We start from the raw sequence: 57671 nt of genomic DNA on the forward strand, positions 1-57671 counted from the left end.
AAGAAACTATTGAAATTTACAATGAAAAAAGACCTCATTACTCTAATCACATGCTAACACCTAATCAAATGCATCAACAAAATAAATTGTAAATGAAAACCTATAAAACTAAAAACACTTGCAAAAAAGTTTTTGCAAGTGTTTAATTTATTTATTTTTGTCTAATAATCTGTATCGATTATTTAGGACTAGTCATATCATTACAACTCCTCAAAATCCTGATTTTCTCCCGGATTTGCTTTTCGAGAATTGATGGCTTTGTTGTTTTCATCGGTTACAAAAGCCACGAATTCAATGTTATTTGAATTAGCAATGTTTGCCGGAACTGGAATTGAAAACGATCGGGTAAACATTTGTCCAGTAGTTGTATTTCCATTAATTTCATCACCAAAAAGGTTAGTAATACATGCTCTTAATACATGGTCATGTTGAAAATTTGGAATTGGATTAACTCCGCCATAAAGATTTACATTATAATTTTCTTGATCATAAATTAATCCGTTTTCTAGAATGTATACAACTAATTTTAAATTTGAGAAATCCTTACTAAACTTAACATTAACATCTAAATTAATTGTGCTTCCTGAAACTTGAGCATTCATAGCAACTCCCAATTTTGGATTTTCACCTTGGGTTAAATTAATAACCTGTGGAATATTATTTTGTTCTAATGGTGCCCATCGTGTCAATCTGTTTAGCAATGCTTTTGGGTAACCAGTCATATTAATCAACGTGCTTTCAAAAGGACTCATGTCAAAGTTATAAGGATCATAATTAGCATCAGCCGGATTTGAACTTGAACGATGAATGCCAACCAGAACAGTATTTTCTGTTTGAGCTTTGACTAATTCTATTGCATTGAGAACTCTAGTACAATTTCCACACCAAGTACCGGTATAATCTTCAATTAAAACTCGTTTTACAAAATTAGTTTCAGAACCATCGTGAAACCGAATAGATAAAGTTGACGATTGTACACCTAAATAATCTGCCGATACTGTATAATTTCCAATTTCTGTGGTTGTAAAAGTATTTCCGGTAATCGCAGTACCATTAACAAAAATTATTGCTTCTTCAGTTATATTTGTTCCGCTATTAGTGTTAACTGTGAATGTAATTGTTTCACCAACAGTCTTAACTGATTTATCTGCAACTAAACTAATAGATTCTATGGGATCTAAAATAGTATAATCGCTATTGCAAGAAAAGCAACAGAAAAATGCAACGAAAATACCTATTAAACCAAATTTATTCATTTGATTAGTTTTTTATTAATTTAACTGAGGTAGATTTTCCTTCAAGTGTTGAAAAATTTGCAACATAAATAGCTGAACTCATTTCAGATAAGTTTAGATTCTGAGATCCTTCTGAAAACTTGTACTCCTTAACTAATTGACCATTCAAATTGAAAATTGAAAGATTTCCGCTTTGTGTTGCATTGAATTTGAAATCACTTTTTATGGTAGTGTTTTCAATATTTATTCCAATAGAAGATAAGTTTTCGAACGAATTAACGCCCAATAAAGGATCAAAACGATATACAAAATTAATAGCATTATTTTCAAATCCGATTGGATACACTGAAAAATGTAGTTCCATCACTTGTCCGTTTCCTGAATTGAAATTTACAAAATGGTCTCCTTGAGCAGGATTACTTTGACCAGGTGCTAAGGGGTTTTCATATTCTGGATAAACGCCATTTAAAGCCACACTGTCATAACAAGAGCCTCCATAGCATAATTCAAACTGAGTACCGGTAGTATTGACAAGGTTAGTACATTTTACTTTTATATCAAGGTCTTGATTGCTAGTGTTTTGTACTCTAAAATTAAGGTAGTTACTTCCGGGGCCATATGTCAAAACGGTACCGTTTGTAATGGGTGTTCCATCTGATTTTCTAAAAATGAATTGAGAAAATGCATTTAGGAATACCATTGAAAACAAAATTGATAATGTAATTTTTTTCATTTCTTTTTTTTTGAAGTTTTACTAGTTTACAAATCTAATAAAAAAAATAGATTTTGTGCAATAAGGGTGTTAAATCAATAAACTTAACACCCTTACTTTAATTTATTTTACAATAATTTTATCGGTTTTTGAAAAATTGTCTCCTGCAAAATTTATAAGGTATAATCCTTTTGAAAGTGAACCTAGGTTTAAAGTTGATTCACCAGACTCAAATTGACTTGTTAAAACTTGTTTTCCACTCAAATCAGTTAAAGTAATAATTGCAGATTCAGGTAAAGAAATAGTAACTAAACCGTTTGTAGGGTTTGGATAAAATTTGATTAATGAAGCATTAAAATCATCTGTACTCAAGTTAGTATTTACTCCAAATCTTCTGGTATCAGAACTTGTGAATGCACCACCACTCATTCCTGGAATTAAAACTCCGTTTGCCCAAATTTGGTATCCACCAAAACCATATGCAGAACTACTCATTCCATCATTGTAGGAATCATTTACAGTAAAAGTATAACAGTCGTTTGGTAAAGTTACATTTACATCTGCCTGAGGATATGCACCTGCACCACCGGCATCTGTATATGGTCCACCTGAAGCAACATTAACACCGGCAGCATTTTTTAAATTCCATGTTGTTTCACTACCATACCAATCGGTTGTTATTTTGATTGTAATGTTAGTTTGATCAGTTTCAATGGCTTTGTTAAAATTTACACTACCCGCATTATCAGTATTGTTATCATCACTAGGAATATTAACGTTAAACGTATTAGTTGGATTTAAAGTATAACTATAACTAGGTAATTGAACTACTGTACTAGTTAATGGAGCTAAATTTCCAGACCAATTGTAAACTGAAACCTCACCAGAATTGATGCTATATTCAATTGGTAAACTCGTTAAGTTAGCTTGACTCATGTTTTGAATAGTCACTTTAGGACTGATAGAAGATACGCATTGAGTACTGATACCTTCAATACTTTTCAATTTTACATCATTGTTTGCTAAACCGGTGTATGTTGGTTTTGCACCGTTTCCACTGATTATTTTTTGTTGTGTTTCTGTTACAAATGCAACCAATTCCATTTCACCAAGTTCTGCAGGGATATTATTGTAAGATGCAGGAATAGTGTAGTTGAATGTTTGGGTGTAGAAAGAGCCAGAAGTTGTAGTTGTAATATCAGCACCCCATTGACCCGTTAATAGATGTACTAAACGGTGCATATGGTTGTAATTGTTACCCATGTTTCCACCGGTTTGAGGTCCTAATGTATTATTTTGTAAAAGAGCAATATTTATTTTGTTAGTACTTACGGGACTATTTCCTGTGTAATATACTTCAACAGTCACTGTCAATTGTCTGGTTTGAGCATTAATTACTCCTTGTACGCCAACATTTACATAAGAACTTTGTGCTAAAGTTTGATTTGATGCATTTGACCAACTACCTCTATTCATAGCGGTTCCTCCATTTTGATTTTGAGAAAGTCCTGAAAAAACTGAACGGTTTACAGTACCTGCTGGGTAACCAGCAATTCCGGCTTGATTTGCAATTCCGTTTCCAAAACTTGTTCGAAAGTCAGGTTGTCCTGTTCCGGGGGTTGCAAATGAACCTTGATGTATATTAATTAAAAAAACATTATTGGGATTCGCATTTTTAATGTTGTTTGCAATCGTATGTCCTTGAGGACAATAAACACAATTTACACCCGTAAATTCTTCTAAAATAACTTTTTTGTTCTCTGGAGTTGTGCTAACAAAAGTTTGGCTGTATGAATAACCGAATGTCAGCAGTAACGCTGAAAGTAATGTTTTTTTCATAGTTTAGTGGTTTGTTAATTAAAATTGTTTAGTGGTTTGTTAATTAATGGTTTAACTTAAGTTTAAGAATTTTCAAAAATATACTTTTTTTCAAAACAATTAACATTTTAATAATTTTTTTTAAACATTTTATTAACTAGTTCAGCGAAATTGAAAGTATTTTTTTTAATATTGTCACAAATTCATAAATCAAGCAAATTTTAAACAAACCACAACAATGAAGAATTTTTATGTTACCCTACTTTTTATTCTAAGTTGCAGTCTCTATGCACAAAAACAAATGCCAAATGTTGTTCTGAAATCAAATGATAACAAATCATTTAACGTTAAAAATGACTTTAGCGAAAAAGATAAATTATATGTTTTCACCTTTTGGGCTACTTGGTGTGCTCCTTGTCTAAATGAACTGGATGCGATTAAAGAAAATTATAATGAGTGGACAAAAGAATTGAATATGGAAGTTGTAGCCGTTTCTATTGATGATACTCGTACTCAAAAACGTGTAAAACCGCTTTTGAATGGTAAAAATTGGCCCTATACAGTACTGCTCGATACCAATCAAGATTTAAAAAGAGCTTTAGCAATTGCAAATGTTCCTTACACGGTTGTGGTAAAAAACCAAAAGATTGTTTATGTTCATAATGGATATAGCCAAGGTGCAGAAAAAGAGTTGTTTAACAAATTGAAACAACTTTAAAATGCAATTAAAAAAAATAGTAGTAGCGGTTTTTTTAGGCTATACAGCTTTTGCTTTTTCCCAAGTAGATTCAACAGAAGTAAAAAAGGATTATGGAAGAGTTTTTGGTGGATTTGAATCAGTTTCACAATGGTATTTGAATGACAAAGGCCGCGGAATCATTCAACCGGAAGATCCGATTCGCTCAAACAATTATTTATTTGTAAATTATCAAATCAAAGGTTGGACAGCAGGAGTTCAAGTAGAAGCGTATGAAAAAAATGCGTTACTTAATTATAATCCGGAGTTCGATGGAACTAATGTAGCCACTTATTTTATCAACTATAAATCAAATAAATTTGATATTACTGCCGGTTATTTCTACGAGCAATTTGGAAGCGGTATGTTGCTACGTGCATGGGAAGACAGAGCGTTAGGAATTAATACAGCTTTAAGAGGTGGTAGAGTGATATACCGTCCTTCGGATAATATTCGACTTACTGCTTTATACGGTCAACAAAGAACCGGTTTTAATGTTTCAGATGGAAAAATTTATGGTTTTGATTCCGATTTTCAACTCACACAATTATTAAAATTAGACAAGTCTGATTTGTCCTTTGGTCTAAGTTATGTTGGACGTCAAGAAGAGATTAATCCTTCAATTGTGAACCCTGATTTCGATGAAATTACACATGGAATTTCCGGAAGAGTAAATTATACTTATAATTCTTTTTATTCCAATTTTGAGTATAATTACAAATCTGAAGATGCAGTTTTAAACCGAATCAGTAATACATTAGATGAGAATTTGATCAAAGACGGAAACGCTATTAGTCTGAATTTAGGATATTCCAAACAAGGTTTGGGAATAGATGCTACTTTACGAAGAACCGAAAACATGACTTTTTTATCTGAACGAGTTCCAACTGTAACAGGCGATAATACGAGTTTAAATTTCAATGATAAGGTATTAAATTTCACACCGGCTTTAACTAAGCAACATCATTCTAACTTGGCTAATATTTATGTTTACCAAGCTCAAGTTGGTTTTGATTTCAAAGATCCGCGAATTTTAAAAGTGGGGGAGACCGGTGGTCAAATCGATCTCTTTTATGAGTTTGCCAAAGACACCAAATTAGGAGGAAAGTATGGTACTAAAATCGCTTTAAATATGGCTTCTTGGTATAATTTACCGGGACAATACCGATTAACTCCTGCTGAATATAAAACGGATTTTTTTGGCGTGGGAACTAAATATTTCTCTGATTATAATTTAGAAGTAAAAAAACAATTATCAGAAAATTGGCGAACCGGATTCTATTACATCAATCAATACTATAATAAACCTTGGGTTGAAGATGGAAGTTCGGATGTTCGAACCAATATAGTTACAGCAGAAGCAGTATATAATTTTGCAGCCAATAAATCCATTCGTGTAGAAGCTGAACATATGTGGGCTGATGCCGATTTTAAAAATTGGGCCGGTGGAATAGTTGAACTGAACTTGAACGACAAATATTCGTTCTATGTTTGGGATATTATTAATTATGGAAACGATGATTCATCCAAACAGAAGCATTACTATAACTTTGGCGGTGCTTACCGAATCAACTCAACGCGAATTGCCATGAATTATGGTCGTCAACGTGGTGGTTTGGTTTGTGTAGGTGGCGTTTGTCGTTTTGTTCCGGAAAGTACAGGTTTTACACTTTCGATTAATACAGCATTTTAATACAAATACTAGACAAGTAACTAAGCCTTTTCATTTTATGAGAAGGCTTTTTTATTGAATTACCTTTTTTCTAATGCCAATCAACACAAATAGTAAAATCGAGTAAGCCACAAAAAAAGGAACAATCCACTCAATCCATCCTAACGGAAGCATAATGGCAATAATTAACAATTGAAAACCTAATCCATATGCAGAAAGTAAGGTCATAAACCAATTAGGAAAAGTTTTGACTTTGTATGCATCTGAATCTAAAAAGTGAATAATTTTATCAAACGTCCCATAAACAAAAGTATAAATTTTGAAAAGGATATTCACTGTTTGTTGACTTTCACCTGACAAAGCTTTTGGTGTTTTGTATTCAAAAATCTTACTTGTAGAATCTCCTCCAACCGACTTTGTTCGTAAAATTACATAGTAATAATTGTATAATGTTCCTTGCAATTGAATAGCAAAAAAAGCAACAATCGTAAACCACAAAGAGGTAGATTAAACATAGCAAATCACCATTAAAAATCCGAAATTCAAGAAAATATCAAAAATACTATCCAAGTATCTACCGGAATACGAAGGTGTTTTTTTCAATCGAGCCAGTTCTCCATCTGCAGCATCAATAATCGATTTCAGAATAATGAAAAAAGCAGCCCAAACATAATGTTGATAAAGGATGCAATACATCGCAATTAATCCACAAATACCAAAAAGTAGCGTCACATGAATCGGTGTAAAGCGTGTGTTTTTTAATTGTAAAGCAAAAATTCTTCCGAACCTTCTACCATAATCGGATAAATCTAAAAATTTATCCTGAGCGGCGAGTTTAGACATGTAATGTATTCTAACAAAAACTGTGACAATATAGTCTGAAATTTATTTACTAAAGCGATGCAAAGTAAACGTCATGGCACTAAGAAATAAAAAAGCCATCAATTGATGAGCTAATCCCAGCCAAAGCGGTACATGAAATAATAGGGTAAAAATACCCAAAATAAATTGAATAAACACAAAAAAAACCAATGTTTTAACTGATTTGTATTGGATGGTTGAAAGGGAATATTTTCTACTTTTTATAAACAATAAAATTATCAAACCAACTACAACATAAGCCATCGTTCGGTGAACGAATTGCACGCCACTTTTTCCTTCTGTTAAGTTTTTTATTATTGTTGGTTGTTCCATCCAAACCGTTTCATGAACCAATTTTCCTTCACTCATCAATGGCCAGTGATTGTGAATTAACCCGGCGTTTAACCCGGCTACAAATCCGCCGTAAATGATTTGAATGATTAAAACAACCATCGCAATTCGAGCTAGTTTCCGCAACGGTAAAATCACTTCATTTCTGTCGGGATAAATTAAATCTAATGCAACCCACAACGTATAGGCAAAAGTGATAAAAGCAAAAGTTAAGTGTAAAGCCAAACGATAATGACTCACATCCGGATTGTCAATTAAGCCGCTTTTAACCATAAACCATCCCAAGAATCCTTGAAATCCACCCATAAAAAGCAGAATGATGCATTTTTTAATGGTTTCCGAATCTAATTTTTTCTTAATCAAAAAATATACAAACGGAATAATGAACACAATTCCGATGATTCTTCCAATGAAGCGGTGAAACCATTCCCAGAAATAAATGAATTTGTAATCATCCATTGTAAAATCGTTGTGAATATTGATTTTTTGGTATTCGGGAAATTTCTTATATTCTTCAAATGCTTCATTCCAAGCTTGTTCTGAGGTAGGAGGAAAAGTGTCTGTAACCAAATGCCAGTCCGTCATCGAAAGTCCGGAGTTGGTAAGGCGAGTGATGCCACCCACCATCACCATAATAAACAATAAAACACAGCCGGAAAGAAGCCAAATTATTACGGGTTTGTTTGTTTTCATGTTTTATAAACTTAATACAAAATTACAGCACTTTTGCTGATTGGCTTTTATAAACAAAAGTTAATCTTATAGTTAATTTTTAAGTATTTGCAATCCTAATTTTTCAGCTTTTTTCAACATATAAATATAGGCAGCATCGTATTCGTTCGGGATTTCACCTTCTAAAATAGCTTCTTTAATTGCATCTTTCAAAACCCCAATTTCACGAGAGGGTTTTAAATTGAAAATTCCCATAATTTCTTCTCCGGAAATAGGCGGTTGAAAATTCCGAACGTGATCGCGTTCTTCCACTTCCACAATTTTCTGGCGAACAATCTTAAAATTATGATGGTATTTTTTAAATTTATTCGGGTTTTTGGTCGTAATGTCTGCTTCGCACAAAATCATTAAATCTTCAATGTCTTCGCCGGCATCAAACAGTAAACGTCGCACCGCAGAATCGGTTACAATATCCTGCGAAAGTACAATAGGCCTCGAACTCAACATCACCAATTTGGAAACAAATTTCATTTTGTGATTTTGCGGCATATGTAATCGTTCGAAGATTTTCTTAACCATTTTTCCGCCCAAAAATTCATGTCCGTGAAACGTCCAACCTTGTTTTTTGTTGAATTTTTTCGTGGGAGCTTTTCCGATATCGTGAAGCAAAGCGGCCCAACGTAGCCAAACATCATCGGTATTCGGACAAATATTATCCACGACTTCTAAGGTGTGATAAAAGTTGTTTTTATGGGTGTGACCTTCGATTTCTTCTACTTGATTTAAAGCGGTTAATTCCGGTAATATCAAGTCTAATAAACCGGTTTGATACAATAAAATAAATCCAATTGATGGTTTTTCGGTAGCTAAAATTTTGTTTAATTCCTCCACAATGCGTTCACCTGAAATGATGTTGATTCGCTCACAATTTTTAGAAATGGAAGCCAATGATTTTTCCTCAATCGTAAAATTCAATTGCGAGGCAAAACGAATCGCTCGCATCATTCGCAACGGATCATCGGAAAAAGTAATATCGGCATCCAAAGGTGTTCTGATGATTTTATTATCCAAATCTTCCAAACCATTGAAAGGATCGACTAAATCACCATAATTTTTTTCATTCAATGAAAAAGCTAAGGCATTTATTGTAAAATCACGTCGATTTTGGTCGTCTTCCAACGTTCCGTTTTCCACTACCGGATTTCGACTTTCAAAATGATAGCTTTCTTTTCGGGCACCGACAAACTCAATGTCAATTTCCTGAAAACGAAGCATTGCTGTACCATACGTTTTAAAAACCTGTACTTTTGGTTTGTTAGGAAGAAGTTCTGAAACTTTGAGAGCCAATTCGATTCCGCTGCCAACGGCAACGATATCGATGTCTTTTTTGAAATCGCGTTCTAACAAAAAATCACGAACAAAACCACCAATTACGAAACATTCAACGTCAAGCTCCATTGCAGCTTGTGAGATGATTTTGAAGATGGGATTATGTAGAGCTTTTTTGTAATTCATTTTTTATACCGCAAATTCGCAAATTATTTTTTCTTAGAATCTATAATGCGTTTGTACTCCAAGGAGATTAAATTAAAATTTGCCAAAATTGCTAGTTGATAACCTGATATTTTCAAATAGTTAAGGCATTGATTATAATGGCTAGCATTAAAACATTCTACTGTTTTTATTTCTAAAATGATGTTGTCAAACACCACAAAATCAGCATAGAATTTGTGTTTGAGGAATACATCTTTATATTTTACTTTAAATTCTTTTTCTCGTTCAAAAGGAATATTATTTCTATTGAATTCATATTCTAATGCATCCTTGTATACAATTTCTGAAAAACCTTTTCCGAGATTTTTATGAACGTCATAAAGAATACCAACAATTTGATAACTTTCATCTTTGAATAAATACTCGTTTTCCATTACAAGAAAAAATAATTTGCGAATTTGCGGTTGTTTTATTTCCGAATAATCTGAACCTGACTATCCAACGTCAATTTTATAATCGTAGATGGCTTATCGCAAATTTTTTCGCGGTGCAAATTTACAACATAGTCTACACCTTTAATAATTTCGGGACTGATTTCTTTGAATGATTTTGGAGTAGGTTGACCGGAAATGTTTGCAGAAGTAGAAACCAAAGGTCTCTTCATGCGTTCCATCAATTTAAAACAAAATGGTTCTTTCACTAATCGAACGGCCAACGATTGGTCTTCTGCAATGATATTTGGAGCCACATTTCGTGGTTTATCTAAAATTAAAGTCGTTGGTTTTTCTGATAAATCTAGAATTTGCCATGCGACTTCGGGAATATCTTTGAAAACATTGTACATCATTTTTTCACCATTCATCAGCACGATCATACTTTTTGATTCTTCTCTTTTTTTGAGAGCATAGATTTTTTTTACGGCTTCGGGATTTGTAGCATCGCAACCAATTCCCCAAACGGTATCGGTTGGGTAGAGGATGATGCCTCCGTTTTGAATGACTTCGAAGGCGTTGTGGATTTCGGTGTTGATGTCGTTCATAACTATTTTTGTTTGTATTGGAGTGATTCACTCATTGGAGCTCCTCTCCAAATTAATGAAAACAAAGGTCTGTTTTTAGCTTTAATTAAACTACTCAATCCATATTTAACAAGTAAAAACCATCGAACTGATTGATAACCAAAATTACCGTAATGTTTCTTCATTAAATAAAGCAAGGAAATTTTGAGTTCTTTTTTTATAGCTAACGATTTTTCGGTACTTGCTCCGTGAAAGTGGATAAACTCTGCTTCAGGAATTAAATAAGCAAATTTATTCATTTTAGCGAGTCTTAAACAGAGGTCAGTTTCTTCGTAATACAAAAAAATTTGCTGATCAAAACCACCCACTTTTACAAAATCATCAACTCTAATGAACATAAAACTTCCCGGAACAAAATTTACTTCGATAGGCGAGTTGTATTTCTTTTTTCGTTTAGGGTATTTTTTAGGATTAATTAGTTCCAAAAAACTTCTTCCAAAAATTTCTCTAGCTGGAGAGGCAAAATGATCTAATGAAATTAGAAATTTATTGTCTTCTTTATATGCTTGAGCTCCTGCAATTCCTATCGATAAATTATTGTCAAGTTCATTTTTTAAAATAGCCAAACAATCATTCAAAAAGAGTGTGTCGTTGTTTACAAATGCAAGATATTTTGCGTTAGAATGTTTAAAACCATACATGTTTCCGCCACCAAAACCCGCATTAATATTATTTTTAAGCAGTTTTAAATTGGGTAAATTTGAATTATCGCAAAAGCTTTTCAGGTTTTCAAAATCTTTGTTTTCAGAACAATTATCAGTTATGATTACTTGGAAATTAATTTCGTTTGATGTTTTTTCATAAATTGAATTAATACAGTCAATACTTAACTCGCTTGAATTATAATTGATCAAAATTATTGCAATATCAAACATATTATAAAAATTGGTTTATTCCTTTTTCGATGAAAGTCAGTTTTTTTTCTTTTGTTTGACGTTCAATTTCATGGTTAATTTCGATGTGACTTTTTGATTGTTCTTTATGGTAAATATGATACGCAATTCCGGCAAATTTGAGCCGTTTTCCTTTGATTCCTAAATTATGCAATCGTTCAATCATTTCTGAATCATCTATACCCCAGCCCACTAAATCTTCATTAAAACCATTTATTTTAATGAAATCTTCTCGCCAAAATGACATATTGCAACCCCTAAGTTTTGAGGATCTTTTCTCTACAATTTTAGCAAAGTTCATCATGAACGGAATGCGAATTGTTCTACCTCGTTTTTTTATTCCGTTTGAAAATAAATTAAAATGAATTATTTTTTTTGAAAAAAGATCCTCTAAAAGCGATGGTTGAATATTTACCCTTGAGCCAAAAAGATAAAACCCTTTTTGAGCAAATTGAAGATGATCTTCAACAAAATGTTTATTCATAATAATATCACCATCAATTTCAATAATATAGTCATATTGAGCTTTGGCAATAGCCTTATTCATTATTCGCGGCTTACGATTTTTAATGTCTTCTTGCCAAATATGAATTAATGGAACCGGAAAAATGGTTTGATAATAGTCAATTAAAACTTTTGTATCACTTTTTGAGCCATCATCTGCAATGATTACTTCATTTGGCAAAACCGTTTGATTCATTATGCTCAATAACAACAAATCCAATGCCTCCGGCCAATTGTATGTTGGAGTTACGAGTGAACATTTAAGTTTATTTTTCATACTTTTAAATAATCTGGCAAGTTAGGATATTTTTTTATATTTGTAAAAAATACATTATGTTATATGATTGTTTCATTTTTTTCAACGAATTGGATTTGTTGGAAATTAGATTGAATGAATTAGATGGTGTGGTTGATAAATTTGTTTTAGTTGAAGCTGACAGAACATTTCAAAATACAAAAAAACCTTTCATTTTTGAAGAAAATAAAGAACGTTTTTCAAAGTATTTACATAAAATAATACACATAAAACTTACTAAATATCCATTATTTATACCGGTCATTAATCCATTTTCACCATGGAAAATTGAATTTTTTCAACGTGATTCTGTTGTTAATGGATTAGTTAACTGTAAGCCCGATGATATAATCATGATTTCGGATGTGGATGAAATACCAAATCCGGTGGTAATTAAAAATCAAATAGAAAAAGGAGTTCATAAAATATATGGATTAAAGATGGATATGTTTATGTACTATCTTAATAATAAACTCACTTTTGATGGAGGAAGTAACATGTCTAAAGAAGAATCAAAAGATGGTATATGGCACTGTACAGCATTATTGCCTTATAAACTTTTAAAGAAAAAACCCTATAAAATTAGAAAAACGATAATGCGAACGAAAAGAAGAGGAGAAGTTTATGAAATTCTTCCCAATGCAGGATGGCATTTTACGTATGTTGGTGGAGCAAAAAAAATAGTTGAAAAGTTGGAATCATTTTCTCACACAGAATATAATCTAGATGAATTTAAAGATATCAATAAGATAAGCGAATTGATAAAAAAGGGTAAAGATTTGTTTGGAAGAGATATGGAATTTGAAGTTGTTGATTTATCGTATAACTTACCCAACTATTTAAAAACATCCGAGGCTCAACAAAAATTTAAAGATTTATTCATCTATTAGAAATATGAAATCATCCTTTTTGATTCAACAAAATGTTGATAAAGAAAAAATTGTTGATGTAATTGAAAATTTCAATCAAAAAGGGAAATTGTTTGATGATCGAAAGCGAAATAAAATTAAACTTTTTCAATTTAATGAAATAACAATCAATGTAAAGTCGTTTAAAATCCCAAACTTCATTAACAAAATAGTTTATCGTTTTTTTAGAAAATCTAAAGCAAGACGTTCTTTTGAGTTTGCAAATAAATTGTTAGAAAACGGAATTGGCACTCCGCAACCCTTTGCTTTTTTAGAAAATTATGATTGGATAGGTTTGAAGGACAGCTATTATGTTAGCGAACATTTAAATTGTGATTTGACTTACCGTGAGTTGGTTGAAATTCCGGATTATCCTAATCGAGATAAAATTTTAAGACAATTTACTCAGTTTTCTTATCAATTGCATCAAAAAGGAATTGAGTTCAAAGACCATTCTCCGGGAAATACTTTAATTAAGAAAACCGAAAATGGAGAATATGAATTCTTTTTAGTCGATTTAAATCGGATGGAATTTCATGATAAAATGGATTTTAATCTTCGAATGAAAAATCTATGCAGACTTACTCCTCATAAAGAAATGGTAGCCGTCATGAGTAACGAGTATGCTAGAATTTCCGGAGAATCTGAAAGTTTAATTTTTGAAACATTGTGGAAATATACTGCTGATTTTCAGTACAAATATTACAGAAAAAAGAGATTGAAAAAGAAATTCCTTTTTTGGAAATAATATGTCTAAAAAAACCACTAAATTTCCATTCTTTTAAAGAGTTGATGAAAGTTTCAATAATTATCACCACATACAATGCAGAGGAATGGTTGCGAAAAGTCTTAATTGGATTTAGCGTTCAATCTGTAGATGATTTTGAAATTGTTATTGCCGATGATGGATCTACTTCAAAAACAAAAGACATAATTGATAGCTTTTCATCAAAATTTAAACATCCAATTGTTCATGTTTGGCATGAAGATGATGGTTTTCAAAAATCAAAAATTTTAAATCGAGCCATACTTAAATCATCCTCAGATTATCTTTTGTTTACAGATGGAGATTGTATTCCCAGAAAAGATTTTGTAGAAGTCCATCTAAATAATAAAGAAGAAGGCTATTTTTTGTCCGGTGGATATTTTAAACTTCCAATGTTTATTTCTGAGGCAATTTCAGCAGAAGATATTCTCAATCAAAACTGTTTTCAAATTGCTTGGCTTAAAAAACATGGACTCAAAGTGAGTTTTAAGCTCACAAAACTCACACACAGTAGGCTTTTTGCAGGATTTATGAATTGGCTTACACCAACAAAACGCTCCTGGAACGGACACAATTCTTCCGGATTTAAAAAGGATATTCTAGCCGTAAACGGATTTAATCACCAAATGAAATATGGCGGTTTAGACAGAGAATTAGGTGAGCGATTGTTTAATTTAGGATTGTTGTCTAAACAAATTAGATACAGTGCTATTTGCTTGCATTTAGATCACAAAAGAGGTTATTCTTCCCCCGAAATATGGAATACAAATAACGCTATTAGAGCATATAATAAAAAGCACAAAGTGATTAAAATTGAAGAAGGAATTGATTCGCTTTAAGCTTTTTTGACATTTAATTCGTTGAAAAAATCATTCAATTTTTCTAAAATTAACTCCAACGGATATTCATCGAAATACTTAAAAGTGTGCTCTTTGATGTATTTTTCATCATGCTCTTCATAAATTTCCGGTTTCAAATCTTTTAAGTGAATTGATACATTTTCTTTTTCATTTTCAAAAATTTGCCATGTTTCTTTATCCACCGAAGGAGAAAATAAAGAAAAAGTAGGAACACTTAATGCTTTTGCCATATTTACTGCTCCACCTTCATTTCCAATTAACATTGAACAACGTGAAAGTAAAGCCAAAAAAGGTCGTAAACCTTCACTATACAAATCAAAATGAATGTTATTTTTTGTTTTTTCATCACAAAAATCATATACTTTTTTTGCCTCTTCCAACTGAGAAGGAATATAATTAAAGACAATATCTGCATCGAGTTTTTCAACCGTAAAATCAATAATTTTAGCCATTTTTTCAATCGGATAGGTTTTATACCATTCGCTTCCCAAAATTCCAAACATAATTAAAGGCTTTTGACCGTAAATGATTTCATGTTTTTGAAGTAATTGTTCTGCCGCTTCAATCTCTTCTTTTCGAAGAAAAATTTTTGGTTTATAATCTGTAATAGGTTCAGAAATTAATGGTTTTAAAAGCAAAAGTCTATTATCAATTGCTAAACCTAATTCCGATTTTGTCCCGTTTTTAAATCGCTTGATATTGTGATTGTAAAAAAAAGACGAATAGCCTTTATCATAAGAAATTTTATCCTTTGCTCCTGAAAAGAAAGTAATTAAATTGGTTTCTAATTTGCTGTAAGCATCAATAACCACATCATATTTTTTCTTTCTGATTTCAAAAATGAATTTGAATAATTTTGGATACGATTTTCTAACCGTATTAGTTAAAACTATGATTTCATTAATCGATGGATTTTCAAGCAAAACATCAATGCAATTTGGATAACACATGTAATCAACTTTAGCATCCGGATATTTGTTTTTCAGATTGTTACAAAGAATAGTGCTCGTTAAAACATCGCCAATTCTCTTTTGTTGAATCACTAAAATTTTCATATTTATTTAAGGTTTTATCCGGTTGCTAAAATACAAACTATTTGTAGAACGGTTTCTTTGATTCACACTTTTTGAATAAAATAATGCTAAATGTTATACTTTTGTTTTCAAATTAATGATTTTTAGAAAATGGCAATAAGTGGTTTGGTTATAACTTTTAATGAGGAAAAAATGATTGGCAAGTGCATCGATGCATTGTTTAAAGTGTGTGACGAAGTGATTATTGTTGACTCATTAAGTAAAGATAGAACGGTTGAAATTGCTAAAGAGAAAGGAGCGATCGTTATTTCACAAGCTTTTTTAGGTGATGGTCCGCAGCGATCTCATGGTTTGCCTTACTGCAAAAATGATTGGATTTTGAATTTGGATGCCGATGAGTTTTTAGACAAAGATGCTGAAGAATTTATTGTAAAAGAAAAGTATTTAATTGGAAATTACGATGCTTTTAGCTTTAGAGTTAAAAATTATCTTGCAGATAAATTAATTGATTTTGCAGGATGGTATCCCGATCATAAAGTTAGATTTTTTAATAAGCAAACTGCCAGACCGTCTGATTCAAAAGTGCATCAAAAAATCATTACGCAAAACGAAAAAAAGGTTTCAGTTCACATTCTTCATTATGGCTGGGCTTCTTTAGACCAAATAATTGCTAAGAAAAATCAATATTCAACGTGGCATGCTCAACAACTTTATGACCAAGGAAAAAGAATCAACGCTTTTAAACCGGTTCTAAACGGTTCAGTTGCATTTTTAAGATGTTATTTTCTCAAAAAAGGATTTCTGAACGGTTTAGATGGTCTAACAATTTCTTTAATTCAAGGTTTTTTTTCATATGCAAAGTATGCAAAGTTGATTAAGTTGCAAAAAAACTAAACCGCCACATTATATTCTCTCAAAGCATCGTTCAAACTCGTTTTCAAATCTGTGGATGGTTTTCGCTGACCAATAATCAACGCACACGGAACTTGAAATTCACCGGCAGGAAATTTTTTGGTATAAGTTCCCGGAATTACCACCGATCGAGCAGGAACATAACCTTTATATTCAATCGGACTTTCGCCAGTCACGTCAATAATTTTTGTTGAACCGGTCAGAACAACATTTGCTCCTAAAACGGCTTCTTTTTCCACCCGTATTCCTTCTACAACTATACATCTTGAACCAATAAATGCTCCATCTTCAATAATCACCGGTGCAGCTTGAAGCGGTTCTAATACTCCACCAATACCTACACCGCCACTTAAATGAACATCTTTTCCAATTTGAGCACAACTGCCCACAGTTGCCCAAGTATCCACCATCGTGCCTTCATCCACATACGCTCCGATATTTACATAACTGGGCATCATAATCACGCCTTTGGATACATAAGCACCATAACGTGCCACAGCAGGAGGAACCACGCGAACCCCTTTTTGGGCATAGTTGCGTTTCAATTCCATTTTGTCGTGGTATTCAAAAATACCGGCTTCCCAGGTTTCCATTTTTTGAATAGGGAAATACATGACCACTGCTTTTTTTATCCATTCGTTCACTTGCCAGCCATCAGAAGTTGGTTCGGCAACGCGAAGTTTTCCGTTATCCAATAAATCAATAACATTTCTAATGGCTGAAATGGTCGTTTCTTCTTGCAATAAAGCTCTGTTTTCCCAAGCTTTTTCTATGATAGGTTGTAATTCGGTCATGATTATTTTATTTTGAAACAAAGATAAAATCTTTTAACCACAAAAAATGGTTTGATTTTTGTAAACTTTAATTTTTTTGAAAACAAAAAGCAGTAATTTTGTGATAAACCTTAAAGTACCAAATGTGAAAATAAAAGTAATTATCTTGATGACTCTATTTTTTTTAGTATTGAGTTGTGCTAAAAAGGATAAAAATGAAACAACCGAGACAATGGTTGTAGATTCGACAGAAGTCGTTGTTAATGACGATCATAATGCTAAGAATTCATTAGATTATATTGGAATGTATCAAGGTATTTTACCACGTGCTGATTGCGAAGGAATTGAAACTACTTTATGGATTGATGAAAACAACTATGTATTATACACCAACTATTTGGGTAAAATGAGTAAAATTAAGCCTGAATTTAGAGGTTCATTTGTTTGGAACAATGAAGGAAATACTATTATTTTAGAAGGTATTGAAAATGCTCCAAATCGTTATTTTGTGGGAGAAAATTATCTAACACAATTGGATATGGATGGAAATGAAATTGAAGGTGATTTGGCAGAGAGATATGTTTTGCAGAAGAAATCAAATGTAAAAGTGTTACCTCCACCTCCGCCACCAGCACCAGAAACTATAAAAAATTATTCGATTCATTCAAAGAGCCTTGAAAATATTTCTTTAGTTAAAAATAAATGGAGATTAATAGAGTTAAATGGTAAATCAATTGAGTCAAAAGAAATGTTTATAAAACTTAATAATGAAGAAGGATATATTGCTTTTGCTGGTTGTAATAATATGATGGGTAGTGTTGAATTCAAAGATGAAAAATCATTAATCAAATTCACAAAAGGAGCTTCCACCATGATGGCTTGCCCTGACATGACAACCGAGCAAGAATTTGCAGAAATGCTTGAAAAAGTGGATAATTACAGTATTAACGGAAATAATTTGTCATTCAATAGAGCTCGAATGGCACCGTTGGCGAGATTTGAAGCAATGAAGTAGTTAATTGAAATTAATCAGAATATTTTTTTAAATTTGAATAAAATATCTCGTTATGAATTTAGAAGCCAGAAAAATATCGCTTGTTCAAGAATTTCTCAGAATCGATAATGAAAAAATTATTACTGCTTTAGAAAATTTACTTCACAAAAGAAAGTCAGAATTGTTTGAAGAAAATCTTAAACCAATGTCAGTAAAGCTATTTAATGAAGAAATTGACCTTGCGATTGAAGATGAAAAAAATAATAGTTTAACTTCTGCACAAGATTTGAAAAATAAAGTTCAAAAATGGCAATAGAAGTTTATTGGTCTCAATTGGCAGAAACAAAAATTGAGGATATCTTTTTTTATTACAAGTTAAAAGCCGGTACAAAAATTGCAAAAAAAATAATTATAGGGATTATTGATGCCACAATCGATTTAGATAAAAATCCGGAAATAGGTCAAATAGAAGAACTTTTAAAAGATAGACCACAAGAGTTCAGGTATCTAATTTACACAAATTACAAAATTATTTATTGGTATAATAAAGATAAAAATAGAATTGTTATAGCCAATGTTTTTGATACTAGACAAAACCCACAAAAGCTTCAAGAGACTTTTTAATTAAAAATCTTCTTTATTAAATGCCCAGAATACTCGCCATAGATTACGGAATCAAACGAACCGGAATTGCCGTTACCGATGAATTACAAATTATTGCATCGGGTTTAACCACCATTCCATCCGAAACAATTATTCCTTTTTTGAAAGATTATTTTTCAAAGGAAAATGTTTCTACTGTTTTAATTGGCGAACCCAAACAAATGAACGGTTTACCATCTGAAAGCACGCCAATTATTGAAAAATTTGTAACGACCTTTTCAACTGAATTTCCGGAGATGAAAGTCGTTCGAGTAGATGAACGTTTTACCTCCAAAATGGCTTTTCAAACGATGATAGACAGTGGTTTAAGTAGAAAACAACGCCAAAATAAAGGCTTGGTCGATGAAATTGCCGCCACAATTTTGTTGCAGGATTTCCTAACCCGAAAAATGATTTAAAAGAAAAACCTACCTATTTTAAGGCAAAAGTCAGAATTCTTTTTATTACTTTTGCATCCGAATTTAACCAAAATAGTTTAGACCCTAAATTACAAAAAAATGCTCACATGATTTTATCAATTGTTGGATATGGTGATCCGGTTTTACGAAAAGTTGGTGCAGAAATTTCACAGGAATATCCCAATTTAGTGGAACTTATTGCAAACATGTATGATACCATGTACAATGCCTATGGCGTTGGTTTAGCAGCTCCGCAAATTGGTTTAGCCATTCGACTATTCATTGTGGATACAGCACCATTTAGCGAAAGCGATGATTTGTCAACTGAAGAAGCTCAACAGTTGAAAGGGTTTAAAAAAACCTTTATCAATGCCAAAATTGTTAAAGAAGAAGGAAACGAATGGGGATTTAACGAAGGCTGTTTGAGCATTCCCGATGTGCGTGAAGACGTTTTCAGAAAAGAGCGAATCACCATTGAGTATTTTGACGAAAATTTCGTAAAGCACACCGAAGTGTATGACGGTCTCATTGCCAGAGTAATTCAACACGAATACGACCATATAGAAGGGGTTTTGTTTACCGACAAAATATCTTCATTGAAAAAGACGTTAATTAAAAAAAGATTACAGAACATCATCGACGGCAAAATCAGAGCCGATTACAAAATGAAGTTTTTCAACAAAAAAGGAAGATAATACACAAGTTTAATTTATATTTTAAAAATGAGTTTACAAAAAATATTAGCCATCTCCGGAAAACCGGGATTATTTGAATTAAAATTACAAACCAGAACCGGTTTTGTTGCCGAAAGTTTTTTAGACGGAAAAAAAATTACCGTAGGTATGCGAAGTAATGTGAGTTTACTTTCTGAAATTGCAGTGTACACCTACAACGAAGAAATTAAGTTAGCCGAAGTTTTCAAAGCTATTGCAACTAAAGAAAATGACGGACCTACTGCGATTTCGCACAAAGACGATAATGGTGTTTTAGTGACTTATTTCAGAGAAGTTTTACCCGAGTTTGATGAAGAAAGAGTTTATGCTTCTGATATAAAAAAAATCATCAATTGGTATAATATGTTGCAACCAAAAGGAATCGTTTCGGTTGAATCTTTAACAAAAGAATTGAAAGAAGCGGAAACTGAAAAACCTGCCGAATAATTTTTTAAATTAATTTGAAAATGAATCCTGCTTTCGAGTAGGATTTTTTATTTTTACAAAAATCAGAATCAAATGAATACGCGGCAACAACAATTAGAAGCTTTTGGAAGATTATTGGACATTATGGATGACCTTCGTGAAAAATGTCCCTGGGATAAAAAGCAAACCTTGGAAAGTTTACGCCATTTGACCATTGAAGAAACGTATGAATTAGGTGATGCCATTTTGGATAATGATTTACAAGAAATCAAAAAGGAATTAGGTGATTTATTATTACATATTGTTTTTTATGCCAAAATTGGCAGCGAAACAAATGCTTTTGATATTGCCGATGTAGCCAATAGTATTTGCGATAAATTGATTGATCGTCATCCACATATTTATGGCGATGTAGTGGTAGCCAACGAAGAAGAAGTAAAACAAAATTGGGAAAAACTTAAATTGAAGGAGGGCAAAAAATCCGTTTTAGAGGGTGTGCCGAAAAGTCTTCCCGCTCTCGTAAAAGCCAGCCGGATTCAAGATAAAGTAAAAGGTGTTGGCTTTGATTGGGAAGAACCGCACCAAGTTTGGGATAAGGTGCAAGAAGAATTATCAGAATTGCAAGCAGAAGTAAACTCAGGAAACCATGACAAAATGGAATCTGAATTTGGCGATGTATTATTTTCCATGATAAATTATGCTCGATTTTTAAAAATCAATCCGGAAGATGCTTTGGAACGTACCAATAAAAAATTCATCAAACGATTTATGTACCTCGAGAGTAAAGCAGGAGAATTAGGAAAACCCTTGTCCGATATGACATTAGCCGAAATGGATGTGTTTTGGGAAGAAGCAAAAAAAATGTAATTTCATAAGCGAAATCGTTTTCGTAATAGTTTGAATTTTAGACTGAAAATATACAGTAATTCATTTTTTTCACTTGATTTAAGTGTTAAAAAATACTTAATTTTAAATTATTCGTAAATCATGTTTTCTTTTTTGTGTTTTGATTTTTAGTAACTTAACTTTGTTTGATAACTTAAAAATCAATCATTATGATTAAAAAACTACTTTTAACTTTATTGCTATTTTTCAATGCATCAATTGTATTGGCACAATTCGATAACATTTCCATTATCGGACAATTTACAAATTGGAATGCAGATGTTCCAATGAATACTACAGATGGTATAACTTACACTTTAACTTCGCAAAATTTTGCAGTTAGTGGCGGAGCCAAATTCAGAAAAGATAACAATTGGGATACCAATTGGGGTTCAACTACTTTTCCTTCAGGAACTGCTTCACAAGGAGGTCAAGATATTCCGGTTCCAATGGGTACTTATGATATCGTTTTTAATAAAGATACTGGTACTTATACCTTTACTACAGTAGCATCTCAATTTGATAATATAGGTATTATTGGTGCTTTTAATGAATGGACAGAGAGTATTCAAATGGTTACTTTTGATGGAATTCTTTACACATTAGATGATTTTCAATTTACGGCAAATAATGTAAAGTTCAGAAAAGATAATTCTTGGGATGTAAATTGGGGAGGAAACACATTCCCATCCGGTGAAGCTATACCAAATGGTGGCGATATTCCGTTGACTTCTGGATTTTATAATGTAGCATTTAATTATTCTGGACCAAATTATTCATTTATTCAAGTTCCGGTTACTATTTTAGGTAACGGTGCTCAAGGATGGGAAACAGATATTGCAATGCCTTCTACTGATGGTGGTGTTACTTTTTTATTAGAAAATTTCACATTATCAAATGGATTTGTAAAATTTAGAGCCAATGGGTCATGGGCAAGAAATTGGGGAAGTGCAGATTTTCCTTCAGGAGTAGGATCTCAAAACGGTGCTGACATACCAACCACATCAGGATTATATAACATTTCTTTTAATCGATTAACGGGTGCATATAACTTTGAAGAAGTTTTAAATGTAGTTGAGACAAATAAAAGTGAAGTCAAAGTTTACCCAAATCCTACAAGAAATGTGTGGTCTTTTAGTAATAATAATACAATTGAATCTTTAGAAATTGTCGATGTAACCGGAAAAATTGTTTATTCAAATCTATTTAATGCTTATGAAATTTCAATTGATGCTACAAATTTTTCAAATGGAATTTATTTTGCAAAAATAAAAGCTGAAAATGTGAATCAAACCATAAAGTTAGTTAGAAATTAATCAATTTGGATTAATTTTATAGTTAAACCACGAGTATTTTAATATTCGTGGTTTTTTATTCCGCCATTCTTTTCAATTTATTCTTGTCGAGAATACTAATCCTCTTACCATTTAAATTGACCAAACCATTTTTAGCAAATTCCGATAATAATCGAATACAACTTTCTGTAGCTGTGCCAATCATTCCTGCTAATTCCTCTCTAGACAACTGGATATGTAGAGAACCGTCCTCATTTTTACCAAAGGTTTCTTCCAAATACAATAATGATTCAGCTAGTCTTTGTTTAACTGTTTTTTGTGCCATCGAAACCATGTGGTCGTCCGATTCTTTTAAATCACCACAAATGGTTTTCATCACATTCATTGAAAATTGATTATTGTTATTGAAAAAACCTAATATTTCTGACTTTGGAATAAAACAAACTTCCATATCCTCCAAAGCTACTGCACTTAAATTGGTAGGCTCATCACTTATCATAGAACGTTGTCCTAAAAGTTCTCCTGGTTTAACCAATTTTACAATTTGATCTTTACCATTGGCACTCAATTTAGAAAGTTTACAAACCCCATCTTTAATACAATAGATGCCGTTCACTGATTCTCCTTCTTCAAAAATGGGTTCTCCCTTTTTAATGGTGTAAGAAGTTTTACAATTAGCCATTTTGAGTAACTCTTCTTTGTTAAGGGCTTTTAATGAACTAAATTCCCTCACAATACATTGTTCACATTTGCTCATTTTTATTCATCATTTATTGGTATCTACAAAGATAATTAAAGTATGACAAATATCATATTTTAATTTTTCACCTTTTGCAACCTTTGTTTCAGGTAAAATGAGCAAATTATGAACACTGGAAATTGTTTCCATTGTGGTATTGAAATTAATAAAAAAGAAGAGATTATTTATGACGAAAAAAATTTCTGTTGCAACGGTTGCAAGACGGTTTATGAAATTTTTAGTCAAAATGATTTATCCTGTTATTATGATTTTCAGGCATCTCCCGGTGCTACACCACCCGATATTAAAGGTAAATATGATTTTTTAGACAATGAAGATATTGTTGCAAAACTTCTCGAATTCCAAGAGGATACAACACATATTGTTTCACTCTACATTCCTCACATACACTGTAGTTCGTGTATTTGGATTTTGGAAAATTTACAGAAACTTCAATCAGGAATAATCACTTCGCAAGTAAATTTTCCGGATAAAAAAGTACGAATTACATTCAATCCGGAAGGAACTACGCTCAAGAAAATTGTAGAATTGCTTTGTTCCATTGGTTATGAACCCTACATCAGTTTAGAAAATTTTGAGGAAGGAAAAAAAGTAATCGACCGAAGTTTGATTTATAAAATCGGCGTTGCCTTTTTCTGTTTCGGGAACATTATGTTGCTCTCTTTTCCGGAATATTTTGAAGTAGAAGAATATTGGATTAACGAATACCGTGGGTTTTTCCGCTGGTTGATTTTTGTAATTTCTCTACCGGCCTTTTTTTATTCGGCGAGTGGTTATTATGTTTCGGCATACAAAAGTATCAAATCGGGAATGTTGAATATTGATATTCCTATTGCATTGGGAATTGTAGTGATGTTCATCAGAAGTACAGTTGACATCATTTTTGATTACGGACAAGGCTTTTTTGATAGCATGACCGGACTCATTTTCTTTATGCTTTTGGGAAAATTATTTCAAAAGAAGACCTACGATTTTTTATCTTTTGAACGCGATTATAAATCGTACTTTCCCATTGCAATCACCAAAATTTCAGCAGACGGTTCTGAAACTTCTGTGCAAGTGTATGATATAGAAAAAGGAGATCGGCTTTTAATCCGAAACCAAGAATTAATTCCGGTAGATGGTATTTTAATTTCTGAAAAAGCATCGATAGATTACAGCTTTGTTACCGGAGAAGCCGTTGCCATTGAAAAAAAATCTGGAGACAAAATTTTTGCCGGCGGAAAACAACTTGGAAAGGTCATCGAAATGGAAGTGCTTTTTTCGGTTTCGCAAAGTTACCTCACCCAATTGTGGAGCAATGATGTTTTTCAGAAAAAAGTTGAAATCAGACATAAAACGGTTACCGATAAAATTAGCCGCTTTTTTACTCCGGCATTATTAGGATTAGCATTTATTTCATTCTTGTATTGGATTTTTATCGATACGAGTACAGCTTTCAATGTTTTTACAGCGATTTTGATCGTAGCCTGCCCGTGTGCCTTAGCATTAACGGCTCCATTTACCTTAGGCAATGTGTTGCGAATTTTAGGAAAAAGAAAATTCTATCTCAAAAATGCAACGGTAATTGAACAATTGGCTCAAGTGGATACGCTAGTTTTTGATAAAACCGGAACTATCACCACTAACAAAAAAACGGCAATTAGCTATGAAGGACTTCCTTTAAATGAATGGGAACTGAAATTGTTGAACAATGCACTCCGTGGTTCCAATCATCCGCTAAGCAGAAGATTATATGATTTTATCCCTGCTCAAATAAAGATAAATCCCACTCATTTTGAAGAAATAATTGGCAAAGGAATTTTTTCAGAAATAGAAGGCAATACCATCAAATTAGGTTCATCACAGTTTTTAAAAACGATGACTGAAAACACGCATAAAAAAACCAAAGTACATGTGGAAATTAATGGCATTTACAAAGGAAGTTACGTGTTTAATAATCAATATAGAGAAGGGTTGGAGCAATTATTTTTCGAATTATCTAAAAAATATAACTTGGTCATCTTATCCGGCGATAATGACGGCGAACGAAAGATTTTAGAAAAAATGTTGCCGGAATCGACCACTTTAGTTTTCAATCAAAAGCCGGAAGAAAAATTGCAATACATTGAAACACTTCAAAAACATGGAAAAAATGTGATGATGATTGGTGACGGATTAAATGATTCCGGTGCTTTAGCTCAAAGTAATATCGGAATTTCAATCTCCGAAAATGTGAATGTTTTTTCACCTGCTTGTGATGGAATTTTGGATGCTTCTCAGTTTCAAAAAATTGGCTTTTTTATGAATTATTCTAAAAATGCCATGAAAACAATTTACATGAGTTTTGCTCTTTCTTTAGCCTATAACCTAGTAGGATTGAGTTTTGCGGTGACAGGAAATTTATCACCGCTTGTGGCAGCCATTATCATGCCATTAAGCACGATTACTATTGTAAGTTTTGTTACGATTATGACAAACATTTATGCTAGAGTATCAAAACCGTAATTCTCAATAAAAATGTAGCAGTATGATAAATATCATATTTTATAAAATCGAGTAAGTCTAATTTTGTTAACATAAATTTAAGGTATGAGCGTCATTTACATTTTAATCACCATTAGCATCATTGTCGCTGTTTTTTTTCTCTATGCATTTATTAGAGCGGTAATAAAGGGACAATATGATGATGACTACACTCCCTCCGTCAGAATGCTTTTTGACGATGAACTTAAAATCAAATCAAATAATAAACCAATACAAACAATTAAAGAAAAACAAGTATAATTATGGAGATGCAACAATTTTATTACGACAACAAAATTGTAAAGAAGTTCCTCTACGCCTGTATCGTCTTTGGTGTAGTCGGAATGTTAGTAGGCCTCATTTTGGCCATCATGTTTTTGTTTCCCAATTTAACGGATGGAATTTCATTCCTAAGTTTTGGTAGATTAAGACCTTTACATACCAATGCAGTAATCTTTGCTTTCGTGGGTAACGCTATTTTTGCCGGAGTGTATTATTCCATGCAACGATTATTAAAAACCAGAATGTACAGTGATTTGTTGAGCAACATTAACTTCTGGGGTTGGCAATTAATCATTGTTGCTGCAGCAATTACTTTACCATTGGGTTATTCTACCTCTAAAGAATATGCCGAATTAGAATGGCCAATTGATATTGCCATTGCTTTAATATGGGTAGTTTTTGGAATCAACATGATTATGACCATCATCAAACGGAGAGAGCGACATATTTATGTTGCTATTTGGTTTTACATTGCCACGTTTGTGACCGTTGCCATTCTTCATATTTTTAATAGTTTAGAACTTCCCGTTTCTGCCTTAAAAAGTTATTCAGTGTATGCCGGCGTGCAAGATGCGTTGGTGCAATGGTGGTACGGTCATAATGCAGTAGCTTTCTTTCTAACGACTCCTTTTTTAGGCTTGATGTATTATTTTGTTCCTAAAGTAGCCAATCGTCCAGTGTATTCATATCGATTATCCATCATCCACTTTTGGTCGCTAATTTTTATCTATATCTGGGCTGGACCTCACCATTTATTATATACCGCTTTACCGGATTGGGCTCAAAATTTAGGAGTTGTTTTCTCTGTGATGTTAATTGCTCCATCTTGGGGGGGTATGATTAACGGATTGCTTACATTAAGAGGTGTTTGGGATAAAGTGAGAACTGACGCCGTTTTAAAATTCTTTGTTGTGGGGATTACCGGGTATGGTATGGCAACGTTCGAAGGACCAATGTTATCCCTTAAAAACGTTAATGCGATTGCTCACTTTACGGATTGGATTATTGCCCACGTTCACGTTGGAGCCCTAGCTTGGAACGGATTCATGACGTTTGGTATGATATATTGGTTGATTCCTAGAATGACTAAAACCAAATTATTCTCTGAAAAATTAGCCAATTTCCATTTTTGGATTGGTACATTAGGGATTATTTTATATGCATTGCCACTCTATGTAGCCGGATTTACGCAAGCATCCATGTGGAAACAATTTAATCCTGATGGAACATTAGTGTATGGAAATTTCCTTGAAACAGTTACGCAAATCATGCCAATGTATTGGATGCGTGCCATTGGAGGAACATTATATGTAACCGGTTTATTGGTTTTAGTATACAACATTATCAGAACTGTTGCTGCCGGATCAAAAGTAGAAGATGAATTAGCCGAAGCACCAGCCTTAGCCGTTATTTCATCCAAAAGAATGAAAGGTGAAAAATGGCACTCTTGGTTAGAAAGAAGACCAATCCAATTTACGGTTTTATCGCTTGTAGCTATTTTAATTGGTGGTATAATTCAAATTATTCCAACCATAGTCGTAAAATCTAACATACCAACAATTGCATCGGTTAAACCTTATACACCTTTAGAATTAGAAGGCCGCGATTTATACATTCGTGAAGGTTGCGTGGGCTGTCACTCCCAAATGATTCGTCCGTTCCGTTCAGAAGTAGAACGCTATGGCGAATACTCAAAAGGAGGAGAGTATGTTTATGACCATCCTTTCTTGTGGGGTTCAAAGCGTACCGGTCCTGATTTACATCGAGTAGGAGCCAAGTATAACGACAACTGGCATTTTAACCACATGTGGGATCCTCAAAGCACTTCGCCAGGTTCCATCATGCCGGGTTACAAATGGCTATATGACAACAAACCAATGGATTATTCTCAAATTGAGAAAAAAATGCAAGTAATGGTAACACTCGGTGTCCCTTATACTGAAGACGACATTAAAAATGCCAAGAAATCCATTGATGAGCAAGCGTCACAAATTGAGAAAAACTTGTATGCCGACCCTGATTTTGTGAAATCGTATGAAGAAAGTAAAAAGAATGCTGCCACTCGTGGAGAAGAATTTGTTTCCATGAAAGACAGAGAAATTACAGCTCTAATTGCTTATTTACAACGTTTGGGGACTGATATAAAAGTAAAAGAAACCGCTCAAAACAAATAGTCATGCTAAAGTTTATCAAACACCATATGGACACGATTGTTGGAATAGAAATCTATCCAATCATTTCCTTGAGTATTTTCTTTGGATTCTTTGTACTGCTTTTAGTTTGGGTATTTTCCTATAGCAAAGAAACAATTAATGAATTAAGTGATATTCCATTAAAAGAAGATAATTAGTTAACCCTATTATATGTAAAAAAATGAAAAAATTTATTCCATCATACGTTCGTGTTCCGTTGATTTTTGCCCTTGTAATGGGTGCAATGGAATATTTTATTGACTCTGGCGATAAGCCCGCCTTTATTGAATACCCTATGGTTTCTTTATTTTTAGGCGTTTTCTTATTCCTACTCATAGCCATTGAAATCGTGGTGAGTGCTGTTGACAAAGTGACTTATCATTTGTTAACGGAAGAACAAAAGAAACAATTGGAAGAAGCACAATCTTTACCTTTTACGGAAGGAGCTTTTTACCAAGGAATCATGAAAAAATTAACCCGTTCCAAAGAAATTGAAGAAGAACATGATGTGATGTTAGATCATGATTACGACGGCATCAAGGAATTGGACAATGTATTGCCACCATGGTGGGTAAATTTATTCTACTTGACAATTATTTTTGCTTTTGTTTATTTGGTAAGGTTCCATATTTTCAACGATTATAATCAAGCTTCTGAGTTTGAAACAGAAATGGCTATCGCACAAGCAGAGGTTGAAAAATACAAACTAACAGCTCCTGATTTAATGGATAAAGAAAAAGTAACACTTTTAACTGATGCCGCTGCTTTGGCTGAAGGAAAATCAATTTTTGAAGCAAAATGTGTCGCTTGTCACAAGGCTGATGGAGGTGGATCCATTGGACCTAACCTAACCGATAACCACTGGATTTTGGGTGGAGGAATCAAAAATGTATTCAATACCATAATGGAAGGTGGTCGTGAAGGAAAAGGAATGGTGCCTTGGAAAACAGAAATTAAACCTTCTGATATTCAAAAAGTAGCCAGCTATGTCTTGTCTCTTCAAGGAACTAATCCAAAAGACGGCAAAACACCTGAAGGCGATGTTTGGGTGGATGAAAATGCTCCTAGAATGGAGACAATCAAAGATACTACTGTTACAGATTCTACTAAAACAGAAATCGTAGCGGCTGTTAAATAAAAAACAAATCCCGGTGCTTAATCGGGATTTGTAAATGCTAAATTTTTAAGGTATGAGCAAGTTACCCGACGAAAGTTTTAGAGACACCATTGGAACAATCAATAAAGAAGGCAAAAGAGCCTTTATTTTTCCTAAAAAACCGAAAGGACCTTTTTATGATAAACGAAAACTCTTGAGTTATTTTTTATTGGTATTCTTATTGGCAGCTCCTTTTGTCAAAATTAATGGGCATCAGTTTTTGATGTTCAATGTATTGGAAAGAAGATTTAATATTTTTAGTTTTCCTTTCTGGCCACAGGATTTTCACTTATTTGTGATTTCCATGATTATTGGTGTAGTAGGGTTGGCTTTGTTTACTGTTGCTTTTGGAAGAATTTTTTGCGGATGGTTTTGCCCACAAACGATTTTTATGGAAATGGTTTTCCGTCGAATTGAATATTGGATTGACGGCGATAGAGGAGCACAAATTCGTTTGCAAAAACAAGAATGGAATGCAGAAAAAATTAGAAAAAGAGTGACCAAATGGATTATCTTTTTTATCTTTTCTTTCCTTATTGCCAATGTATTTTTAGCATATTTGGTAAGCAGTGACCGATTACTTTTAATGATCAAAGAAGGTCCGGCTTTACACACCAGTACTTTAATTGCCTTATTGATTTTTACAGCCGTATTTTATTTTGTATTTGCTTGGTTCAGAGAACAAGTTTGTATCATTGCTTGTCCTTATGGCAGAATGCAAGGAGTTTTATTGGATAACAAATCCATCAATGTAGCCTACGATCACGTTCGAGGTGAAAAAGAATTGGGTCGAGCCAAATTCAATAAACAAGAAGACAGAGCATCAACCGGAAAAGGAGATTGTATCGATTGTAAACTTTGTGTACATGTTTGTCCAACAGGTATAGACATTCGAAACGGAACACAATTGGAATGTATCAATTGCACCGCTTGTATCGATGAATGTGACACCATCATGGAAAGTGTAGGCTTACCAAAAGGTCTAATTCGTTATGCCAGTGAAGATGAAATTGTAAAAAAAGAAAAATTTGTCTTTACTACTAGAATGAAAGGCTATGCCGCAGTTTTAGTTATTTTAATTGGTGTTTTAATCGGAATGTTGTTTTTGCGAAATGATGTGGAAGCCACCGTTTTAAGATTGCCTGGTCAATTGTTTGAACACAAAGGAGAAAATATTAGTAATGTTTATACGTATAAAATTGTGAATAAAACTACAAAGCAGTTTGAAGCAGTGACGTTTAAATTAGTGGAACCCAAAGGAGAAATTATTTTAGTTGGAAAACCAAAAGTACAAGTCAAACCGGACGGAATTGCCAAAGGAACCTTGTTCATCGAAATTAATCCTGCCTATTTAGAAGGTGACAAAATCAAATTAAAAATAGAAGTGTATGATGGTGAAAACTTAATTGAAACCACTACTACTAATTTTATGGGACCAAGAAGCTTTAATTAACAAAGTAACTCAGCTACTCAGTAACTCAGCTACTCAGAAACTTAAAAAAAAATGAAAATAAATTGGGGAACAGGCATCGTGATTGCATTTGGATTGTTTATGACATTCATTTTATACTTTGTGTTCAAAGTACAATCCGATAGCAAATACGACAACGAGTTAGTTGTAGAAGAATATTACAAACAAGAACTCGTTTTTGAAAAACGCATGGAAAAAGAGCAAAACGACAAAGACTTAGCTCTTCCGGTAGAAGTTATCGCTCAGGAAGACGGCTTAAAAATCGTTTTCCCAACCGATATAGATGCTACTAAAATCAAAGGAAAAGTGTCCCTTTACAGACCGTCTAACCAGAAACTGGATTTTGAAGTTCCGATTTCACTTTCCGGTTCATATTTGCTCATACCTAAAAACAATTTGGTGGGCGGTCGTTGGGACATTTCTATTGATTGGACGTATGATGGAAAAGAAATATTAACTAAGAAAACAATTTATTTGTAAAAGGTAATGGGTTAAAGGTAATTGGTTAAAAATTATCGCCCATGACCCATGACCCATCACCTATAACCCATTACCCATAACCACCATGCTCTACACCGCTATCATATTTGGTTTACTCAGCAGTTTTCATTGCATCGGCATGTGTGGTCCGATTGCGATGATGATTCCCGTTGACCGAAATAATGCAGCGAAAAGAGTTTTTCAAATTTTCCTTTATCATTTAGGAAGACTGACGGCATATGGAATGTTGGGCTTGTTTTTTGGAATGTTAGGTAAAGGTTTATTCTTAGCCGGATTACAACAACAATTATCAATCATCGTTGGTGTTTTAATGATTTTGTTTGTCATTATTCCCGAAAAGAAAATGGCTCAATACAACTTTTCTAAACCAATTTATAGATTAATTTCAAAAGTAAAAAGTCATTTAGGGGCTCAATTCAAAAGAAAGTCGTTTGATGCTTTATTCACCATGGGTCTGTTAAACGGCTTTTTACCATGCGGAATGGTGTATGCCGCACTTTTCGGTGCCATTGCCATGCAAAATGAATGGTTAGGAGCAACTTATATGTTATTATTCGGAATAGGAACTATCCCAATGATGAGTGCCGTGGTGTTAATCGCGAATTTTATTACTGTACCTGTTCGCAATAAAATTCAAAAAATGATTCCCATCATGGTATTCATCATCGGAAGTTTATTCATTGTAAGAGGGATGGGATTGGATATCCCTTATCTTTCTCCGAAAACCACAACGTTAATCGTACAAGCCAATCCGGATTGTCATTAAGAATTTTAGTTTTTCAGTTTTGAAAACGAGCAACCCTTAAAAGTTGTTCGTTTTCTTTTTATAACCTGATGAAAGTCATGTTTTAACTGCTTATTTAATCCGAAATTTATAGTATAATTTCTAAATGAACAGTTATGGTACAGTTTGACAGTAAACACGTAAAAAATGTGGTGCTACTGGGTCACACCGGTAGCGGTAAAACGACGTTGGCAGAAGCCATGTTGTTTGAATCAGGAATCATTAACAGAAGAGGATCCGTAGAAGAAAAAAATACGATTGCCGATTATACCGACATTGAGCATGAAAAAGGGAAAACGCTTTTTTCTAAAATGGTCAATTCAAAATGGAAAGGTTATAAAATCAATGTACTAGATACACCAGGTTATGATGACTTGTCAGGAGAAATCATCAGTGTGATGCGGGTTTCAGAATGTGGTGTGATGCTGCTTAATGCCAGAATGGGGGTGGAAGTTGGTAATGATATTATTTGGCAATACACCAATGAATTCAAACTACCCGTCATTTTTGCGGTGAATCAACTCGATCATGAACAAGCTGATTTTGATAAAACAGTAGCCGAAGCAAAAGCTCACTTTGGCAACCAATTGGTAATAGTTCAATATCCACTCAATCAAGGTCCAAATTTTAATGCCGTGATTGATGTATTGAATATGGTGATGTATCAATACCCTACAGATGGCGGAAAACCGGAAAAACTTCCCATTCCGGATTCAGAAAAAGAAAAAGCAAAACAATTACATTTAGAATTGATTGAAACCATTGCAGCCAACGACGAACGCTTGATGGAAAACTATTTTGAAAAAGGAGAATTGAACGAAGATGAAATGAAACTAGGTTTGCATCATTCGCTTATTAAACATGAAATTTTCCCTGTTTTCTGTGTTTCTGCTAAGCAAAATAAGGGTGCAGGACGATTGATGGGTTTTATTGATAATGTGTGTCCGTCCGCCTATGAAATGCCTCCTCAGCGGACTATTGACAACCGTGAGATTCCATGTAATGAAAATGGGAAAACCGCCATTTTTATTTATAAAACCGTTTCTGAACCGCATGTGGGCGAGTTGAGTTTCTTTAAAGTATTGTCCGGAACAATAAAAGTTGGAGACGAATTAACCAATGAAGAAACCGGACAAGTGGAAAAAATCATGCAATTGTTTGAAATGGAAGGCAACAAAAGAATCGCAGTGGATGAACTGACAGCCGGTGATATAGGAGCAACCATAAAATTAAAAGAATCGCATACCAACAATACCTTGCATGAAAAAGGTTTTCCGATTGCCATTCAACCGATTCAATTTCCAACGCCCACTTTTTCAATGGCTGTAGAAGGAACTAAAAAAGGTGAAGAAGAAAAACTTTCAGCGGCATTGCATCAATTGGTGGAAGAAGACCCTAGTATCATCGTTGAGGTATCATCCGAATTAAAACAAACTATTATTCATTGCCAAGGGGAATTGCACATGGCTGTCATTAAATGGAAATTAGAAAATACGCATAAATTAGCTGTTGAATTTAAAAAACCAAAAGTGGCTTATCGAGAAACTATTCAAACCGAAGCAGACACAACCTATCGCCATAAAAAACAATCGGGTGGAGCAGGGCAGTTTGGTGAAATTTCAATGAAAATATTCCCGATTACAGCAGATAGTGAAGACCCAAAAGGCTACCCCATACGAGGTAGAGAAGAAATAGATTTGCCTTGGGGAGGAAAATTAATCTATTACAATTGCATTGTGGGTGGAGCAATCGACGCTCGTTTTCATCCATCCATTTTAAAAGGGGTGATGGAAAAAATGCAAGAAGGACCACTCACCGGCTCACACGTGCAAGATGTTGGTGTTTTAGTATATGATGGCAAAATGCATGCGGTTGACAGTAATGATTTGTCTTTCAAAATTGCCGGAATGATGGCTTTTAAAGAAAATTTTATAAATGCCAATCCTCAATTGTTAGAACCAATTCACGAGGTTTTTATTGTAACTCCCGATGAAATCACAGGTGGAATCATGAGTGCGATTCAATCCCATCGCTCGATGGTGGAAGGCATGGATGCGGAGGGTCATTTTACTAAAATTAAAGCCTTAATTCCTATTGCGGAAATGCATGATTTTATGGAAGTTGTTCGTTCGTTATCACAAGGAAGAGCCAAATTAAGTATGGAATTTTCACATTATGAAAAAGTACCCTATGAGATTCAACAACAATTGATTCAATCATTTAAAAAAGAATTAATAGAAATGTAATTGTCGAATAGAAATGAAAAATAAAGCCCGATGAACGTCGGGCTTTTTTACTTCTATAATTAAATTATTTCAAAATTTTTCTAAACCGTCATCGAAAACAATTTGGTTTCCGGTAATTTTCGTGTCATGCATAAATCAAAAGCCATACAAATGTTGCGGATAAAGGCTTTTCCTTTTTCAGTAACGGTAAGCGAATGATTGGTAATGATGACCAATCCGTCTTCTTCCATTTCATGTAATCGGTCTAGTACTTGATTGATTTCAGAGAAATAATAACCATATTCATACCATGACGTATGCAACTGACACATAATATTCAAAATGTGTTTGCGAATGATTAAATCTTCATCCGTTAGAAGATGACCTCTAAAAACAGGCAATTCATTTTGTGCCAAAGCATCATAGTAGTCTTCCAATGTTTTTACATTTTGTGCAAAACTATACCAACTGTCACTTATCGAAGAAACGCCCAAACCAATCATCACTTGCGTTTTGGAGGAAGTATATCCCATAAAGTTACGATGTAGTTTTCGTTCGTTAAAAGAATGATATAAACTATCGGTTTCTAAGGCAAAATGATCCATGCCAATTTCGTGATAACCGTTTTCCGAAAGTCGTTTTTTACCTATTTCATACAACAGTCGTTTTTCTTCATCTTTGGGTAAATCTTCGTCTTTGAATCCGCGTTGTCCATTTCCTTTAATCCACGGAACATGAGCATAACTATAAAATGCTAAGCGATCGGGTTGAAGCGAATTGGTTTTGTCTATCGTATCAATTACATCTGCAACAGTTTGAAATGGTAATCCGAAAATCAAATCATGACCAATGGAAGTATAACCAATTTCTCTAGCCCAAAAAGTAACTTTGGCCACATTGTGAAAAGATTGAACACGGTGAATGGCTTTTTGCACAGTTTCAGAATAATCTTGAACACCAAAACTCACTCTTCTAAAACCTAAATTATATAATTTTTGAAGATGTGCTCGGGTGGTATTGTTCGGATGTCCTTCAAAACTAAATTCGTGTTCATGATGAATGGCTGCATTTTCAAATAAACCGCTAATCAAACGTTCTAAATTTTCTGGAGAAAAAAAAGTTGGGGTACCGCCTCCTAAATGAATTTCTTTGATAATCGGTTTTTTGGGTAAGAGTTCGCAATATAATTCCCATTCTTTTAGGACTGCGTCGATGTAAGGATGTTCTACATCATGTCGTTTAGTAATACGTTTATTGCAACCACAAAACGTACACAAACTTTCGCAAAAAGGCAAATGTATGTACAAACTAATTCCTTCCGAAGAATTCGATTCAATAAACGAATGTACCAGTGTTTCCTTCCATTTTGAAAGTAAAAAATCTTCCTCCCTCCAATAAGGAACCGTGGGATAACTGGTGTATCGCGGACTGGGAACATTATATTTTTGAATTAAAGTCATCCTTTGTCGCTTTTTAAACAGTAAAAAGTTAAGAATAAATGAGAACATTTTCCTCTTAACTTCTCACCATCGAAGTAAAAATATAGTTCAAAAGTAAGCGGATGGAATGAAGAATAAAATGATAATTGTCATACGCTTACTTTTGAACTATATTTTTTTCCAATTTCTCCAATTTCCTAATCTGTGTTATCCCTTAACCTTTAAACTATTTTCCCTATCCATTTTCCCTCTTAAACTTTTAAGCCCTTAAACTCTTAAACCATTTTCCAAATCCGTGTTCCCTCTTAAACTTTTAAACCCTTAAACTTTTAAACTTTCAAAGCCTTTTCAATTTCCAAAATTCTTCCCTATATTTGAAACCTATGCAACCAATAAAAATTATTGAATGTCCACGCGATGCCATGCAAGGCATTAAAACCTTTATTCCCACCGAACGTAAGGTACTTTATTTGCAATCGCTCTTGCGGGTAGGGTTTGATACACTGGACTTTGGGAGTTTTGTTTCGCCCAAAGCGATTCCGCAAATGGCGGATACGGCGGAGGTATTAGCACGATTGGATTTATCGCAAACCCGAAGTAAATTATTGGCTATCATTGCTAATACCAAAGGAGCAGAATTGGCGTCGGAGCACAAAGCAATTCAGTATTTAGGTTTTCCGTTTTCGATTTCGGAGAATTTTCAAATGCGAAACACTCACAAAACGATTGCTGAATCCATCATCACGTTGCAGGAGATTTTAGCCATTGCCGACCAATCCAACAAAGAAGTGGTGGCGTATCTCTCGATGGGATTCGGAAACCCGTATGGCGACCCGTGGAATGTGGAAATCGTAGGGGAGTGGACGGAGAAATTAGCCGGCATGGGCGTTAAAATCTTATCGTTATCCGACACTGTGGGAAGCTCAACCCCGGAAGTGATTGATTATTTGTTTTCGAATCTCATTACCAAATACCCTGAAATCGAGTTTGGTGCTCATTTACATACCACACCTGATAAATGGTTTGAAAAAGTAGATGCCGCTTATAAAGCCGGATGCCGCCGTTTTGATGGTGCCATTCAAGGATTTGGCGGTTGTCCCATGGCAAAAGACGACCTTACTGGAAACATGCCTACTGAAAAATTATTATCGTATTTCACCACCCAAAAAGAAAACACCAACACCAGCCCGATGAGTTTTGAAAGTGCATATAATGAAGCGACGAAGGTGTTTGGGGAGTTTCATTAAACGGCAGGAGGTTGTTTGTTATCCGTTATCTGTTTTGAACACGGATGATAAAAATGGGAGAAATGTAAAGAAATTGTTTAATTGTCCAATTGCCTAATTGCCTAATTGCCACATTACCAAATTACTCTTCCACCCTTATCTCAAACATTTTGTACCAATTTTTTCCTGTTATAAAAAGGTTTTGGATTTAGGGTTGAATGGAAAGACTTTCAGTATTTCAATTTCCTAATCGTTTTATAGGTAGTAGGATTACCGTTATGGGTAATGGTCAAGAAAAAGATTTTGAGTGAAAGGAGAAGAGCGTTCGATGAATTATAGGTTTTAGCTATTTCATTTGAAGGAGAAGTTATCCAATGTTATGAATTTTAACACGTGATAGTTTTTACTATTTAATCAATCAGGTGTTCGATTTCGTTGTATTTGATGCCACTGTATTCACAAAACTCTTGGAAGGTGATGAGTTGGTGTTTTTCTTTGTTGTAGTGTTCTTTCATTTTTCCGATTAGGTTTTGAGCGTAACGTTTGCTTTTTCCGGTGATGAACTGAATGTCATCGGAGGTTATGCTGACTCTTCTTCTTTTCATTTTTTATAGGCTTTTATTTATACTTTGATTTGGATTTTTTTTCTTTTTTTGCTTTGGTTCTTCTTTTTTTAACGGTTTAAGATTATTCGGATTGTAATTCAGTTCCTTTGTTTTTTGTTATTTAAATTTCTAAGTTTTTTTTTAGTTTTTTCTTTTTGTTTTCGTTTTTTTTATTACTCCCACTATGTTCCCTTTAACTTCCCTTTATGTTCCCTTCATCTTCCCTTTATCTTTTTTTTAGATTTTTAGATTTTACGGTTTTTTGATTCTTTTATTTTGTTTTTATTGGTGTTAAAAATATACTTCAAATTTACCAAAAAAAAGTGTACGAACAAGGTTTTTTTATGCACAATTGTGTTGAAAAACGCAGGAAGTGTAGGTGGTTTTTGGACTGATAATCATGTAGTTATACCTTTGTTTTATAATTTTAAATTTTTTATTTATGGCCAAGTCAAATGGTATCCTCAAGATTGAGGGAACGTTGGAAAATCTGACGTTTTACAAGAGTGCTGATGGGCACATGGTACGAACCAAAGGGGGCGTAAGTCGGAATCGAATTTTGAATGATCCGGCGTTTGTGAGAACCCGTGAAAACGGTGTAGAGTTTGGGCACAGTGCTCAGGCGGGTAAGTTATTACGTATGGCAGCGGGTCAGTTGGTTTTTAAGGCCAAGGACAGCAAGTTGTCGAGTCGTATGTTGAAGGTTATGTCGGGCATTAAGAATGCTGATACGGCGAGTGCGAGGGGTGAACGCACGGTTTCGGAAGGTATTCAGAGTGAAGACGGCAAGCAGTATTTGAGAGGGTTTGATTTTAATCAGCGTGCGGTTTTGCCAGCGGTATTGTATGCTCCTTATGCCGTGGATACAGCTACGGGAGCGATTACGATTGCGGATTTTAACCCTTTGCAACAGTTACGTACTCCTCAGGGAGCGACGCATTTTTCGATGCAGAGTGCTTTTTTGAATTTGGATTTTGGTACTGCCGAGTATGCCATTACGTACAGCGATGTGGTTAATTTGCCTACCAACAGTGGTATTGCTACCCAAACCTTGACCCCGAGTGCTGCTCCTGCGGGTAGCGGCATACAGTTTTATTTTTTACTGATTGAATTTTTTCAAGAGGTGAATGCTTTACAGTATCCGTTGAACAATGGAGCGTTTAACGTATTGAACATTGTAGCGGTTCAATAAGCCCTTTTTGCCCCTTGCTACTGTAAACTCCCAGACGTTATGTTTTGGGAGTTTTTTTAACAATTTTAGTTGATAACTTCTAATAAATCAGTATGTTTAGGTTTAGTTGCATTTGAAAATATGTAGTATTTTTATTCCATCTAAAATCGCCAAAAAAATGAAATTAATATTACCCTTTGGATTGGATTTAAAAGCCTTAGAAAAAGCCTATCCGCCAAAATTTAACGCTTATAAGACAGATAAACTTGCCTACATTTTACATACTATTGCAACGATACCCGTTTATAATAAGAAAATCAAATTGTTTGATGACTATGTGCCTCTTTCTTCCAAGTTATTAGAAAAGTTAGTTGACAATTATGCACAACACATTACGTATGCTATTCAGCATGGCATTATTAAAGAGAATACCTCTGCCGGCTATAAAATTGGGGAACATTGTAAATTATATCAATTTACGCCAGCCTATCGTCATCTTGGTGCGACGTATGAATTGAACGACTTCTGTTTGAAACGAAAACTCATTCGATTTTATAGTCAATACAAGCAAAAATCGAATCATTATCCTTATCTGAATAAGTGGTTTAATTCTAAATTAAAAATTGATTATGATTTAGTGTTGTCGTTTTTAGAAGAAGAATGGTATTATAAAAACAACTATCCTTTTATGCGTGATGTTTCTTTGGTGAAGCAAAAAGAAAAAAGTCCGTTTCAACAATTTACCTATTCTAAGTTATCAGCACAATTTTTACACACTGGCGATTTTATGTTTACAGTTGATAATTTGGTTCATCGTTATCACACTAATTTGACTAACATGAGAGGTGTTATTCGAAACGCCCTTACGTATGACGGAAAGCAACTGGTAGCGGTAGATATTTCGAATAGTCAGCCTTATTTGTCGTTGTTGCTTTTGGACGTACATTTTTGGGAGCGTTTTTACCAAATTTTAGCTGAAAAGCCAAAAAAGTGTCTGAAAAATAGCGAGCCGCGTGACTATTCTCGCTTGTTTTTATATAAATTTATTAAAGAAATAGATAGAAGAATTAATAAAGGATTAAAGAAAGAGATACAAGCATCATCTGTCATTATGTTAGTAGAAAGTATGCTCAAGCTACTAAATACAATGGATGAGGAAGAATTTACTATTTACAGAGATAAAGTTTGTAAAGGTGAATTGTATGATTATTTATTGCTTCGTTTTCAAGAGCATTATAAGCTCTATACTATTTCCCGAGATGATGCTAAGGTTGCTGTTTTGCAAGCCTTTTTTTCTGATAATCGTTATTTAACTCAACCCCAAGCAAAACCTAAGTTAATGTTTAAACAAGAGTTTGGAGGTGTATATCAAGTTTTAGCTACCATTAAAAGGGTTTATAAAGAACTACTACCCATTTTATTACAAAACATTGAAAGTTATTTGGTGATTGAAATTATTGCCAAACGCATTAGTAAGGAACACCCCGAAATGCCCTTGTTTACGATTCATGACAGTTTGGTTACCACTGTTGGGAACGAGCACATTTTGCAACGGATTATGACAGAAGAACTCACCCGCTATGTTGGATATGCCCCGCATTTGAAAACTGAATATTGGCTACCGGAAAAATTAGGGCAACATTTGAATAAATTAAAAGGGAAGTTGAGTGCGTAAATTAAGATTACACCATTTCAAAGAATTATATCTACCATTGTTATTGGTAAACAATTATTTATTAAATAACAATCAAATATTTTAAATGTGTGCATATTCCAATCACTATAAACTTGTTAGCTCCACAGTATAGAATTTCACTATAAAGGTTCTGTGAATAACTAATTCAAAAAAAGAAAATATCTCAAAAAAACAACTATAAGTTTATATTTATATTTGCCAATATGTGACAAGTCAATAAATAAACAATGGATAGTCAATTCGGAAATAAAATTAGAATATTAAGAGAAGAGCAAAAGATGCTATTACGGCAATTAGCACCATTGCTTGATATGGACACAGCTCAATTAAGTAAAATTGAAAGAGGAGAAAGAAACGCAAAAAAAGAAACAGTATTAAAATTGGCTGAAATCCTAAAGGTTGTACCTGACGAATTAGTAACACTTTGGTTAGCTGACCAAATTTATGATGTGGTTAAAGATGAAAACACAGCATTAAAAGCAATGATGGTAGCAGAAGAAAGCGTTAAATATTCAATAAAGAAAAATGAGTAAGATAGATAATTACGAAATACAGGCTAAAAATTTTAACACAATGGAATCTAATTTATTAGAAGAACCAAGTTTGAAATACATCCCAAGATTTAATCTTTTTAATACAAGTTTTGAATCGGAAAATTTTGTAGAAAACAATAATATAAATCCTTTGTTTGAGCCAATAACTAAAAGTTCATTGATTGGAATGGGAGATTGTGAAAAACTAATGGGAACTATTGAAGATAAAAGTGTTGATTTAATACTGACTGATCCGCCATTTAATTTAGGTTCGTTTATGAGAAAACGAGGTACTAATTTGGTAAAGATGAGGGAAAATCAATTCTCTTATGCTGGTTGGGATGATTTAGAATATGATGAATGGGTTTCTAAAATGGATGCTTTCTTTAAGCACAGTAATAGAGTTTTAAGAAAAAAAGGAAGTTTAGTATTATTTATGTCTTTGATGAAAATAGAAACAATTATCCAACTTGCTGAAAAAAATAATTTTTATTATAAAACTGTGGGTATATGGCATAAAACTAATCCTATGCCGAGAAATATGAATTTACAATTTATTAATTCTACAGAAGCTTGGATATATTTTATAAATGAAGGTACTACAGGAACTTTTAATAATGATTCGAAAGCATTGCACGATTTTGTAGAAACTTCACTTACAACACAAAATGAAAAGAGATTTGGAAAGCATCCAACACAAAAACCAATTAAAATACTTAATCATTTTACTGAAATTTTATCAAATGAGAATGATGTAATTTGTGACCCATTTATGGGAAGTGGTTCAACAGGTGTTAGTTGTGAGATGTTAAACAGAAAATTTATTGGTATTGAACTTAATGAAGATTATTACAACATAGCAAAAAACAGAATGCAAAATATTACAACAATATGAGAGTTATAGATTTATTTGCTGGTGTTGGTGGTTTATCTTATGGGTTTTCTATGTCGAATTTTGATATTGTATTTGCAGTAGAACACGACAAAGAAATAGCCAATACATTTAAAAAAAATCATCCAGATACAGACGTCTTTTCTGACGATATTGAAACATTAGATGTTAATAAATTATCTGAAAGATATAAAAATATTGACGTTGTAATTGGTGGACCGCCTTGTCAAGGATTTTCTCAAAAAGGCAAAAGATTAAGTTTGAATGATGATAGAAATTACCTTTTTAAACACTTTATTGAATTTGTAAAAGTTTTTCAGCCTAAATATTTTTTGTTAGAAAATGTGCCCAACTTAATAACTACTTCAAATGGTTTTTTTAAACAAGAAATATTAATTGCTTTTAATGAGTTAGGCTACTCTGTTGATGTTGATGTTTTAAATGCGTCTAATTTTGGGGTACCTCAAAATAGAAAAAGAGCATTTTTTTTAGGAAAAAAAGGAGAAGTAAAATTAGAATTACCTAAATCGAATAATAAAAAAACTACAATCAAAGATGCTATTTATGATTTACCACAAATTAAATCAGGAGAAGGTGTTGAGTTTTTTGATTATGAAATAAAGCCTTTGTCAGATTTTCAAAAATTTATTAGAAAAGGTTCTAAAGGGTTTTACAATCATCAAGCTACTAAACACACTAAATTAGCTTTAGAAAGGCTATCGTTAATCCCTAAAGGAAAAGGTAAAGAAGTTTTGCCAGAAGAGCATAGGACAAAGTCTATATTTTCAGGAACTTGGTCAAGATTAAAAGAAGATGAGTTTGCGCCAACAATAACAACAAGATTCGATACACCATCATCAGGTATGTTTACTCATCCTATTTTAGATAGATGTATCACTGTTCGTGAAGGTGCAAGATTACAGTCATTTCCAGATAAATTTATTTTTTATGGCACTAAATCTTCACAATTAAAACAAGTTGGGAATGCAGTTCCTCCATTACTTGCATTTGAAATAGCTAAATTAATTTTAAACGATAATAAATAAATATGAAAACATATCCTAACCAAATAGTAGAAAGAAGTGAGCTTAATTTAAGAAACGGTATTAAGTCCTCTTTAGCTGAAATTAAAGAACTTTTTGCCTTAACATTTACTTTGTATTTAGCAACAGATAAAGAAGTCTTATTAAATTATTCTAAAGAAATTAATGCTCCTAATACAAAGATTGAGATAAAAGATGATTTATTATTAAAGTTAGAATTATTTTTTAATGGTTTGATAACTGATAAGGTTGATTTTAAAAATAAAGTTAATGAAAACCCTTTATTAACTGCACAAATGGAATCTTTACAAGTTAGTTTAGAGTTATTTTGGAAACTCTGTAAAGTAGATTTTATTCAAAATTATCCTTCGAGTCAAGAAAGAACAGGAGGAAAAAGATATGACAAAAAAATAACCTTTACTTGTAATACTCTTTTACTTGAAAACTGTTTACTTGAAAATGACGGCAGTGTTTCAGATTCATTAAAAAGCATTCTATATAATTGGATAATGAAGTCTGCTGTTTTTACTCCAGATATTTTTTTATTTAAAAAAATACAAACCACTTTAACTATTTTTTCTGAAGAAACACAATTTAAAATACGCAGGGATGATGGTTCAGAATTGTTTTTCCAACAAGAAGGTATTTACGAACAAGTTGTAGCGGGAAATACTGTAATCGACAAAGATAATGTAGAGCCAGTTGGTCCTTTTAGAATTTTAAAATCATTTATTAAATCGGACTTACATAGTTATATTAAAGAAGATGGCAGTAATGGTTTAGGACTTAAAGTTGATAGAACTATTGATGAACTTGGAGGTTATAATGAAATGGTAAAAACTTCATTGAATTTAATTCCTAAAAGAACAGTTATATATGAAGAAAATGATATAACTCCAACAGTAGAAACAAGCTCACAAGATGTAAATAATGTTATATATTACGGTTCTCCGGGAACAGGTAAATCTCATAGAGCAGACATTGAAACAAATGGTAAAGATGTACAAAAAGTAACTTTTCATCCTGATTATGATTACCACTCATTTGTAGGAGGTTATAAACCAACAATGGACGGAGATAAAATTGCTTACAAATTTGTACCTCAAATTTTCACTAAAATTTATGTTGATGCTTGGAAAAATTTAGTTTCTGCTGATGAAACGAAACCTTTCTACTTGCAAATAGAAGAAATCAACAGAGGAAATTGTGCTGAAATATTTGGAGATTTATTTCAATTATTAGATAGAGACAAAGATGGTTTTAGTAAGTATGAAGTTACTGCTGAAGAAGAACTTTGCAAGTATTTATTAAGTGAAAAAGGATTTGGAGGAAATCATCCAGGAATTGAAAATGGTAAACTTCGTTTCCCAAATAATTTAAAAATAATTGCAACAATGAATACTTCTGATCAATCTTTGTTTCCTATGGATAGTGCATTCAAAAGAAGATGGGATTGGATATATGTTCCAATAGATACAAATTGTAAATTTTCAGACTTTACTATAAAACTTGATAATAAGAAAGAATTTAAATGGTTGAAGTTTTTAGAAAAAATTAATGAAGAAATATTTGAAATTACTAAAAGCCAAGACAAGCAAATAGGAAATTGGTTTATTGATGCTCAAAATTCTGGAAAAGTAATTTCAGAAAGTACGTTTGTAAACAAAGTTATTTTCTACTTGTGGAATGATGTTTTTAAAGATGAAGAAAATACTATTTTCAAGTCAGCCGATGGCAAGAACCTAACCTATACAAGCTTTTTTGAAAATGGTACTTCAAATAATTTAGTTAGTTATATTCTTGAAGAACGATTGAATTTAATTGATGTAAATAAAGCAGAACCAACTACAACAGAAGAAGAGTAATGAGGATATTTATTGAAGGAGAATCTTATTCTTTAGACATTCTAAAACCCATTTTTGGCGATAAATTTTATATGCCTAATGGTGTTAATGGTATTATTGATAATGTGGGATATTACCATAGTATCGATAATGAAGTAATTTATTTACTACCAAAAGTGTTTATTGATACAAAAGGTTTAATTTTAAATAAATACCCTAAAGATTTATTTGCTGAAAATAGTATTGATGATGTAATAGAATCTCAAGATGAATTAAACTGGCTAAAACGGTTTCTAATAATTTTCTACAAAGGATTAATTGAATATAGAGTAAGATATAAAAACACCATTCAATCAAAAGGCGATGTATTGCAATTAAGTTCTTCTTTAGGCGAAAATGAATACTCATTTTTGGATATTGTTTTAAGCTTTGTAAACTTTCATAAGAAGAATAAAAACACCATTCTATTCATTCATAAAAAACAAACTTCAGCAAAGCATAAAAAGGTTAATTGGGGTAAAACGGTAAGAAAATCAAATCCTTTTGTTACTAATGAGGGAATACCAATTTATTCAGAACTCAATGTAAAGAAAAAATATATCGATACAGAGGAAGAATTGTTATGTATGTTTTATTCGGTTTTATATCATTTAAAGACAGAATATAATTTCAGCATACAAATTGATGAATCTTATACAATTGCCAAAGGAAGTGCTTATGAAAAATTAGCTGCCAATGCTCCAAAAATATTAAAGAAGATACGCTACAAATACTTTTCAGATACATTAGTAAAAATGTATAAATTATTGGAATTGTATTTTTCAAAATCAAATAAAGTTTCAATTCAGAATAAGAATGAAGATTTTATTATGGTCAAGTATTATCATTTGATTTTTGAGGATATGATTGATAAGCTGATAACGTCGAAAATCGATACCAAAGAAACAAGCAAAGGAGTTTCACTTAAAAAGTTGAAAGAAAATAAAGATGGAAAAATTATTGACCATTTATTTGAGTACGATTCTTTAATTGATCGTGACGAAAGTATTTTTTACATTGGAGATTCAAAGTATTATAAAACCAATAATGAAGTTCAAGAAAACTCAATTTATAAGCAATTTACTTATGCCAAGAATGTAATTCAATTCAATATAGATTTATTGAATGAGGGCAAAAAAATCAACAATAACATTCGATACAGGGATAAAGTAACAGAAGGATATAACATTACTCCAAACTTTTTTATTCAAGGCGAAGTAACGGATATTTTTAATTTTGATGATGATAAACTTGCAATCGATTTTGATAAGGGAATTAAACATTCTTATCATTTTAAGGAAAGGATTTTTGATAGAGATTCCTTGTTTGTCAATCACTATTCAATAAATTTTCTTTTTGTTTTAAAATCCTATACCAATAAAAGTTCTTTTGAATTAGAAAAATATAGAGTTGAAATTCATAAGAAATTCAGAACCAATTTTGTTTCTTATTTAAAAAAGCAAAACTTGTTTAAATTCTATCACACAGAATTTGAAAGCAAAGAATTATTGAAGCAATTTATAGATACAGAATTTAGAAACTTAACGGGTAGAGTTTATATTTCAAAATCAAATGATAGTCGTTTAATACTTGCAGTAAATGGTTCAGATATTGAGTTGAAAGAATATTTCACGGATATTTATGATAAAGGAAAACACTTGAGAGAAACCTATTTTTCATCACCGAATTTTGAAAGAGTTAATTTTTCAGAATTAGAGTTAATATAATAGACGATGAAAGAAAAAAGTAAAGATAATGAAATAATAAAATTTAGCACAAAATTAAGTTTCTTATACATATATTTTGGTGTTATAGGTTTTGTAATGATAATGCTACCAATGGCATTTTATAATACTGATAAAATTGACAGTATTGGCACACTTGGTGATGCAGTAGGAGGAATTTTAAATCCTGTAATTGCTATCGGAGCCGCTTTACTTACCTTTTTAGCATTTTACATACAGTATCAAGCAAACAAACAACTCCAAAAGCAATTTAAAATTCAACAGTTTGAGAGTCAGTTTTATGAGATGATTCGCTTACACAGAGCCAATATAGATGAAATGGATATTGCTTCAAAAATTCATGGTCGTAAATGTTTTGTAAGGATGTTTCAGGAGTTTAAATTTATTTATTTAAAACTATTTGAAATTTATAATTCAAATGATGTTTATAAAGATAAGCTTAAAAAGAAGGACCTTTGTGAAATAACATATTTTGTTTTCTTTTTTGGAATTGGTCTTAACACAGAAGATATTGTATTAAAATTAGTTAAACCTTCCCAAGAGAAGATTACACAAGATTTAATAGATAAACTTATTATGATTAAACAAAACTGGAAGGAAAATAAAAGTAAAACTAATTCTTTACTTGAAAAAAATGAATGTTATAATTTGATCTTTATTCACAATGAAAATCGAGTGAATTATGAATATAAAATAACTTATACACCCTTCGATGGACATAATACACGATTGGGACATTATTACAGGCACTTATATCAAACTGTTTCCTTTGTTGTAAATTCAAATATTATGAAAGACAACAATGAAAAGAAAATATATTTAAAACTATTAAGAGCACAATTATCAAATCATGAACAATTACTTTTATATTATAATAGCTTAACAAATTTTGGAAAGGGATGGATTGATAATGAATATTTTACAACTTTTGAAATGATTAAAAATATTCCATTAAAGTTTGCAGATTTTGGAGAGAAACCAAAAGAATTTCTCAAAGACAAAAAAGGCTTTAATGATAAAATTTTTGAATGGGACGATTTTTAAAAAAAACTAATATGACACTAAAAACAGTACTTTTTTAATGTTATTTTGAGAAATTCAGAAATACTTAAAGGATTTTACTGGTCTAAATTAAAAAAAATTGCTTTGATTCAAAAAACTCTAAAGAGTTTTTTATATATAGCGTCATATGACAAATTGTGAAAAAATATTAAAACAAAAAGGACCTATGATGTCGGGAGAGCTTGTTGCTTTTCTTGTTAGTCAAAATGGTTTAGTTGCAAATACAGCAAGTAAAACAATTGTACGAGATAAAAATGTACATAGGATTACAGGGTTTTATAAAAGTGGTCAACACTTTTGTTTTCTTGAAGAACATAAAAATCAAGTAGATTTCTTTGATTGTTTTCAAGAATCATTATTTAATAATGGTAAAAAATATTGGTACGTTTTAAACGCATTAAAAATGTGCGGTGGTATAGTCAGTCAAAGATACTTAGAGTGTTACACAAACTATCCTATAAGTCCTTTAAAAAGCCATCTTCCATTCAATTTAATACTACAAAGATTTGTGGCACAAGGTATTTTATTATTTAATGAAGATTGTTATTTACTTTCACCAAAATACGAAAAATCATTTACCAATTATGCACATTATTCAGCAATAGAAGCTATTAAAGATAATGTCTTAGATAATTTCAAATCATTGACTAAAAAAATTGGGTTAATATCTTTTAAAACTGGTGAGTTATTTCCTGAATATGGTAAATTTCGTTTTGGTTTCAAAGGTGTATCATATGTTTCAGGTCTAATGCAAGGGAATAAAAACGGTTTTGTTGTAGCTGATATTTTATTAGGTCATCCTATTTATGAAAACGATGTAAAGTTTTTTATTGATAAATTAGAAACCATTAATAAATTTCAAAAATCTGCAAGATTAATCCCAATTTTAATTGTTGATGATTTAGATAATAATGCATTAAGACTCTTAAAAAGTAAAGGGATAGTTGTAGGTTTTATAAATGAATTGTTTGGAGAAAAATATGCAAATACTTTAATTGAGTTAGTAAATATTTTAAACAATGCAGGTGCTAGCCTAAAACAAACACCCGAAAAATATTTAGATTTAATAAAACAGCTTAAAAAATATAATGAAGGATTAGCCAACAACATAAAAGGTACATTATTTGAATTTGTAGTAGGTCATATTCATTCAACAAAATGTAGAACATTAGACTTAGGTAAGGAAATAATTGATAAAAATAATAGAAAACACGAAACTGATGTAGTTAGTATTTATGATGATAAAATTGTAATTTCAGAATGTAAAGCAACAAATGCTCAAATTGATATATTAATGATTGATATTTGGATACAAGAAAAAATACCTGCTTTTTATGATTGGATAAAAGGTATTGAAGTTTATAGAGAAAAAGATATTGTATTTGAATATTGGTCAATTAATGGTTTTACAGAAGATGCTTTAGAGAGATTGAATCATTTAAAAGCTACTTCTAAACGTTTCAAAGTAGAATATTTTAATGGTAATGATGTTAAAGAAAGAGCCATAGAAATGAAAAACAAAAAACTAAAAGAAGTGGTAAATGATTTCTTTTTAAAAACTGAAGTCTAAATTTTTTTTATATCCCATTATAATATCCTAACTTAAATTTAAAACATGTTTTCCTCCCTTTTTAACTTTAAACGCTATCAACCTGCTCAAAAGTGGTTGAAAGACCGGAAAGACCGTGAGTTGAGTTATGAGGATATTTTGCATTATCAGAAGATTATTGTGGCGTTAACGGAAACGGATCGAATTATGAGGAGGATTGATGGGGTTTTGGAGTAAAATAAAAAAATATTTTAAAAAGAAATTTTATAATAAAAAAAATGGCAAAGGTTACAATTAGAAAAGTTTATGAATTTGAAAAACCTTTAGTCATATGTGATACAAACGTTTGGTATCAAATAGTTAACGGTAGATTTACTAAACCAGAAGATGTATTATTGATTCCAACTTCATTTTCTTTAAAGGAAATTGCAACTTCTAAATTAATGGTTCACAATACAAAATATTATCAAGATGTATTGAAGTCAATATATGACAATTGTGGACCAATAATACCAAATAATCCATTTGATTTTATATTGAATAATTTAGATGCAAACTACAAGTTAAATGATGAAAATACAGAGTTACTTTTAAAAGGATTTTCTGAACTTTTATCAAGGAAAGTTGAAGATGTTGTAATTGATGAAGAATTAAAAAATAAAATACTGAAGGATTGTGAAGATAACAGAAACCCTACTTTTGAATTTGCACATTTTGGTAATGAAGAAATATTTTCTATCAGGAAAAACATTAATACAGGAATTGGGATTAAAGAGCATATAAAAGAAGATTCTACAGAAATCAATAAACAAATGCTTATAAAAATGTTTAATGCGTATTGCAAAGTTAAAAACTACACCATTAATTGGGATAAATTTGATTGGAATCAAATTGAATTATTTATGATTGTAACTGAAATTTTCTTTAAAAAATTAGAAACAACAAAAAATATGAAAATTAGTCCTAATGATTTAGTTGATTGGTTTAATTTACTTTATGTTACACCTAAAGACAGATACTTAACATTTGACGATAGATGGAGAAATTATATTTTAGAAGATGATAGAATAAAGCGTTATTTATACATTTAGAAATGATATTTAAACTAACTAAAGCATTTTCAATAATTGAAGAAATATATACCGATGGGCATAGTCCATTATTGGTTATTGATAGCGATAATAAAATTTACGTTGCAAAAAACGATAAAGGTAAAATTCCTCCAATTTCATTAATAAATGAATGCTTTGCACAGTTTTGTCTTGAACATTGGAGTATTGAAAGAGCAAATTTTGCTTTGATGGATTTTTCAAGAGAATTAATTGAAAATTCTCAATTATCTAATAATCACAAACCATATTTTTATGACACAACCTGTTTTGCTTCTGAATACATTCAAAATCCTATTGATGCAAATGAATTATTAGTTACCCATAAAAAAAACGTTTTCAATAAAATCAGCAACCCATTCGACTTTTTACACATTGCTTTATTTGATACTTGGGTTGAAAATGATGATAGGAAACCTACTAATTATAATCTAATTTTTAAGCTTATAAATAATAAATATACTGTTATACCAATAGATCACGCATTTATTTTCAGTACTTTAAAATACCAAAGTTTAAACCCTGATTTGTTTACTCCAATTGATAATGAACATATTTTAGTTTCAGAATTAGGAAGATTAATAAAGAGACATATTAACATTAACACAGACTTTATTAACAAAGAAAAAGAATATTTCTATATTTGCATCGAAAAGTGTAAACAAGACTTTGATACTTTTATAGCTCAAATCTGTAACTTTTATGATTTAGATAACATAGAGATTGAGAAATTAAGGTTATTTTTATTCAACGAAGAAAGAAATAAAAAAGTTTTTGAAGAATACGTTTATCGATTAACACAATGAAAAAGTTTTATACAATAATTCAATTAGCACCAAATAAAGCGGCAGGAGATACCGTTGCAATTGGTATGCTTTTATTTGATGGTAGTAAACTTAAATATTACATATCCGACAAAAAGAAAAATATTGCATTAAAATTATTAAACGATAAAAATGTAGATATTGATTTCTTTATAAAACAGATAACAAATAAGTGTGATATTATAAATAATGATATTGATGAAAGTAATCTGTTTAATAAATATGATAAAATTTCTGATGCATCATATATCAATTATTTAAGTAATTATTCAAACGGTCTTTTACAATTTTCAAAACCAACTGTTTTTTTTGATGAGGTTGATGATTTTAAATTTAATAATCTTATAAATTTATTTTTTAATGAAACTATGTTTAAAAATGAAATAGTTGTTCATAATGAAATAAACATAGAAGCTATTGTTCAGAATGAATTAATTGAAAAAGTAAATAATAAAATACATACCAATTATAAATTTACTCCTAATAATTTAAATTCTATATATTTTCCTTTTGAAATGGATTGTATAGGTTTAAATGGCTCTTTAATTGGAGCAAAATCAATGTCATTTGAAAAATCTAAAACTACTCTTGACAAAAATTTAAGTCATTATTTCACTTTAATTTCGATGCTTTCAAGTAAATATAACAAGTCTTTAAAAGATAATAAGTTTTATTTGATAACAGAAGAGCCATCTGAAATAGGAAGTGAAGAGCATATTGTTTGGGAAAGCATTATTAAAAACGAGTTAGTGACATTAATTCACCCAGAACAATCCAATATAGTTGTAGATTTAGTATTTGAAAAAAATGCAGGAAAATTTCTTGAAGAAGTTACAGAATAAGATTAGTTAAAAATAATCATTACTTTATTCATCTGCACAAAATTCTTCTCTACGCAAAGTGCTCAGAACAAATACCCTATGAAAAGTTCCTCAAATGTCTCCCGACTTTGCAGAAAATTTATTCAATTCAAAACTACTCTGTTTCATAACATCATTAAGATTTAACTTGCTACTCAAAGAAATCTCATCTAACTTCACCTTTACAATTCCTTTGTTATAAACATTATTTGAGCAACTTGAATAATATAATTAGCCTCTTTTTCAAGAATACCAGCACAAGTTATTAAGGAATGATTCTGATAAAAAAGTTATATCTTTGCACAAAGAATTAAGCCATTCAAATAATAAAAGGTTAGAAAATTACGTTTTACATTCAGTACCAAATATTAGCGTGCCGAATAACAGTAAATGTAATCATTTTGAATTAATTGAATTTCTTAAAGAAAATGAATATTTTAACAATGAACACAAACGTGTTTGGACGAACCGTACATTTCTTGATGAGGCAATTGTAAAATTGAACTCTGATTTTGAACGCTTGTTCATTAAAGAAAGAAGAGAAGTGATCCAATATGTATTGGACTTAAGGTTTAAAAAAATAGCTGAAATATTAAATAAATAATTATGATTACTACTATTTTAAGTATATTCAATAATAATAACAATAAGAAATCTAAAGGTTTACTGAAGGATAATTGCGTTGTAGAACACAAAGAAACTATCCATCGATTTTCATTAAAATACCAAAATACAATTATTGGTAATTTGACTTTCGAAAATGATGAATGGCTTTTTGAGTATTCAGAATGGTTTAAAAATCAAAGTGAATTACAACCGTTGTTAGAATTTCCAATAGTTAATAATACTTATAAAACTAAAGAATTATGGCCGTTTTTCTCCAACCGTATTCCATCTTTCAAACAACCAAAGATTAAAGAATACATTGAAAAACATCCTTCAGAACGAACCAACACGGCTAAATTGTTAGAATTATTTGGTGAATATTCTGTCAATAATCCATTCAAATTAGAAACAAAATAAGGTGCTGAAAAGCATCTTTTTTTTCCTTTATTTTCAACCTATACATCATTTGAAGCAGTCACACTTAACGATGTAAGTATTGAAATATTACTATCTTTGCAAAAGCTTTCAATTATGAATTAAATAAAACAGTTATGGCAAAACCAATTAAAGAAACTCCTCTTCTTAGTGGTAAAGATGCTTATACTTTTATGAAAGAAAACAAAGAAGTAAAGAAAGCTACTAAAGAAGAAAAAAAGGAAATTAAAGAAGATTATGATTCACTCCTGCGTTTAGCTCAATTTGGAATCTAATACTATAAAATTAATCAGGGTTGAGCCTGAAACCGAGCTATTGCCGTTTGACTGTGGAGGCACAGATTTGAACGGCTTTCTTTTTTATGATAAAAAAATATGTTAAAGATTTTAATTTCTTACTATGTTTTCCTCCCTTTTTAACTTTAAACGCTATGAGCCTATTTCCGATCTTGAGTTTCATCAATTGGCTGCACGCAATGCTGTGGACGATGTTTGGTATCATCTGGAACATGGGTTTGATGCTTCGTGTGTGATTAATGCCGGGGTTACGCCTCTTATGACGGCTTCGTTGTATAGTGCTACGGAGGTGATTTTGGTACTTTTGCAGTATGGAGCGAATGTGAACCAACAAACGGATTCGGGTTGGACGGCTTTGCTTTATGCGGCTAAGGCCGGGCATTTGGAGACGGTTCGCTTGTTGTTGGCTCACGGTGCGAATGTGAATTTGAGTTTAAAAGGTGGCGAAAATGCGTTTATTGAGGCGTGTTCTGCAAAACAGGTTGCGGTTGCTCATTTGTTGCTGGACCATGGTGCGGAAGTGAACACTTTGCACAACGCCATTGGGTTAAATGGTTTGCTGGTGGCGGCTAATTTTGGCGACCTTGGTTTGGTGCAAGCTACCTTGGCTAAAACAGACAACATCAATCACCAAAATGTGTATGGCGAAACGGCTTTGATGCGGGCTGCGATGCAAGGGCATCAGGAAGTGGTGGCGTATTTGTTGGACATGGGTGCTGATAGAGCTATTCTGGATTCATTTGGGAATGATGCGTTGTTATATGCGAAGAAATTTTCGCATGATGGGGTGATTGGGATGTTAGGGTGATTTTGAGATTCCTCCTGCGTCGGAATGACACAGCCGGGGAAGAGAGCATTTAAAATATCAGAAAAAAAGCCCAATCAAATCTTCCCGAGACTTCGGGACCATCCGCCTTTGCAAAGCAAATCCATAAAAAAATCCGTGTCAATTTATCAAATCTGCGTCATCCGAGTTCCTATTTTCACATTGCCCAATTGACACATTGCCCAATTGACACATTGCCGAATTGACTCATTATTCCTCCACCCGAATCTCAAATAGCTTATCCCAATTTTTACCCGTCACAAAAAGCGTTTTGGTTTTGGGATTATAAGCAATCCCGTTGAGCACATCAATGTCCGGATGTTGGGTAACCAATTTCTTTAAATCACCTAAGTAGATGACGGCTTCTACTGCACCGTTTTTCGGATTGATGATGGCAATGGCGTCTTTTTGGTAAATGTTGCCGTAGATTTTACCGTCTATCCATTCCAATTCGTTTACGGCTTTGATTTTATTCGCACCGGAATAAACGTTGATGTGTCCTTCAATTTGTTGTGTTTCCGGATGTAAAGTATATATTTTTTCAGTACCGTCCGATTGATATAGTTTTTGACCGTCGTTACACAAACCCCAACCTTCAATACGTTTGGCATAATCAAATCGTTTGATTTCTTTGAAGGTATCGGCATCATAAATAAAACCAACTAAATTTTGCCAGGAAAGTTGATATACTTTGTTGTTTAAAATGGTGATGCCTTCCCCAAAAATGGCATCGGGATAGCTCACAATCTTATAGACTTCTCCGGTTTTATAGTTGGTTTTACGCAAACTGGAAACCCCTTTTTTTCCGGTGGTATTTCCGGCACCGTTTCCGGTTCCTTCATATAACGTATCGCGGTGAAATTCCAATCCTTGTGTGTAGGCTTTGATGTCGTGCGGATAGGTGTTTACCAACGTATATTTTAACAGTTTTGGTTCGATGTTGGAAATCAATTCAATGCGATGGGTACTTTCAACTGTTTCCTTTTCAAAATAAACGGTAGCTTTCAGGTTGAGGTAACCCAGTTTTTCCTCTGCCAACCGGTATTGAAAGGGTGAAGTTCCTTTTACCGCACCAATTCGTTGGTCATTACTGTAAAATACGATACTGTCAACGGTTTTATTTTTGGTATTGGTTATGGATAAGGTAGCCGTTTCATCAGCGGTAAATTGAGCTTTATTATCGGTTGTGCTCAACACAAACCAACCGGATGTATCTTTTTCTTTGTCTTCGCAAGCGATAAAAAGAGACGCTAATAAAATGAAGGCTAACAGGTTATATTTTTTCATTGTTTTTATTTGAATAAGATGGACAAATATAGCAATTTGAACGAACTATTTTCCTTGCAAAAACATAAAAAGATTGTATATTTGCACCGGCAAGTCCTACACGACCAGCTCCTGCAAACTCCTCCAGGGTGGGAACACAGCAAAGGTATGCGGTTGTAGCGGTGCGATGTAGGTCGCTTGCCATTTTTTTTCTCTTCAATTTAATTCAATCTCACCATTTTAATAACCATATAAGTCATATAAGTTTTTACTTGTAAGCAATTTTTATGTACTTAACTTATGTGACGTATAGGGTAAAAATTAACCGGTTTTACTTTTTATTCATTTCTTTACCTTTCTTTTACTACCTTTCCTTTTTCTAAACTTGACGAATGAATATAAATTGGAAAATAGTCCACCACCAACTGAAAGAACCTTTCAAAATAGCGTATGGTGTATATGATTTCCGAAAAGCATTGATTGTTTCTATTAACTATAATGGAAAAACCGGTTACGGCGAATGTACTGAAATTGATTATTACCACATTCATTTGGCTGATTTTGTGAAGGATTTGGAACGAATACAAACTTTTGTAAATTACTTATCCATTGAACATCCATTTGAGTTTTTCAAGAAACTTCAAGCTTTCTCTTTGCATCCTTTTTTACAATCAGCCATCGATTGTGCGTTTTGGGATTTGTATGGAAAGCTCGAAAACAAAACATTTGTAGAACTTAATCAAATAAAACTAACACATTTTCCACAATCTTCGATTACGATTAGTATGGATGAGGAAGCCGTTCAACTCCAAAAAATCATCGAATCCGATTGGGAATATTGTAAAGTAAAAGTTAATTCATGGTCCACTTCTTTTCGGGATAAATTATTGTCCACGGGAAAGAACATTAGCATAGATTCGAATGGCAGTTTTTCGTTGGAAACGTGTGAATTGATTCAAAACGATCCACTTTCAGCAAAATTCTTATACTTTGAACAACCGATGCCGAAAGGGGTAGCACATTACAAACACTTATCCCAAAATAGTTATGCCAATTGGATGGCGGATGAAGATGTGCAATCCATTGATGATTTGGAATTATTACAACCTCATTACAAAACCCTCAACATTAAAGTTATGAAATGTGGCGGATTGACTCCTTCGTTATCAGTCATCCAAAAAGCAAAAAAGATGAATTTCAAAATTATGATTGGTTGTATGACGGAGTCAACCGTTGGTATTTCTGCCGGAATTGCTTTGGCATCTTTTGCTGATTATTTAGATTTGGATGGAGCCAATTTAATTGCAAATGATACATTTAATGGTTCAAAAATAGTGAATGGGGAAGTGGTTTTGAGTGAAGATTCGGGGTTGGGGATAACAATCTAAAGAAAACAACAATCATAAATCATTTTTATTTGTTAGTTTTTGAATTATTAATTTTTCCACCTATACCATCAATTTTAGCATCATACCATTTTACAACTTGTGGAATATATTTTTGAAAATAAGTGACAAGTAAAACAATCACTAAATACCATAATTTAAAGTAATCATGTGTAGCAATAATATTCCCTAAGATTATACAGAATAAAATGGCAATTATAAAGTAGAATAATATTTTAAAAATATAAGACAAAATTTTGGAGGATTTTGACAAGTATTTGAGTACAGCAAAAACAAATATTCCAATTATTAAAAGATTCAAGGAGTTTGAGATATTTTCCTCGTCTTTCAATAAATTTATTATTTTATCAATCATATTAAATTTTTATTACTAGT

General features: G+C 32.4%; 58 protein-coding genes, 1 other RNA gene and 1 pseudogene. 43 read left to right on the plus strand and 17 right to left on the minus strand.

Annotated features, from left to right (window positions below; translation table 11 throughout):
- Positions 1 to 200: 200 nt before the first annotated feature.
- From ACIQ0M_RS00005 to ACIQ0M_RS00015, 3 genes are all read right to left on the minus strand, one after another.
- Entirely contained in the window at positions 201 to 1256 is a 1056-nt protein-coding gene (locus tag ACIQ0M_RS00005; protein ID WP_396148444.1) for an Omp28-related outer membrane protein, read from the minus strand.
- A gap of 4 nt (positions 1257 to 1260) precedes the next feature.
- Complete coding sequence (locus ACIQ0M_RS00010) at positions 1261 to 1968, minus strand: T9SS type A sorting domain-containing protein (protein ID WP_396148446.1); 708 nt, start codon at positions 1966 to 1968, stop codon at positions 1261 to 1263.
- Between the two features lie 102 nt (positions 1969 to 2070).
- On the minus strand, positions 2071 to 3786 hold the full coding sequence (locus ACIQ0M_RS00015) for an Omp28-related outer membrane protein (RefSeq protein WP_396148448.1): 1716 nt from the start codon (positions 3784 to 3786) through the stop codon (positions 2071 to 2073).
- A 217-nt stretch (positions 3787 to 4003) separates the two neighbouring features.
- Here ACIQ0M_RS00015 and ACIQ0M_RS00020 point away from each other — a divergent pair, with 217 nt between their 5' ends.
- Together ACIQ0M_RS00020 and ACIQ0M_RS00025 are read left to right on the plus strand one after the other, a co-directional pair.
- Complete coding sequence (locus ACIQ0M_RS00020) at positions 4004 to 4483, plus strand: TlpA family protein disulfide reductase (protein ID WP_396148450.1); 480 nt, start codon at positions 4004 to 4006, stop codon at positions 4481 to 4483.
- 1 nt (position 4484) lies between these two features.
- A complete protein-coding gene (locus tag ACIQ0M_RS00025) occupies positions 4485 to 6194 on the plus strand; it encodes a DUF6029 family protein (RefSeq protein WP_396148452.1) in 1710 nt (569 codons plus the stop codon).
- 51 nt (positions 6195 to 6245) lie between these two features.
- Here ACIQ0M_RS00025 and ACIQ0M_RS00030 read toward each other — a convergent pair.
- The 7 genes and pseudogenes from ACIQ0M_RS00030 to ACIQ0M_RS00060 form a co-directional block, all read right to left on the minus strand.
- Positions 6246 to 7016: pseudogene (locus ACIQ0M_RS00030) on the minus strand (CDP-alcohol phosphatidyltransferase family protein).
- A 42-nt stretch (positions 7017 to 7058) separates the two neighbouring features.
- Positions 7059 to 8078, minus strand: a complete 1020-nt coding sequence (locus ACIQ0M_RS00035) for a COX15/CtaA family protein (RefSeq protein ID WP_396148454.1) — start codon at positions 8076 to 8078, stop codon at positions 7059 to 7061.
- Positions 8079 to 8150: 72 nt separating this feature from the next.
- Positions 8151 to 9572: a CCA tRNA nucleotidyltransferase gene (locus ACIQ0M_RS00040; protein WP_396148456.1), complete on the minus strand. Its 1422-nt coding sequence runs from the start codon at positions 9570 to 9572 to the stop codon at positions 8151 to 8153.
- Between the two features lie 23 nt (positions 9573 to 9595).
- Positions 9596 to 9985 carry a GxxExxY protein gene (locus tag ACIQ0M_RS00045; RefSeq protein WP_396148459.1) on the minus strand — a complete coding sequence of 130 codons (390 nt, stop codon included), beginning with the start codon at positions 9983 to 9985 and terminating at the stop codon, positions 9596 to 9598.
- Positions 9986 to 10020: 35 nt separating this feature from the next.
- Entirely contained in the window at positions 10021 to 10590 is a 570-nt protein-coding gene (locus tag ACIQ0M_RS00050) for an L-threonylcarbamoyladenylate synthase (protein ID WP_396148461.1), read from the minus strand.
- Between the two features lie 2 nt (positions 10591 to 10592).
- Positions 10593 to 11504, minus strand: coding sequence for a glycosyltransferase family 2 protein (locus ACIQ0M_RS00055; RefSeq protein ID WP_396148463.1), 912 nt, complete (start codon positions 11502 to 11504; stop codon positions 10593 to 10595).
- Position 11505: 1 nt separating this feature from the next.
- A complete protein-coding gene (locus ACIQ0M_RS00060; protein ID WP_248433344.1) occupies positions 11506 to 12303 on the minus strand; it encodes a glycosyltransferase family 2 protein in 798 nt (265 codons plus the stop codon).
- A gap of 56 nt (positions 12304 to 12359) precedes the next feature.
- Here ACIQ0M_RS00060 and ACIQ0M_RS00065 point away from each other — a divergent pair, with 56 nt between their 5' ends.
- Genes ACIQ0M_RS00065 through ACIQ0M_RS00075 form a run of 3 tightly spaced genes read left to right on the plus strand, consistent with a single transcriptional unit; the run spans position 12360 to position 14834 of the window.
- Complete coding sequence (locus tag ACIQ0M_RS00065) at positions 12360 to 13211, plus strand: hypothetical protein (RefSeq protein WP_248433345.1); 852 nt, start codon at positions 12360 to 12362, stop codon at positions 13209 to 13211.
- A 4-nt stretch (positions 13212 to 13215) separates the two neighbouring features.
- Entirely contained in the window at positions 13216 to 13977 is a 762-nt protein-coding gene (locus ACIQ0M_RS00070; RefSeq protein ID WP_248433346.1) for a lipopolysaccharide kinase InaA family protein, read from the plus strand.
- A 44-nt stretch (positions 13978 to 14021) separates the two neighbouring features.
- A complete protein-coding gene (locus tag ACIQ0M_RS00075) occupies positions 14022 to 14834 on the plus strand; it encodes a glycosyltransferase family 2 protein (protein WP_248433347.1) in 813 nt (270 codons plus the stop codon).
- Here the strand turns inward: ACIQ0M_RS00075 and ACIQ0M_RS00080 are convergent.
- Positions 14831 to 15910 carry a glycosyltransferase family 9 protein gene (locus ACIQ0M_RS00080; protein WP_396148466.1) on the minus strand — a complete coding sequence of 360 codons (1080 nt, stop codon included), beginning with the start codon at positions 15908 to 15910 and terminating at the stop codon, positions 14831 to 14833. The genes ACIQ0M_RS00075 and ACIQ0M_RS00080 overlap by 4 nt on opposite strands.
- A gap of 129 nt (positions 15911 to 16039) precedes the next feature.
- Here ACIQ0M_RS00080 and ACIQ0M_RS00085 point away from each other — a divergent pair, with 129 nt between their 5' ends.
- Positions 16040 to 16783 carry a glycosyltransferase family 2 protein gene (locus ACIQ0M_RS00085; protein ID WP_396148468.1) on the plus strand — a complete coding sequence of 248 codons (744 nt, stop codon included), beginning with the start codon at positions 16040 to 16042 and terminating at the stop codon, positions 16781 to 16783.
- Here the strand turns inward: ACIQ0M_RS00085 and ACIQ0M_RS00090 are convergent.
- Positions 16780 to 17595 carry a 2,3,4,5-tetrahydropyridine-2,6-dicarboxylate N-succinyltransferase gene (locus ACIQ0M_RS00090; protein WP_396148470.1) on the minus strand — a complete coding sequence of 272 codons (816 nt, stop codon included), beginning with the start codon at positions 17593 to 17595 and terminating at the stop codon, positions 16780 to 16782. The two genes, ACIQ0M_RS00085 and ACIQ0M_RS00090, sit on opposite strands and share 4 nt — an antisense overlap.
- Before the next feature lie 76 nt (positions 17596 to 17671).
- Between ACIQ0M_RS00090 and ACIQ0M_RS00095 the strand changes: the two genes are divergently transcribed.
- From ACIQ0M_RS00095 to ACIQ0M_RS00130, 8 genes are all read left to right on the plus strand, one after another.
- Entirely contained in the window at positions 17672 to 18589 is a 918-nt protein-coding gene (locus ACIQ0M_RS00095; RefSeq protein ID WP_396148472.1) for a copper resistance protein NlpE N-terminal domain-containing protein, read from the plus strand.
- A 52-nt stretch (positions 18590 to 18641) separates the two neighbouring features.
- On the plus strand, positions 18642 to 18884 hold the full coding sequence (locus ACIQ0M_RS00100) for a hypothetical protein (RefSeq protein ID WP_396148474.1): 243 nt from the start codon (positions 18642 to 18644) through the stop codon (positions 18882 to 18884).
- On the plus strand, positions 18875 to 19192 hold the full coding sequence (locus ACIQ0M_RS00105) for a type II toxin-antitoxin system RelE/ParE family toxin (RefSeq protein WP_396148477.1): 318 nt from the start codon (positions 18875 to 18877) through the stop codon (positions 19190 to 19192). Before ACIQ0M_RS00100 ends, ACIQ0M_RS00105 begins: the two co-directional genes overlap by 10 nt.
- A gap of 20 nt (positions 19193 to 19212) precedes the next feature.
- Complete coding sequence (gene ruvX / locus ACIQ0M_RS00110; RefSeq protein ID WP_396148479.1) at positions 19213 to 19629, plus strand: Holliday junction resolvase RuvX; 417 nt, start codon at positions 19213 to 19215, stop codon at positions 19627 to 19629.
- Between the two features lie 107 nt (positions 19630 to 19736).
- On the plus strand, positions 19737 to 20324 hold the full coding sequence (def, locus tag ACIQ0M_RS00115) for a peptide deformylase (protein ID WP_396148481.1): 588 nt from the start codon (positions 19737 to 19739) through the stop codon (positions 20322 to 20324).
- 27 nt (positions 20325 to 20351) lie between these two features.
- Positions 20352 to 20789 carry a DUF5606 domain-containing protein gene (locus tag ACIQ0M_RS00120; protein ID WP_396148483.1) on the plus strand — a complete coding sequence of 146 codons (438 nt, stop codon included), beginning with the start codon at positions 20352 to 20354 and terminating at the stop codon, positions 20787 to 20789.
- 72 nt (positions 20790 to 20861) lie between these two features.
- A complete protein-coding gene (gene mazG, locus ACIQ0M_RS00125; protein ID WP_396148485.1) occupies positions 20862 to 21635 on the plus strand; it encodes a nucleoside triphosphate pyrophosphohydrolase in 774 nt (257 codons plus the stop codon).
- Positions 21636 to 21823: 188 nt separating this feature from the next.
- Positions 21824 to 22969, plus strand: coding sequence for a T9SS type A sorting domain-containing protein (locus tag ACIQ0M_RS00130; protein WP_396148487.1), 1146 nt, complete (start codon positions 21824 to 21826; stop codon positions 22967 to 22969).
- A 55-nt stretch (positions 22970 to 23024) separates the two neighbouring features.
- Here the strand turns inward: ACIQ0M_RS00130 and ACIQ0M_RS00135 are convergent, their stop codons facing one another.
- On the minus strand, positions 23025 to 23705 hold the full coding sequence (locus tag ACIQ0M_RS00135; RefSeq protein ID WP_396148489.1) for a Crp/Fnr family transcriptional regulator: 681 nt from the start codon (positions 23703 to 23705) through the stop codon (positions 23025 to 23027).
- 108 nt (positions 23706 to 23813) lie between these two features.
- Here ACIQ0M_RS00135 and ACIQ0M_RS00140 point away from each other — a divergent pair, with 108 nt between their 5' ends.
- The 9 genes from ACIQ0M_RS00140 (at position 23814) to ACIQ0M_RS00180 (ending at position 34845) form a co-directional block, all read left to right on the plus strand.
- Entirely contained in the window at positions 23814 to 26195 is a 2382-nt protein-coding gene (locus ACIQ0M_RS00140; RefSeq protein ID WP_396148491.1) for a heavy metal translocating P-type ATPase, read from the plus strand.
- A gap of 84 nt (positions 26196 to 26279) precedes the next feature.
- Positions 26280 to 26474, plus strand: coding sequence for a cbb3-type cytochrome oxidase assembly protein CcoS (gene ccoS / locus ACIQ0M_RS00145; RefSeq protein WP_396148492.1), 195 nt, complete (start codon positions 26280 to 26282; stop codon positions 26472 to 26474).
- Between the two features lie 2 nt (positions 26475 to 26476).
- Complete coding sequence (ccoN, locus tag ACIQ0M_RS00150) at positions 26477 to 28669, plus strand: cytochrome-c oxidase, cbb3-type subunit I (RefSeq protein WP_396148494.1); 2193 nt, start codon at positions 26477 to 26479, stop codon at positions 28667 to 28669.
- A 2-nt stretch (positions 28670 to 28671) separates the two neighbouring features.
- Entirely contained in the window at positions 28672 to 28845 is a 174-nt protein-coding gene (locus ACIQ0M_RS00155) for a CcoQ/FixQ family Cbb3-type cytochrome c oxidase assembly chaperone (protein WP_396148496.1), read from the plus strand.
- A 23-nt stretch (positions 28846 to 28868) separates the two neighbouring features.
- Positions 28869 to 29825: a cbb3-type cytochrome c oxidase N-terminal domain-containing protein gene (locus ACIQ0M_RS00160; RefSeq protein WP_396148498.1), complete on the plus strand. Its 957-nt coding sequence runs from the start codon at positions 28869 to 28871 to the stop codon at positions 29823 to 29825.
- A 52-nt stretch (positions 29826 to 29877) separates the two neighbouring features.
- Positions 29878 to 31296: a cytochrome c oxidase accessory protein CcoG gene (ccoG, locus tag ACIQ0M_RS00165; RefSeq protein WP_396148500.1), complete on the plus strand. Its 1419-nt coding sequence runs from the start codon at positions 29878 to 29880 to the stop codon at positions 31294 to 31296.
- A 51-nt stretch (positions 31297 to 31347) separates the two neighbouring features.
- Positions 31348 to 31794: a FixH family protein gene (locus ACIQ0M_RS00170; RefSeq protein ID WP_396148502.1), complete on the plus strand. Its 447-nt coding sequence runs from the start codon at positions 31348 to 31350 to the stop codon at positions 31792 to 31794.
- Between the two features lie 85 nt (positions 31795 to 31879).
- Positions 31880 to 32581: a sulfite exporter TauE/SafE family protein gene (locus tag ACIQ0M_RS00175; protein WP_396148504.1), complete on the plus strand. Its 702-nt coding sequence runs from the start codon at positions 31880 to 31882 to the stop codon at positions 32579 to 32581.
- A 134-nt stretch (positions 32582 to 32715) separates the two neighbouring features.
- A complete protein-coding gene (locus ACIQ0M_RS00180; protein WP_396148506.1) occupies positions 32716 to 34845 on the plus strand; it encodes an elongation factor G in 2130 nt (709 codons plus the stop codon).
- Positions 34846 to 34925: 80 nt separating this feature from the next.
- On the opposite strand, the gene hemN is transcribed toward ACIQ0M_RS00180, so the two are convergent.
- Positions 34926 to 36284 carry an oxygen-independent coproporphyrinogen III oxidase gene (gene hemN / locus ACIQ0M_RS00185; protein WP_396148508.1) on the minus strand — a complete coding sequence of 453 codons (1359 nt, stop codon included), beginning with the start codon at positions 36282 to 36284 and terminating at the stop codon, positions 34926 to 34928.
- Between the two features lie 362 nt (positions 36285 to 36646).
- Between hemN and ACIQ0M_RS00190 the strand changes: the two genes are divergently transcribed.
- The gene (locus ACIQ0M_RS00190) at positions 36647 to 37510 is read left to right on the plus strand and encodes a hydroxymethylglutaryl-CoA lyase (protein WP_396148510.1); all 864 of its coding nucleotides are present in this window, start codon (positions 36647 to 36649) and stop codon (positions 37508 to 37510) included.
- Between the two features lie 389 nt (positions 37511 to 37899).
- Here ACIQ0M_RS00190 and ACIQ0M_RS00195 read toward each other — a convergent pair whose 3' ends face one another.
- Complete coding sequence (locus ACIQ0M_RS00195; RefSeq protein ID WP_396148512.1) at positions 37900 to 38094, minus strand: hypothetical protein; 195 nt, start codon at positions 38092 to 38094, stop codon at positions 37900 to 37902.
- Between the two features lie 706 nt (positions 38095 to 38800).
- Between ACIQ0M_RS00195 and ACIQ0M_RS00200 the strand changes: the two genes are divergently transcribed.
- The 17 genes from ACIQ0M_RS00200 (at position 38801) to ACIQ0M_RS00280 (ending at position 54606) form a co-directional block, all read left to right on the plus strand.
- Positions 38801 to 39286, plus strand: coding sequence for a hypothetical protein (locus tag ACIQ0M_RS00200; protein WP_396148514.1), 486 nt, complete (start codon positions 38801 to 38803; stop codon positions 39284 to 39286).
- Between the two features lie 157 nt (positions 39287 to 39443).
- Positions 39444 to 40940, plus strand: coding sequence for a hypothetical protein (locus tag ACIQ0M_RS00205; protein WP_396148516.1), 1497 nt, complete (start codon positions 39444 to 39446; stop codon positions 40938 to 40940).
- Between the two features lie 248 nt (positions 40941 to 41188).
- The gene (locus ACIQ0M_RS00210; protein ID WP_396148518.1) at positions 41189 to 41494 is read left to right on the plus strand and encodes a helix-turn-helix domain-containing protein; all 306 of its coding nucleotides are present in this window, start codon (positions 41189 to 41191) and stop codon (positions 41492 to 41494) included.
- Positions 41487 to 42389, plus strand: a complete 903-nt coding sequence (locus tag ACIQ0M_RS00215; RefSeq protein WP_396148520.1) for a DNA-methyltransferase — start codon at positions 41487 to 41489, stop codon at positions 42387 to 42389. Before ACIQ0M_RS00210 ends, ACIQ0M_RS00215 begins: the two co-directional genes overlap by 8 nt.
- A complete protein-coding gene (locus tag ACIQ0M_RS00220; protein ID WP_396148522.1) occupies positions 42386 to 43432 on the plus strand; it encodes a DNA cytosine methyltransferase in 1047 nt (348 codons plus the stop codon). The genes ACIQ0M_RS00215 and ACIQ0M_RS00220 overlap by 4 nt, the downstream gene beginning before the upstream one ends.
- A 2-nt stretch (positions 43433 to 43434) precedes the next feature.
- Positions 43435 to 45294 carry an McrB family protein gene (locus tag ACIQ0M_RS00225; protein WP_396148524.1) on the plus strand — a complete coding sequence of 620 codons (1860 nt, stop codon included), beginning with the start codon at positions 43435 to 43437 and terminating at the stop codon, positions 45292 to 45294.
- Entirely contained in the window at positions 45294 to 47039 is a 1746-nt protein-coding gene (locus tag ACIQ0M_RS00230) for a hypothetical protein (RefSeq protein ID WP_396148526.1), read from the plus strand. The genes ACIQ0M_RS00225 and ACIQ0M_RS00230 overlap by 1 nt, the downstream gene beginning before the upstream one ends.
- Positions 47040 to 47045: 6 nt before the next feature.
- Entirely contained in the window at positions 47046 to 48101 is a 1056-nt protein-coding gene (locus tag ACIQ0M_RS00235; protein ID WP_396148528.1) for a putative phage abortive infection protein, read from the plus strand.
- A 145-nt stretch (positions 48102 to 48246) separates the two neighbouring features.
- On the plus strand, positions 48247 to 49689 hold the full coding sequence (locus ACIQ0M_RS00240) for a hypothetical protein (protein WP_396148530.1): 1443 nt from the start codon (positions 48247 to 48249) through the stop codon (positions 49687 to 49689).
- A 45-nt stretch (positions 49690 to 49734) separates the two neighbouring features.
- Positions 49735 to 49905: a hypothetical protein gene (locus ACIQ0M_RS00245; RefSeq protein WP_396148532.1), complete on the plus strand. Its 171-nt coding sequence runs from the start codon at positions 49735 to 49737 to the stop codon at positions 49903 to 49905.
- 41 nt (positions 49906 to 49946) lie between these two features.
- Positions 49947 to 50759 (plus strand): hypothetical protein, encoded by an 813-nt coding sequence (locus tag ACIQ0M_RS00250; protein WP_396148534.1) that lies wholly within the window; start codon positions 49947 to 49949, stop codon positions 50757 to 50759.
- A 2-nt stretch (positions 50760 to 50761) separates the two neighbouring features.
- Positions 50762 to 51583 (plus strand): HipA family kinase, encoded by an 822-nt coding sequence (locus ACIQ0M_RS00255; protein ID WP_396148536.1) that lies wholly within the window; start codon positions 50762 to 50764, stop codon positions 51581 to 51583.
- Complete coding sequence (locus ACIQ0M_RS00260) at positions 51580 to 52443, plus strand: hypothetical protein (RefSeq protein ID WP_396148538.1); 864 nt, start codon at positions 51580 to 51582, stop codon at positions 52441 to 52443. The genes ACIQ0M_RS00255 and ACIQ0M_RS00260 overlap by 4 nt, the downstream gene beginning before the upstream one ends.
- Positions 52444 to 52759: 316 nt before the next feature.
- Positions 52760 to 53065, plus strand: coding sequence for a hypothetical protein (locus ACIQ0M_RS00265; RefSeq protein WP_396148540.1), 306 nt, complete (start codon positions 52760 to 52762; stop codon positions 53063 to 53065).
- Between the two features lie 2 nt (positions 53066 to 53067).
- Positions 53068 to 53484, plus strand: coding sequence for a HipA N-terminal domain-containing protein (locus ACIQ0M_RS00270; RefSeq protein WP_396148542.1), 417 nt, complete (start codon positions 53068 to 53070; stop codon positions 53482 to 53484).
- Between the two features lie 134 nt (positions 53485 to 53618).
- Positions 53619 to 53777 carry a hypothetical protein gene (locus ACIQ0M_RS00275; RefSeq protein ID WP_396148544.1) on the plus strand — a complete coding sequence of 53 codons (159 nt, stop codon included), beginning with the start codon at positions 53619 to 53621 and terminating at the stop codon, positions 53775 to 53777.
- A 124-nt stretch (positions 53778 to 53901) separates the two neighbouring features.
- On the plus strand, positions 53902 to 54606 hold the full coding sequence (locus ACIQ0M_RS00280; RefSeq protein WP_396148545.1) for an ankyrin repeat domain-containing protein: 705 nt from the start codon (positions 53902 to 53904) through the stop codon (positions 54604 to 54606).
- Positions 54607 to 54834: 228 nt separating this feature from the next.
- On the opposite strand, the gene ACIQ0M_RS00285 is transcribed toward ACIQ0M_RS00280, so the two are convergent.
- Positions 54835 to 55911, minus strand: coding sequence for a glutaminyl-peptide cyclotransferase (locus ACIQ0M_RS00285; protein ID WP_396148547.1), 1077 nt, complete (start codon positions 55909 to 55911; stop codon positions 54835 to 54837).
- An 87-nt stretch (positions 55912 to 55998) separates the two neighbouring features.
- Here ACIQ0M_RS00285 and ffs point away from each other — a divergent pair.
- Both ffs and ACIQ0M_RS00295 read left to right on the plus strand, forming a co-directional pair.
- Positions 55999 to 56097, plus strand: an RNA gene (gene ffs / locus ACIQ0M_RS00290) — signal recognition particle sRNA small type.
- Between the two features lie 185 nt (positions 56098 to 56282).
- On the plus strand, positions 56283 to 57278 hold the full coding sequence (locus ACIQ0M_RS00295; RefSeq protein ID WP_396148549.1) for an enolase C-terminal domain-like protein: 996 nt from the start codon (positions 56283 to 56285) through the stop codon (positions 57276 to 57278).
- A 25-nt stretch (positions 57279 to 57303) separates the two neighbouring features.
- Here ACIQ0M_RS00295 and ACIQ0M_RS00300 read toward each other — a convergent pair whose 3' ends face one another.
- On the minus strand, positions 57304 to 57651 hold the full coding sequence (locus tag ACIQ0M_RS00300) for a hypothetical protein (RefSeq protein ID WP_396148551.1): 348 nt from the start codon (positions 57649 to 57651) through the stop codon (positions 57304 to 57306).
- Positions 57652 to 57671: the final 20 nt, after the last annotated feature.

It is taken from the genome of Flavobacterium sp. (assembly GCF_044339515.1).
In the GTDB taxonomy this organism is placed as follows: Bacteria; Bacteroidota; Bacteroidia; order Flavobacteriales; family Flavobacteriaceae; genus Flavobacterium.

Coding starts and splice junctions, on each gene's coding strand:
- ACIQ0M_RS00005 (WP_396148444.1), bottom strand. CDS start 1,256: ATGAATAAATTTGGTTTAATAGGTATTTTCGTTGCATTTTTCTGTTGC.
- ACIQ0M_RS00010 (WP_396148446.1), bottom strand. CDS start 1,968: ATGAAAAAAATTACATTATCAATTTTGTTTTCAATGGTATTCCTAAAT.
- ACIQ0M_RS00015 (WP_396148448.1), bottom strand. CDS start 3,786: ATGAAAAAAACATTACTTTCAGCGTTACTGCTGACATTCGGTTATTCA.
- ACIQ0M_RS00020 (WP_396148450.1), top strand. CDS start 4,004: ATGAAGAATTTTTATGTTACCCTACTTTTTATTCTAAGTTGCAGTCTC.
- ACIQ0M_RS00025 (WP_396148452.1), top strand. CDS start 4,485: ATGCAATTAAAAAAAATAGTAGTAGCGGTTTTTTTAGGCTATACAGCT.
- ACIQ0M_RS00035 (WP_396148454.1), bottom strand. CDS start 8,078: ATGAAAACAAACAAACCCGTAATAATTTGGCTTCTTTCCGGCTGTGTT.
- ACIQ0M_RS00040 (WP_396148456.1), bottom strand. CDS start 9,572: ATGAATTACAAAAAAGCTCTACATAATCCCATCTTCAAAATCATCTCA.
- ACIQ0M_RS00045 (WP_396148459.1), bottom strand. CDS start 9,985: ATGGAAAACGAGTATTTATTCAAAGATGAAAGTTATCAAATTGTTGGT.
- ACIQ0M_RS00050 (WP_396148461.1), bottom strand. CDS start 10,590: ATGAACGACATCAACACCGAAATCCACAACGCCTTCGAAGTCATTCAA.
- ACIQ0M_RS00055 (WP_396148463.1), bottom strand. CDS start 11,504: ATGTTTGATATTGCAATAATTTTGATCAATTATAATTCAAGCGAGTTA.
- ACIQ0M_RS00060 (WP_248433344.1), bottom strand. CDS start 12,303: ATGAAAAATAAACTTAAATGTTCACTCGTAACTCCAACATACAATTGG.
- ACIQ0M_RS00065 (WP_248433345.1), top strand. CDS start 12,360: ATGTTATATGATTGTTTCATTTTTTTCAACGAATTGGATTTGTTGGAA.
- ACIQ0M_RS00070 (WP_248433346.1), top strand. CDS start 13,216: ATGAAATCATCCTTTTTGATTCAACAAAATGTTGATAAAGAAAAAATT.
- ACIQ0M_RS00075 (WP_248433347.1), top strand. CDS start 14,022: ATGAAAGTTTCAATAATTATCACCACATACAATGCAGAGGAATGGTTG.
- ACIQ0M_RS00080 (WP_396148466.1), bottom strand. CDS start 15,910: ATGAAAATTTTAGTGATTCAACAAAAGAGAATTGGCGATGTTTTAACG.
- ACIQ0M_RS00085 (WP_396148468.1), top strand. CDS start 16,040: ATGGCAATAAGTGGTTTGGTTATAACTTTTAATGAGGAAAAAATGATT.
- ACIQ0M_RS00090 (WP_396148470.1), bottom strand. CDS start 17,595: ATGACCGAATTACAACCTATCATAGAAAAAGCTTGGGAAAACAGAGCT.
- ACIQ0M_RS00100 (WP_396148474.1), top strand. CDS start 18,642: ATGAATTTAGAAGCCAGAAAAATATCGCTTGTTCAAGAATTTCTCAGA.
- ACIQ0M_RS00105 (WP_396148477.1), top strand. CDS start 18,875: ATGGCAATAGAAGTTTATTGGTCTCAATTGGCAGAAACAAAAATTGAG.
- ruvX (WP_396148479.1), top strand. CDS start 19,213: ATGCCCAGAATACTCGCCATAGATTACGGAATCAAACGAACCGGAATT.
- def (WP_396148481.1), top strand. CDS start 19,737: ATGATTTTATCAATTGTTGGATATGGTGATCCGGTTTTACGAAAAGTT.
- ACIQ0M_RS00120 (WP_396148483.1), top strand. CDS start 20,352: ATGAGTTTACAAAAAATATTAGCCATCTCCGGAAAACCGGGATTATTT.
- mazG (WP_396148485.1), top strand. CDS start 20,862: ATGAATACGCGGCAACAACAATTAGAAGCTTTTGGAAGATTATTGGAC.
- ACIQ0M_RS00130 (WP_396148487.1), top strand. CDS start 21,824: ATGATTAAAAAACTACTTTTAACTTTATTGCTATTTTTCAATGCATCA.
- ACIQ0M_RS00135 (WP_396148489.1), bottom strand. CDS start 23,705: ATGAGCAAATGTGAACAATGTATTGTGAGGGAATTTAGTTCATTAAAA.
- ACIQ0M_RS00140 (WP_396148491.1), top strand. CDS start 23,814: ATGAACACTGGAAATTGTTTCCATTGTGGTATTGAAATTAATAAAAAA.
- ccoS (WP_396148492.1), top strand. CDS start 26,280: ATGAGCGTCATTTACATTTTAATCACCATTAGCATCATTGTCGCTGTT.
- ccoN (WP_396148494.1), top strand. CDS start 26,477: ATGGAGATGCAACAATTTTATTACGACAACAAAATTGTAAAGAAGTTC.
- ACIQ0M_RS00155 (WP_396148496.1), top strand. CDS start 28,672: ATGCTAAAGTTTATCAAACACCATATGGACACGATTGTTGGAATAGAA.
- ACIQ0M_RS00160 (WP_396148498.1), top strand. CDS start 28,869: ATGAAAAAATTTATTCCATCATACGTTCGTGTTCCGTTGATTTTTGCC.
- ccoG (WP_396148500.1), top strand. CDS start 29,878: ATGAGCAAGTTACCCGACGAAAGTTTTAGAGACACCATTGGAACAATC.
- ACIQ0M_RS00170 (WP_396148502.1), top strand. CDS start 31,348: ATGAAAATAAATTGGGGAACAGGCATCGTGATTGCATTTGGATTGTTT.
- ACIQ0M_RS00175 (WP_396148504.1), top strand. CDS start 31,880: ATGCTCTACACCGCTATCATATTTGGTTTACTCAGCAGTTTTCATTGC.
- ACIQ0M_RS00180 (WP_396148506.1), top strand. CDS start 32,716: ATGGTACAGTTTGACAGTAAACACGTAAAAAATGTGGTGCTACTGGGT.
- hemN (WP_396148508.1), bottom strand. CDS start 36,284: ATGACTTTAATTCAAAAATATAATGTTCCCAGTCCGCGATACACCAGT.
- ACIQ0M_RS00190 (WP_396148510.1), top strand. CDS start 36,647: ATGCAACCAATAAAAATTATTGAATGTCCACGCGATGCCATGCAAGGC.
- ACIQ0M_RS00195 (WP_396148512.1), bottom strand. CDS start 38,094: ATGAAAAGAAGAAGAGTCAGCATAACCTCCGATGACATTCAGTTCATC.
- ACIQ0M_RS00200 (WP_396148514.1), top strand. CDS start 38,801: ATGTCGGGCATTAAGAATGCTGATACGGCGAGTGCGAGGGGTGAACGC.
- ACIQ0M_RS00205 (WP_396148516.1), top strand. CDS start 39,444: ATGAAATTAATATTACCCTTTGGATTGGATTTAAAAGCCTTAGAAAAA.
- ACIQ0M_RS00210 (WP_396148518.1), top strand. CDS start 41,189: ATGGATAGTCAATTCGGAAATAAAATTAGAATATTAAGAGAAGAGCAA.
- ACIQ0M_RS00215 (WP_396148520.1), top strand. CDS start 41,487: ATGAGTAAGATAGATAATTACGAAATACAGGCTAAAAATTTTAACACA.
- ACIQ0M_RS00220 (WP_396148522.1), top strand. CDS start 42,386: ATGAGAGTTATAGATTTATTTGCTGGTGTTGGTGGTTTATCTTATGGG.
- ACIQ0M_RS00225 (WP_396148524.1), top strand. CDS start 43,435: ATGAAAACATATCCTAACCAAATAGTAGAAAGAAGTGAGCTTAATTTA.
- ACIQ0M_RS00230 (WP_396148526.1), top strand. CDS start 45,294: ATGAGGATATTTATTGAAGGAGAATCTTATTCTTTAGACATTCTAAAA.
- ACIQ0M_RS00235 (WP_396148528.1), top strand. CDS start 47,046: ATGAAAGAAAAAAGTAAAGATAATGAAATAATAAAATTTAGCACAAAA.
- ACIQ0M_RS00240 (WP_396148530.1), top strand. CDS start 48,247: ATGACAAATTGTGAAAAAATATTAAAACAAAAAGGACCTATGATGTCG.
- ACIQ0M_RS00245 (WP_396148532.1), top strand. CDS start 49,735: ATGTTTTCCTCCCTTTTTAACTTTAAACGCTATCAACCTGCTCAAAAG.
- ACIQ0M_RS00250 (WP_396148534.1), top strand. CDS start 49,947: ATGGCAAAGGTTACAATTAGAAAAGTTTATGAATTTGAAAAACCTTTA.
- ACIQ0M_RS00255 (WP_396148536.1), top strand. CDS start 50,762: ATGATATTTAAACTAACTAAAGCATTTTCAATAATTGAAGAAATATAT.
- ACIQ0M_RS00260 (WP_396148538.1), top strand. CDS start 51,580: ATGAAAAAGTTTTATACAATAATTCAATTAGCACCAAATAAAGCGGCA.
- ACIQ0M_RS00270 (WP_396148542.1), top strand. CDS start 53,068: ATGATTACTACTATTTTAAGTATATTCAATAATAATAACAATAAGAAA.
- ACIQ0M_RS00275 (WP_396148544.1), top strand. CDS start 53,619: ATGGCAAAACCAATTAAAGAAACTCCTCTTCTTAGTGGTAAAGATGCT.
- ACIQ0M_RS00280 (WP_396148545.1), top strand. CDS start 53,902: ATGTTTTCCTCCCTTTTTAACTTTAAACGCTATGAGCCTATTTCCGAT.
- ACIQ0M_RS00285 (WP_396148547.1), bottom strand. CDS start 55,911: ATGAAAAAATATAACCTGTTAGCCTTCATTTTATTAGCGTCTCTTTTT.
- ACIQ0M_RS00295 (WP_396148549.1), top strand. CDS start 56,283: ATGAATATAAATTGGAAAATAGTCCACCACCAACTGAAAGAACCTTTC.
- ACIQ0M_RS00300 (WP_396148551.1), bottom strand. CDS start 57,651: ATGATTGATAAAATAATAAATTTATTGAAAGACGAGGAAAATATCTCA.